The 55,652-nt window shown below is 64.6% G+C and carries 51 protein-coding genes and 4 tRNA genes; 18 read left to right on the top strand and 37 right to left on the bottom strand.

Features of this window, described 5'->3' with window-relative positions; all coding sequences use genetic code 11:
- Positions 1-123 precede the first annotated feature (123 nt).
- Positions 124-630, top strand: a complete 507-nt coding sequence (locus AC0V2Y_RS04040; protein WP_475414024.1) for a P-loop nucleotide/nucleoside kinase family protein — start codon at positions 124-126, stop codon at positions 628-630.
- Here AC0V2Y_RS04040 and AC0V2Y_RS04035 read toward each other — a convergent pair.
- Both AC0V2Y_RS04035 and AC0V2Y_RS04030 read right to left on the bottom strand, forming a co-directional pair.
- The gene (locus AC0V2Y_RS04035) at positions 627-1,772 is read right to left on the bottom strand and encodes an alpha-hydroxy acid oxidase (RefSeq protein WP_475414025.1); all 1,146 of its coding nucleotides are present in this window, start codon (positions 1,770-1,772) and stop codon (positions 627-629) included. The genes AC0V2Y_RS04040 and AC0V2Y_RS04035 overlap by 4 nt on opposite strands.
- Before the next feature lie 92 nt (positions 1,773-1,864).
- Complete coding sequence (locus tag AC0V2Y_RS04030) at positions 1,865-2,821, bottom strand: phytanoyl-CoA dioxygenase family protein (RefSeq protein WP_475414026.1); 957 nt, start codon at positions 2,819-2,821, stop codon at positions 1,865-1,867.
- 115 nt (positions 2,822-2,936) lie between these two features.
- Here AC0V2Y_RS04030 and AC0V2Y_RS04025 point away from each other — a divergent pair, with 115 nt between their 5' ends.
- Positions 2,937-3,809 (top strand): helix-turn-helix domain-containing protein, encoded by an 873-nt coding sequence (locus tag AC0V2Y_RS04025; RefSeq protein ID WP_475414027.1) that lies wholly within the window; start codon positions 2,937-2,939, stop codon positions 3,807-3,809.
- A 55-nt stretch (positions 3,810-3,864) separates the two neighbouring features.
- On the opposite strand, the gene AC0V2Y_RS04020 is transcribed toward AC0V2Y_RS04025, so the two are convergent.
- The 4 genes from AC0V2Y_RS04020 to AC0V2Y_RS04005 form a co-directional block, all read right to left on the bottom strand.
- Positions 3,865-3,941, bottom strand: a tRNA-Arg gene (locus AC0V2Y_RS04020).
- Positions 3,942-4,100: 159 nt separating this feature from the next.
- Positions 4,101-4,177: transfer RNA gene (locus AC0V2Y_RS04015), tRNA-Arg, on the bottom strand.
- Between the two features lie 78 nt (positions 4,178-4,255).
- A tRNA-Arg gene (locus tag AC0V2Y_RS04010) sits at positions 4,256-4,332 on the bottom strand.
- A gap of 82 nt (positions 4,333-4,414) precedes the next feature.
- Positions 4,415-4,491: transfer RNA gene (locus tag AC0V2Y_RS04005), tRNA-Arg, on the bottom strand.
- A gap of 428 nt (positions 4,492-4,919) precedes the next feature.
- Here AC0V2Y_RS04005 and AC0V2Y_RS04000 point away from each other — a divergent pair.
- Complete coding sequence (locus AC0V2Y_RS04000) at positions 4,920-7,427, top strand: hybrid sensor histidine kinase/response regulator (protein ID WP_475414028.1); 2,508 nt, start codon at positions 4,920-4,922, stop codon at positions 7,425-7,427.
- A gap of 306 nt (positions 7,428-7,733) precedes the next feature.
- Positions 7,734-8,717, top strand: a complete 984-nt coding sequence (locus AC0V2Y_RS03995; protein WP_077406388.1) for a GGDEF domain-containing response regulator — start codon at positions 7,734-7,736, stop codon at positions 8,715-8,717.
- A gap of 78 nt (positions 8,718-8,795) precedes the next feature.
- Here the strand turns inward: AC0V2Y_RS03995 and AC0V2Y_RS03990 are convergent, their stop codons facing one another.
- Positions 8,796-9,191, bottom strand: coding sequence for a hypothetical protein (locus AC0V2Y_RS03990; protein ID WP_230540731.1), 396 nt, complete (start codon positions 9,189-9,191; stop codon positions 8,796-8,798).
- A 310-nt stretch (positions 9,192-9,501) separates the two neighbouring features.
- Between AC0V2Y_RS03990 and AC0V2Y_RS03985 the strand changes: the two genes are divergently transcribed.
- Positions 9,502-10,215: a sensor histidine kinase gene (locus AC0V2Y_RS03985; protein ID WP_475414029.1), complete on the top strand. Its 714-nt coding sequence runs from the start codon at positions 9,502-9,504 to the stop codon at positions 10,213-10,215.
- Between the two features lie 76 nt (positions 10,216-10,291).
- Entirely contained in the window at positions 10,292-10,807 is a 516-nt protein-coding gene (locus AC0V2Y_RS03980) for a DUF6265 family protein (RefSeq protein ID WP_475414030.1), read from the top strand.
- Between the two features lie 42 nt (positions 10,808-10,849).
- Here the strand turns inward: AC0V2Y_RS03980 and AC0V2Y_RS03975 are convergent, their stop codons facing one another.
- From AC0V2Y_RS03975 to AC0V2Y_RS03960, 4 genes are all read right to left on the bottom strand, one after another.
- Positions 10,850-12,148, bottom strand: a complete 1,299-nt coding sequence (locus tag AC0V2Y_RS03975) for an NAD(P)/FAD-dependent oxidoreductase (protein ID WP_475414031.1) — start codon at positions 12,146-12,148, stop codon at positions 10,850-10,852.
- A 15-nt stretch (positions 12,149-12,163) separates the two neighbouring features.
- On the bottom strand, positions 12,164-12,655 hold the full coding sequence (locus AC0V2Y_RS03970; protein ID WP_475414032.1) for a hypothetical protein: 492 nt from the start codon (positions 12,653-12,655) through the stop codon (positions 12,164-12,166).
- 93 nt (positions 12,656-12,748) lie between these two features.
- Positions 12,749-13,495 carry a transporter gene (locus AC0V2Y_RS03965; RefSeq protein ID WP_475414033.1) on the bottom strand — a complete coding sequence of 249 codons (747 nt, stop codon included), beginning with the start codon at positions 13,493-13,495 and terminating at the stop codon, positions 12,749-12,751.
- A gap of 92 nt (positions 13,496-13,587) precedes the next feature.
- A complete protein-coding gene (locus tag AC0V2Y_RS03960) occupies positions 13,588-15,183 on the bottom strand; it encodes a methyl-accepting chemotaxis protein (RefSeq protein WP_475414034.1) in 1,596 nt (531 codons plus the stop codon).
- Here AC0V2Y_RS03960 and AC0V2Y_RS03955 point away from each other — a divergent pair.
- The gene (locus tag AC0V2Y_RS03955) at positions 15,161-15,391 is read left to right on the top strand and encodes a hypothetical protein (RefSeq protein WP_475414035.1); all 231 of its coding nucleotides are present in this window, start codon (positions 15,161-15,163) and stop codon (positions 15,389-15,391) included. The two genes, AC0V2Y_RS03960 and AC0V2Y_RS03955, sit on opposite strands and share 23 nt — an antisense overlap.
- A gap of 34 nt (positions 15,392-15,425) precedes the next feature.
- Here AC0V2Y_RS03955 and AC0V2Y_RS03950 read toward each other — a convergent pair whose 3' ends face one another.
- The 9 genes from AC0V2Y_RS03950 to AC0V2Y_RS03910 form a co-directional block, all read right to left on the bottom strand.
- On the bottom strand, positions 15,426-16,808 hold the full coding sequence (locus AC0V2Y_RS03950) for a multicopper oxidase family protein (protein ID WP_475414036.1): 1,383 nt from the start codon (positions 16,806-16,808) through the stop codon (positions 15,426-15,428).
- A 2-nt stretch (positions 16,809-16,810) separates the two neighbouring features.
- The gene (locus tag AC0V2Y_RS03945; protein WP_475414037.1) at positions 16,811-18,181 is read right to left on the bottom strand and encodes a TolC family protein; all 1,371 of its coding nucleotides are present in this window, start codon (positions 18,179-18,181) and stop codon (positions 16,811-16,813) included.
- A gap of 1 nt (position 18,182) precedes the next feature.
- Positions 18,183-18,548: a hypothetical protein gene (locus AC0V2Y_RS03940; RefSeq protein WP_475414038.1), complete on the bottom strand. Its 366-nt coding sequence runs from the start codon at positions 18,546-18,548 to the stop codon at positions 18,183-18,185.
- A gap of 113 nt (positions 18,549-18,661) precedes the next feature.
- The gene (locus tag AC0V2Y_RS03935) at positions 18,662-19,102 is read right to left on the bottom strand and encodes a hypothetical protein (RefSeq protein WP_475414039.1); all 441 of its coding nucleotides are present in this window, start codon (positions 19,100-19,102) and stop codon (positions 18,662-18,664) included.
- 33 nt (positions 19,103-19,135) lie between these two features.
- Complete coding sequence (locus AC0V2Y_RS03930) at positions 19,136-19,681, bottom strand: hypothetical protein (RefSeq protein ID WP_475414040.1); 546 nt, start codon at positions 19,679-19,681, stop codon at positions 19,136-19,138.
- Between the two features lie 135 nt (positions 19,682-19,816).
- On the bottom strand, positions 19,817-21,391 hold the full coding sequence (locus AC0V2Y_RS03925; RefSeq protein WP_475414041.1) for a diguanylate cyclase: 1,575 nt from the start codon (positions 21,389-21,391) through the stop codon (positions 19,817-19,819).
- 143 nt (positions 21,392-21,534) lie between these two features.
- The gene (locus tag AC0V2Y_RS03920) at positions 21,535-22,092 is read right to left on the bottom strand and encodes an NADPH-dependent FMN reductase (RefSeq protein ID WP_099411491.1); all 558 of its coding nucleotides are present in this window, start codon (positions 22,090-22,092) and stop codon (positions 21,535-21,537) included.
- An 86-nt stretch (positions 22,093-22,178) separates the two neighbouring features.
- Complete coding sequence (gene alr / locus AC0V2Y_RS03915; RefSeq protein WP_475414042.1) at positions 22,179-23,297, bottom strand: alanine racemase; 1,119 nt, start codon at positions 23,295-23,297, stop codon at positions 22,179-22,181.
- A gap of 13 nt (positions 23,298-23,310) precedes the next feature.
- The gene (locus tag AC0V2Y_RS03910) at positions 23,311-24,600 is read right to left on the bottom strand and encodes a D-amino acid dehydrogenase (protein WP_475414043.1); all 1,290 of its coding nucleotides are present in this window, start codon (positions 24,598-24,600) and stop codon (positions 23,311-23,313) included.
- 105 nt (positions 24,601-24,705) lie between these two features.
- Between AC0V2Y_RS03910 and AC0V2Y_RS03905 the strand changes: the two genes are divergently transcribed.
- The 4 genes from AC0V2Y_RS03905 to AC0V2Y_RS03890 all read left to right on the top strand — a co-directional run bounded on the left by AC0V2Y_RS03905 (position 24,706) and on the right by AC0V2Y_RS03890 (position 27,315).
- Positions 24,706-25,206, top strand: a complete 501-nt coding sequence (locus AC0V2Y_RS03905; protein ID WP_034754979.1) for an Lrp/AsnC ligand binding domain-containing protein — start codon at positions 24,706-24,708, stop codon at positions 25,204-25,206.
- A 148-nt stretch (positions 25,207-25,354) separates the two neighbouring features.
- On the top strand, positions 25,355-25,702 hold the full coding sequence (locus tag AC0V2Y_RS03900) for a hypothetical protein (protein WP_070222194.1): 348 nt from the start codon (positions 25,355-25,357) through the stop codon (positions 25,700-25,702).
- 95 nt (positions 25,703-25,797) lie between these two features.
- The gene (locus AC0V2Y_RS03895) at positions 25,798-26,364 is read left to right on the top strand and encodes a carboxymuconolactone decarboxylase family protein (RefSeq protein WP_475414044.1); all 567 of its coding nucleotides are present in this window, start codon (positions 25,798-25,800) and stop codon (positions 26,362-26,364) included.
- A 90-nt stretch (positions 26,365-26,454) separates the two neighbouring features.
- On the top strand, positions 26,455-27,315 hold the full coding sequence (locus AC0V2Y_RS03890; protein ID WP_475414045.1) for a tetratricopeptide repeat protein: 861 nt from the start codon (positions 26,455-26,457) through the stop codon (positions 27,313-27,315).
- Here the strand turns inward: AC0V2Y_RS03890 and AC0V2Y_RS03885 are convergent.
- Positions 27,292-28,260 (bottom strand): GlxA family transcriptional regulator, encoded by a 969-nt coding sequence (locus AC0V2Y_RS03885; protein WP_475414066.1) that lies wholly within the window; start codon positions 28,258-28,260, stop codon positions 27,292-27,294. The two genes, AC0V2Y_RS03890 and AC0V2Y_RS03885, sit on opposite strands and share 24 nt — an antisense overlap.
- Positions 28,261-28,399: 139 nt before the next feature.
- On the opposite strand from AC0V2Y_RS03885, the gene AC0V2Y_RS03880 reads away from it, so the two are divergent.
- Positions 28,400-29,041 carry a cysteine hydrolase family protein gene (locus AC0V2Y_RS03880; protein ID WP_475414046.1) on the top strand — a complete coding sequence of 214 codons (642 nt, stop codon included), beginning with the start codon at positions 28,400-28,402 and terminating at the stop codon, positions 29,039-29,041.
- Between the two features lie 9 nt (positions 29,042-29,050).
- On the opposite strand, the gene AC0V2Y_RS03875 is transcribed toward AC0V2Y_RS03880, so the two are convergent.
- Positions 29,051-29,542: a hypothetical protein gene (locus AC0V2Y_RS03875; RefSeq protein WP_475414047.1), complete on the bottom strand. Its 492-nt coding sequence runs from the start codon at positions 29,540-29,542 to the stop codon at positions 29,051-29,053.
- A 152-nt stretch (positions 29,543-29,694) separates the two neighbouring features.
- On the opposite strand from AC0V2Y_RS03875, the gene AC0V2Y_RS03870 reads away from it, so the two are divergent.
- Positions 29,695-30,255, top strand: coding sequence for a YdcF family protein (locus AC0V2Y_RS03870; protein ID WP_475414048.1), 561 nt, complete (start codon positions 29,695-29,697; stop codon positions 30,253-30,255).
- A 2-nt stretch (positions 30,256-30,257) separates the two neighbouring features.
- Positions 30,258-30,638, top strand: coding sequence for a hypothetical protein (locus tag AC0V2Y_RS03865; protein ID WP_475414049.1), 381 nt, complete (start codon positions 30,258-30,260; stop codon positions 30,636-30,638).
- 4 nt (positions 30,639-30,642) lie between these two features.
- On the opposite strand, the gene glpK is transcribed toward AC0V2Y_RS03865, so the two are convergent.
- From glpK to glpD, 8 genes are all read right to left on the bottom strand, one after another.
- Positions 30,643-32,136: a glycerol kinase GlpK gene (gene glpK, locus AC0V2Y_RS03860; protein ID WP_475414050.1), complete on the bottom strand. Its 1,494-nt coding sequence runs from the start codon at positions 32,134-32,136 to the stop codon at positions 30,643-30,645.
- 83 nt (positions 32,137-32,219) lie between these two features.
- Positions 32,220-33,947: an ABC transporter substrate-binding protein gene (locus AC0V2Y_RS03855; RefSeq protein ID WP_230540705.1), complete on the bottom strand. Its 1,728-nt coding sequence runs from the start codon at positions 33,945-33,947 to the stop codon at positions 32,220-32,222.
- Between the two features lie 71 nt (positions 33,948-34,018).
- On the bottom strand, positions 34,019-34,294 hold the full coding sequence (locus tag AC0V2Y_RS03850) for a DUF2160 domain-containing protein (protein WP_070222334.1): 276 nt from the start codon (positions 34,292-34,294) through the stop codon (positions 34,019-34,021).
- A 31-nt stretch (positions 34,295-34,325) separates the two neighbouring features.
- Entirely contained in the window at positions 34,326-35,132 is an 807-nt protein-coding gene (locus tag AC0V2Y_RS03845) for a carbohydrate ABC transporter permease (RefSeq protein WP_070222208.1), read from the bottom strand.
- Positions 35,129-36,013 (bottom strand): carbohydrate ABC transporter permease, encoded by an 885-nt coding sequence (locus AC0V2Y_RS03840; RefSeq protein WP_034754965.1) that lies wholly within the window; start codon positions 36,011-36,013, stop codon positions 35,129-35,131. Before AC0V2Y_RS03840 ends, AC0V2Y_RS03845 begins: the two co-directional genes overlap by 4 nt.
- Complete coding sequence (locus tag AC0V2Y_RS03835) at positions 36,013-37,113, bottom strand: ABC transporter ATP-binding protein (protein WP_475414051.1); 1,101 nt, start codon at positions 37,111-37,113, stop codon at positions 36,013-36,015. The genes AC0V2Y_RS03840 and AC0V2Y_RS03835 overlap by 1 nt, the downstream gene beginning before the upstream one ends.
- 1 nt (position 37,114) lies before the next feature.
- The gene (locus tag AC0V2Y_RS03830) at positions 37,115-38,209 is read right to left on the bottom strand and encodes an ABC transporter ATP-binding protein (protein WP_475414052.1); all 1,095 of its coding nucleotides are present in this window, start codon (positions 38,207-38,209) and stop codon (positions 37,115-37,117) included.
- Positions 38,210-38,283: 74 nt separating this feature from the next.
- Positions 38,284-39,822 carry a glycerol-3-phosphate dehydrogenase gene (gene glpD, locus AC0V2Y_RS03825; protein WP_475414053.1) on the bottom strand — a complete coding sequence of 513 codons (1,539 nt, stop codon included), beginning with the start codon at positions 39,820-39,822 and terminating at the stop codon, positions 38,284-38,286.
- A 226-nt stretch (positions 39,823-40,048) separates the two neighbouring features.
- Here glpD and AC0V2Y_RS03820 point away from each other — a divergent pair, with 226 nt between their 5' ends.
- From AC0V2Y_RS03820 to AC0V2Y_RS03810, 3 genes are all read left to right on the top strand, one after another.
- Complete coding sequence (locus tag AC0V2Y_RS03820) at positions 40,049-40,807, top strand: DeoR/GlpR family DNA-binding transcription regulator (protein WP_193316641.1); 759 nt, start codon at positions 40,049-40,051, stop codon at positions 40,805-40,807.
- 354 nt (positions 40,808-41,161) lie between these two features.
- Positions 41,162-41,665 (top strand): MarR family winged helix-turn-helix transcriptional regulator, encoded by a 504-nt coding sequence (locus AC0V2Y_RS03815; protein WP_475414054.1) that lies wholly within the window; start codon positions 41,162-41,164, stop codon positions 41,663-41,665.
- Positions 41,666-41,750: 85 nt separating this feature from the next.
- Entirely contained in the window at positions 41,751-42,668 is a 918-nt protein-coding gene (locus tag AC0V2Y_RS03810) for a pyridoxal-phosphate dependent enzyme (RefSeq protein ID WP_475414055.1), read from the top strand.
- 3 nt (positions 42,669-42,671) lie between these two features.
- On the opposite strand, the gene AC0V2Y_RS03805 is transcribed toward AC0V2Y_RS03810, so the two are convergent.
- The 7 genes from AC0V2Y_RS03805 to AC0V2Y_RS03775 all read right to left on the bottom strand — a co-directional run bounded on the left by AC0V2Y_RS03805 (position 42,672) and on the right by AC0V2Y_RS03775 (position 53,417).
- Positions 42,672-44,672 (bottom strand): diguanylate cyclase domain-containing protein, encoded by a 2,001-nt coding sequence (locus AC0V2Y_RS03805; protein WP_475414056.1) that lies wholly within the window; start codon positions 44,670-44,672, stop codon positions 42,672-42,674.
- Positions 44,672-45,202, bottom strand: coding sequence for an adenylyl-sulfate kinase (gene cysC / locus AC0V2Y_RS03800; RefSeq protein WP_475414057.1), 531 nt, complete (start codon positions 45,200-45,202; stop codon positions 44,672-44,674). Before cysC ends, AC0V2Y_RS03805 begins: the two co-directional genes overlap by 1 nt.
- Before the next feature lie 63 nt (positions 45,203-45,265).
- Positions 45,266-47,935 (bottom strand): molybdopterin-dependent oxidoreductase, encoded by a 2,670-nt coding sequence (locus tag AC0V2Y_RS03795; protein WP_475414058.1) that lies wholly within the window; start codon positions 47,933-47,935, stop codon positions 45,266-45,268.
- Between the two features lie 22 nt (positions 47,936-47,957).
- Complete coding sequence (locus tag AC0V2Y_RS03790) at positions 47,958-49,184, bottom strand: NAD(P)/FAD-dependent oxidoreductase (protein ID WP_475414059.1); 1,227 nt, start codon at positions 49,182-49,184, stop codon at positions 47,958-47,960.
- A complete protein-coding gene (gene nirD / locus AC0V2Y_RS03785) occupies positions 49,181-49,543 on the bottom strand; it encodes a nitrite reductase small subunit NirD (protein ID WP_475414060.1) in 363 nt (120 codons plus the stop codon). Before nirD ends, AC0V2Y_RS03790 begins: the two co-directional genes overlap by 4 nt.
- A gap of 3 nt (positions 49,544-49,546) precedes the next feature.
- Positions 49,547-52,099, bottom strand: coding sequence for a nitrite reductase large subunit NirB (gene nirB, locus AC0V2Y_RS03780; RefSeq protein ID WP_475414061.1), 2,553 nt, complete (start codon positions 52,097-52,099; stop codon positions 49,547-49,549).
- 10 nt (positions 52,100-52,109) lie between these two features.
- The gene (locus AC0V2Y_RS03775) at positions 52,110-53,417 is read right to left on the bottom strand and encodes an MFS transporter (protein WP_475414062.1); all 1,308 of its coding nucleotides are present in this window, start codon (positions 53,415-53,417) and stop codon (positions 52,110-52,112) included.
- A 336-nt stretch (positions 53,418-53,753) separates the two neighbouring features.
- On the opposite strand from AC0V2Y_RS03775, the gene AC0V2Y_RS03770 reads away from it, so the two are divergent.
- Complete coding sequence (locus tag AC0V2Y_RS03770) at positions 53,754-55,484, top strand: CehA/McbA family metallohydrolase (RefSeq protein WP_475414063.1); 1,731 nt, start codon at positions 53,754-53,756, stop codon at positions 55,482-55,484.
- Positions 55,485-55,652: the final 168 nt, after the last annotated feature.

Raw genomic sequence — 55,652 nt, 5'->3', positions numbered from 1 at the left:
GCCATTCCAACGAGGGTGGCTGGGCAGGAATGAGATTGCCAAAGCCGCCTGCAAGGCGGCTTTGATCTGCAACAAACAATCAAGACGTCTCGCAGGTTTTATTTTTCACTTTAGCGAGCGACCATGCACACCACTTCCAGCACCCCGGCTACCCCCACCTTGCACCTCGTGTGCGGCAAGATTGCCTCGGGCAAATCCACCCTGACCAGCCAGCTTGCGCAAGCGCCACATACCGTGCGCATCAGCGAAGACAGCTTGCTGGCGCAGCTGTATCCGGGCCAGATCGCCAGCCTGGCCGACTACGCGGCGTGCGCGGCGCGGCTGCGCGCGGCCATCGCGCCTCTGGCCCTGCAGATGCTGCGGGCGGGCGTGTCCGTCGTGCTCGATTTCCCCGCAAATACGCCCGCCAGCCGGGCCTGGATGCGCGCACTGTTCCAGCAGGCGGGCGTGCCGCACGTGCTGCACTACCTCGACGTGACGGATGAGGAATGCAAGGCGCGCTTGCGCCAGCGCAATGACAGCGGGCTGCACCCGTTCTCCACCAGCGACGCGCAATTTGATGAAATCACGCGCCACTTCGTGCCGCCGCAGGCGTCGGAAGGCTTTGATATCGTGCGGATTGCCGCCTAAAACGTCCCCGGCAGCAGGATTTTTTTATCTACCTGCTGCAAATCGCGCAAGCCGCAAAAGGCCATCGTCAGATCGAGTTCGTTGCGGATGATGTCCAGGCATTTGGTGACGCCCGGGCCGCCCATGGCGCCCAGGCCATACAAGAATGGGCGGCCGATGTAGACGCCCTTGGCGCCCAGCGCCACGGCCTTGATCACGTCCTGGCCCGAGCGGATGCCGCCGTCCATATGCACTTCGATCTGGCTGCCGACGGCGTCGACGATGGCGGGCAAGGCTTCGATCGACGATTGCGCGCCGTCCAGCTGGCGCCCGCCGTGGTTCGAGACGATCAGCGCGTCGGCGCCGCTTTCCACTGCCAGGCGCGCGTCTTCCGGGTCCATGATGCCCTTGATGATGAGTTTGCCGCCCCAGCGCTGCTTGATCCATTCCACGTCCGCCCACGACAGGCTCAGGTCGAACTGCTGCTGCGTCCAGGCCGACAACGACGACATGTCCGACACGGACGTGGCGTGGCCGACGATGTTGCCGAAACCGCGGCGTTTCGTGCCCAGCATGCCCGCCACCCAGCGCGGCTTGGTGGCCATGTTGAGGATGTTCGGAATGGTGAGCTTGGGCGGCGCCGACAGGCCGTTGCGCAAGTCCTTGTGGCGCTGGCCCAGCACCTGCAAATCCAGCGTCAGCACGAGCGCGCCGCATTTCGCCGCCTTGGCGCGGTCGATCAGGCGGTTGATGAATTCGCGGTCTTTCATCACGTACAGCTGAAACCAGAACGGTTTGCTCGTGTTCGCCGCCACGTCCTCGATCGAGCAGATGCTCATGGTCGACAGGGTGAACGGCACGCCGAAGCACTCGGCTGCCTGCGCCGCGAGGATTTCGCCATCCGCATGCTGCATGCCCGTCAAGCCCGTGGGCGACAGGGCCACCGGCATCGACACGGCCTGCCCCACCATGGTCGAGGCCAGGCTGCGGTTTTCCAGGTTGACGGCCACGCGCTGGCGGAACTTGATCTTGGCGAAATCGCTGTTGTTGGCGCGGTACGTCGATTCCGTCCAGGAGCCGGAATCGGCGTAGTCGTAAAACATGCGCGGCACCCGTTTCTGGGCCAGCACGCGCAAGTCTTCGATGCAGGTGATGATACTCATGCGTTTCCTCGGTCGATGGCTAGTCAAGCCATGATCGTGCATTTGCCGGCAATTGTCTATCCGGCAGGCAAGCCTGGCGGACAGGGCGTGGCTTACCAGTCGCGCGCGCCGAGGATCTGCTCGCCCAGCGCGGTCAGGCGCGCCTGCGGGTAGCGCAGCTTTTCCTTTTCCTCGGGGTCGCCGGGAAACGCGTAGCCCTGCGGCGCGCTGCGCTCGCGCCAGCTTTGCACGCGCCAGTCGCGCAGACTTTGATTGTCTTCCTGGGCGGGCGTAAAGGAAATGTATTGCGCCAGGCGCACCTGGTCCGTCGACGTGTTCGGGCGGATGCCGTGCGCCAGCAGGCTGTTGAAGATCAGCAATTCCCCCTTCTTCATGGCGATAAATTCCATCGGGTACGGCACCGTCGCCAGGTCCGGCTGCCATGGATTGCGGTCTTGCGGCACCGTCTTGCGCCAGCTCAATAAGTTATTGAACAATTCCGGATAGCACTGGAAACCGCCGCTCTCGGGCGAGGTGTCGGACAGGGCCAGCACGCCCTGCACGTTGACGGGCAGCGGGTCGAGCGTGGTGTCCGCATCCCAGTGGATGAAGCCGCCAAACTTGCGCTTGCCATGGTTCGGCGTGTTCAGGTTGGCGCGGTCGATGGTCACCCACAAATCCTGGCGGTCCCAGATATCGACGAAGGCGTCGTAGACGCGCTGGGTCTGGCGGTTATCCCACAGGGTCTGGTTGTGATAGGCCTCGACCATGCCGGAACCGTTGAGTTCCTTCATCGCGTGGTCGCGCAGCTGGTCCCGGTTCCAAGTGGCGGGATCGTGCTGGTCGAGTCCTTGGAATTCCCACAGGAAATCTGTCGTGCGCCGTACCTGCTCGGGCGACACGGCATCCTTGACGATGACATAACCATAGGTTTGCCAGTGCAGGAAATCGCTGTCGGACAGCACGCGCAAGGGCAGCTGTTTGCGGATATCGCGCAACTGGGTCTGTTCCGTGTAGGCCACGGACGGGTTGCCGGGACGGTCTTCGCCGTATTGGTATGGGTTCTGCATCGCTGTCTCCTGTGTGGGTGTGAGACAGATTGTGCGATGGCATGGCCGGCTGAAATGCGCGCCAAGCGGCCAATACTGATACTATCCTGACCACTCACAACCTCAAAACGTCATAATGACGCCTTTATTCGAACAAGTCACGATTCCGGCGGGCCATTCCTGGGGCTTGCTGTGGCGCGAACTCGATGCCATTCCCTTCATCTGGCACTACCACCCGCAGTTCGAGCTGACCCTGACGGTGAATGCGCGGGGGCAACGCTACATCGGCGACCACCTGGGCGATTTCGAACCGGGCGACCTGGTGCTGCTGGGACCGAATTTGCCGCACACGTGGTCGGCCAGCGAGCGCATCGACAGCAGCCAGCCGATGCTGGCCGTCGTCGTGTGGTTTTCATTGGAGTGGCTGGAACGGCTGGCGGCCTGCTTTCCGGAGTTGCACAGCTTGCGGCAGCTGGCGGCCCGCGCCGGGCCTGCCCTGCATTTTTCGCCGCGGACGAGCGCGCGCTGCGCCGGTCAGCTGCTGCGGCTGAACGCCCTGCCCGTGCCGCAGCGCTTGCCGCTGCTGCTCGACGTGCTGCTGGAACTGGCGGGCGATACGGGCGCGCGGCCGCTGGCCTCGACGGCGCAGGCGCCGCTGCCCGATGGCCAGCACAAGCGCATGGCCGGCGTGTTCGATTTCATGCACGCGCATTTCCGGGAAGAAATCGCGCTGGAAACCCTGGCGCAGCGGGCGGCCCTGTCGCTGGGCGCGTTTCACCGCTGTTTCAGGCGCCACGCGCATTGCACGCCGGGCGAATACCTGGCGCGGCTGCGCATCGGCCGCGCCTGCCAACAGCTGATCGAGAGCAATCTCGCCATCGCCGTCATCGCGCAAGAGGCGGGCTACCGCAACCTCGCGCATTTCAACCGCCAGTTCCGCGCCACCAAGCACGTCACGCCGCGCGCGTTTCGCCTGCAGTACCGTCGCGGCGCCAAAGGCCTATCGTAAATCCGTTCGAAAACGAAAAAGGGGATCAGATTTTACAATCTGACCCCCGATATTCTGGTGCGGCTGGCAGGAATTGAACCCACGACCCCTTGGTTCGTAGCCAAGTACTCTATCCAGCTGAGCTACAGCCGCCTAAGACAAGATTATAGCAGGGCTTTGCAGAATGGCAAAGGGCGCAGTGCGGATATTTCACAATTGCCCAGGCCGCCAGCATGCACGCTGTCCGCGCGCCGCCATGACGAAAAAAAGCCCGGAGAGCGGACTCTCCGGGCTTTTCTCTACTGCTGATACTGGTGCGGCTGGCAGGAATTGAACCCACGACCCCTTGGTTCGTAGCCAAGTACTCTATCCAGCTGAGCTACAGCCGCAAACTCTGACACACTTCGCCGAACGGCGCGAAGCTTGAAACTTTCATCAAAACGAAGCGAACTCCATTTTGGCAATACTGGTGCGGCTGGCAGGAATTGAACCCACGACCCCTTGGTTCGTAGCCAAGTACTCTATCCAGCTGAGCTACAGCCGCAAAACTTCTACAACATTCCACTAACAACATGGAGGTGAAACTTGTTACAACAAAACCAGGCAAAGTCTGATTTTCAGTATTCTGGTGCGGCTGGCAGGAATTGAACCCACGACCCCTTGGTTCGTAGCCAAGTACTCTATCCAGCTGAGCTACAGCCGCGCAGGCAAACATTATAGCGTATTCATTTCGCTTTGAAAAGTTCGATTTTTCAATCGCTTAGCTGATTTTGCAGAATACCGCCCCGCATGACCGACTACCTTTTCACTGCCAAAAAGCTCACGCCTTTTTATCGGTGGACACTTCTGCTTTCGCAGCGGCGCCCAGCGAATCGAGAAGTTGCTGTCTCGAAAGAAGCGGGATTATAGGGACTGCTTTCCAGCCTGTCCAGTGCTATCTGCAGGCGGCGCGCAAGCGTGCGGTGGCGCCGCGCCGCTTGGGGCTACAATACCAGCCAGACAGGGGCGCTTGTGCCTCCCCTAATTCATGACCGCGGGCATTTACCATCATGACCCAATTAACTGAGCTTAGCGGCGGCGGCCCGGCGGGGCAAGAGCCCGTGCGGCAGACTCACTGTTGCAGGATTTCCGATGGCCAAGCATGACCGCGAGCAAGATCTGCTTCCCCCATCAGCGCCGCTGAGCCTCTCCGACGAGCGCCTGGCCAACTTGCTGGAAGGCATTACCGACGGCTTCTGCCTGCTCGACCGCGACTGGACCATCCGCTACCTCAATACGCGCGGCGCCGACATGCTGGCGCCGCAGCACGCGCCTGGCGCCAGCCTGGCGGGCAAGAACCTGTGGCAAGCCTGCCCCGACCTGCCGGGCACGGAACTGGAAACGCAGTACCGGCGCGCCATGGCGCAGCAGCACAGCTGCAGTTTCGAACTGCTGTATCCGCCGCTGGGGCGCTGGCTGGAAGTGCGCATCTTCCCGTCCAGCGACGGCTTGACCACGTATATCCAGGACATCAGCCAGCGCAAGGCGGCCGAGGACAGCCTGCGCCAGAGCGAGGAAGACTTGCGCGCGCTGGCCAATTCCATCCCGCAACTGGCCTGGATCGCCAGCTTCGACGGCACCATTGCGTGGTACAACCAGCGCTGGCACGACTACACGGGCACCAGCGCCGAGCAGATGGCGGGCGACGGCTGGAGCATCGCCTATGACGCGCAGCATTTGCCTTCCATGCTGCAAGCCTGGAAGGCCGCCTTGCGCGATGGCAGGCCCTTCGAAATGGAGTTTCCCATCCGTGGCGCCGACGGCCAGTACCGCTGGTTCCTGACGCGCGCCAATCCCGTGCGCGACCGGGGCGGCCAGCTGCTGCGCTGGTTTGGCACGAGCACCGATGTCGACCAGGTCAAACGGGCGCAGGAAGCCTTGCGCGACGAGACGCGCGTGCTCGAGTTGCTCAACAATACGGGCGCGGCCCTGGCCGGCACCCTCGACTTGCCGGCCCTGCTGCAGGAAACCGTCGACGCGGCCACGCGCATCAGCGGCGCGCGCTTCGGCGCCTTGTATTACGACGATGCGGGCGATATCCACGACGATCCCGACGCCCTGCCCGCGGCGCGCGCCGTCAACAACGTCAGCCTGCGCCAGGCCGACGCCATTGCCACGGAACTGCGCCAGGGAGCGGCCATGCGCCAGAACGACTTGCTGGCCGCACCCGACGCCAGCGACGGCGGCGCGCCGCCCCTGCGCAGCTGCCTGAGCCTGCCCGTCAGTTCGCGCTCGGGCCTGCTGCTGGGGCGCTTGCTGCTGGGCCATCCGCAGGCGGGCATGTTCAGCGCGCGCAGCGAACGCATCGTCTCGGCCATCGCGGCCCAGGCCGCCGTCGCGCTCGACAATACGCGCCTGTACGCGGCCGCCACGCGCGCCGCCGAAGAGCGCAAGGTGCTGCTCGACAGCGAACGCGAGGCGCGCGCCGAGGCCGAGCGCACGAACCAGCTGAAAGACGATTTTCTCGCCACCCTGTCGCACGAACTGCGCACGCCGCTGTCGGCCATCCTCGGCTGGGCCCAGGTGCTGCGGCGCGGCACGCGCGACCAGGCCGACCTGCACCGCGGCCTGCAAAGCATCGAACGCAATGCGCGCGCACAGGCGCAACTGATCGAAGACTTGCTCGACATGAGCCGCATCACCTCCGGCAAGGTGCTGCTGGACCTGCAAACCATCGTGCCCGCCAGCATCATCGCCTCGGCCATCGAAACCCTGCGCCCGGCAGCCGACGCCAAGCACATCGCCATCCACAGCAGCATCGCCAGCGATGCGGGCAGGATCACGGGCGACCCCAGCCGTATCCAGCAAGTGATCTGGAACCTGCTGTCGAATGCCTTGAAATTCACGCCGCAAGGGGGACGGGTCGAGATCGGCGTGCGCCGCGAAGCTACCCGCCTGGCCATCACGGTGAGCGACAACGGCGTCGGCATCAAGAAGGATTTCCTGCCGCACGTATTCGACCGCTTCCGCCAGGCCGACGCCTCCACCACGCGCCGGCATGGCGGCCTGGGCCTGGGGCTGGCCATCGTCAAGCACCTGGTGGAGCAGCATGGCGGCACGGTCGCGGTCAGCAGCGCCGGCGACATGCAGGGCGCCAGCTTTACCGTGCGCCTGCCCCTGGGGACGCGGGCCGCGCCGGCGCGCCTGGAGGCCGGCGCCCCGTCCGCCAGCCATGACTTGCGCGGCGTCACGGTGCTGCTGGTCGATGACGAAGCCGATGCGCGCGAACTGACGGCGCGCATCCTGCGCGACAGCCACGCCGAAGTGCATGACGCCGGCAGCGTGGCGCAAGCGCTGCAACTGCTGGACCAGGTGCGCCCGCACGTGCTGGTCAGCGACATCGGCATGCCCGACGCCGACGGTTTCGACTTGCTGGCGCACATCCGCGCGCACGCTTCCCCCGACGCGGCCCGCCTGCCGGCGCTGGCCCTGACGGCGTTCGCGCAACCGCAGGACCGCCAGCGGGCGCTGGCCAGCGGCTTCCAGGCCTGGGTCTCGAAACCGCTCGACCCGGCCGAACTGCTGGCGGCCGTGGCGCAACTGGCCGCGCCGCGCGCGAGCGCCCTGCCCCCTGAACAGGACGACACAACACCGCCCTAAAAAGATGATGCAAAGAAATACATAGTGCAATACAAAATGACTATTTTCATGGGTTAGCCTTCCTACTTTCAGACGCGGCACTGTCCTACAAGCAACTAAGCCGAAGTTTGCTACACTGAAATGCAGAAGCACACCTGCACGGCAGGCTGGAGACGGCGGCCCTGGCCGGCGAGAACGTGAAAAGCGAGCTCAAGCGCTGTTGTGCGCCCTATCTTGTTGCAAGGCGCTACTATCTTTCCCACCGCCGTCAGCCCAGCATCTGCGGTGGAAGCCAGCGTTGCATAGACCGTATAACCGAGACCTTACATGCCCAGCCAAGATGAGATTTTGAAAGCCAAAATTTTGGTCGTCGACGATTCACCCGACAATGTTGACCTGATGCTGGAAATCCTGCGCGATGCCGGCTACACCAATGTCACGGCCACCATGCGTCCGGCCCAGGTCTGCCCCCTGCACCGGGAGCATTGCTACGACCTGATCTTGCTGGATCTGCAGATGCCGGAACTGAATGGTTTCCAGGTCATGAAAGGCTTGAAGGAAATCGAGCATGGCGGCTACCTGCCCGTGCTGGCCCTGACGGCACAGCCCAGTTTCAAGATCGCCGCCCTGGAAGCCGGGGCGCGCGACTTCATCAGCAAACCCTTCGACCTGATGGAAGTGCACAAGCGCATCCACAACATGCTGGAAGTGCGCCTGCTGTACAAGGAACTGGCGCAATACAGCAAGCAGCAGCAGGAACTGGCGCTGCACGATCCGCTGACGGGCTTGCCGAACCGGCGCCTGCTGGAAGACCGCATCGAGCATACCCTGCAGCAATCGGCCCGCAGCCGCGGCAAGTCCGCCATCCTGTACCTGGACCTGGATGGCTTCAAGGCCATCAACGACAGTTACGGCCACGGCTATGGCGATGAAATCCTGAAAATGGTGGCGGCCCGCCTGGTGGGCGCCTCGCGCAAGGAAGACACGGTGGCGCGCATCGGCGGCGACGAATTCGTCATCGTGCTGGGCAACCTGGCCGGCAAGGGCGATGCGCGCGAACCGGCCGCCAAGCTGATCGAAGTCATTTCCGAGCCGTATTTCATCAACGACCTGACCCTGCGCCTGTCGACCAGCATCGGCATCGCCATCTATCCGGACGACGCCAGCACCGTCGAATCGCTGCTGGGCGCGGCCGACACGGCCCTGTACGAAGCCAAGCGCGCCGGCAAGAACCGCTTTTGCTGCACGCCCCACGAGGTGATCGCCGCGCAGGTGAACATGCAGAAAAGCAGCATCCCGTCGATCGCCTGAGCCTACTTTCCGCGCGGCACGTAAAAAAACCGGCAAGCCACGTTGATGGCTTGCCGGTTTTTTCATGGCCAGGATGCTTTATTTCTTGCCAGCCGTCACTTCATGCTGGCCCGCGTGCTGGTGGTCCGTTTGCGCATCGACAGTTTCCGGCGACACTTCGATGCGCGTGATGCCGGCATCGACGGAGATCGGGTCGCTGGCGGGGAAGGTCATTTCCACGGCGTCGTCCAGCAACTCTTCCTTGGCCCGCTCTTCGCCGCTCATGCCCTCTTCATCGGCCAGGATGGCCAGCGCGCTGGCCCACTTGACGAAATTGAGGTTGGACAATTCGCGTACGGTGGTCACGCCAAACGCTTGCTGCAAGGCCTTGGCATCCTTCGCGCTGACGCCGCGCAAGGCGCTGATGGGGGCGTTGACGATGTCGCGGAAGCTTTTGTCGAGGTATTCCTTGTCGACGATGGTTTCGATATTCATGGCATGTCCTTTCGTTTCGGTAAACGGGCCTGTGCTGCGCCCTGCGCCGCGGGGCGGCTATGCTGCATGGAGAAAATGCACAGCCCCACTATGGCAGCGCGCGGCGCCCCGGTATGTGCGCAGCCGTACGTAACGGCGGGAACGATGCCCCTTGGCACCAAGAATAATATTGCCTATGATATAAAAGTGATGGGAGGAGATTAAAATTGCCGAAAAGACAGAAATTTTCCATCCATGCGCCCCGCGATGAAATCCTCATGTATGATCCACAACTTGAATTTGGTCCACCTTTCACCATTCACGGGGCGCTATGTCCGCACAAACAGATCCGAACAAGGAAGCGGCCCAGGCCGATGCGGAACGCGCCGCCGATCTCAGCGAGTTGCTGGGTCACGTCAACACCAGCTGGGACAATGAACGGCGCGCCCTGTCGCGCCAGCTGCACGACAGCCTCGGCTCGTCGCTGACGGCGCTGACCATGCACCTGTCGCTGCTGACGCAAAAAATGCCGCAGGAAGCCGCCTTGCTCGACCGCGCCGCGACCATGAAGCAATTGCTGCTGAACGTGATCGAGACCAACCGGCAAATGCAGATGAAGCTGTGGAACGACAAGCTGGAGTTTCTCGGTGTCAATGTGGCGCTGGGCGAGCTGGCCGCGCAATTTGCGGAACAGCACAAGATCACCGTGCGCTGCAGCCTGCCCGAAGATGAGTTGATTTGCCCGCGCAACGTGGGCGTGGCCCTGCTGCGCACCCTGGAAGAGGCGCTCGGCAACATCGCCGCGCACGCCCATGCCACGCAAGTGGACATCATCATCGACGACAATGACGAGGCGCTGATGATGACCGTCAAGGATAACGGCAGCGGCTTGCCGGCCAGCGGCACCGTCGAAATGAGCAAGCACGGCCTGCGCTCCGTACGCGAGCGCGTGCATTACCTCGGTGGCAGCCTGAGCCTGGCGAGCAATCCCCAGGGCGGCACGGCCCTGACCGCCGTCTTGCCGCGCATTAGCCCGAAAGAATAATCCTTGCCAGGCCGCATCGGGCCGGAACACCGCCGGGCGCCCTGATCCGCTGAACGACACAACGACAGGAGACCGCATGCAACGACTGATCCCCACCGTGCTGGCAGCGCTGCTGGCCATGGGCGCCGCCCAGGCCGCCGACAAGACCGTGCCGCCGCCGGAAACCGTGGACAAGCTGGCATGGCTGGCCGGCTGCTGGAACGTCGACGGCGCCGAGCCCGGTTCCGGAGAACAATGGAGCACGGCCGCCGGCGGCACCATCCTCGGCACCAGCCGCACCGTCAAGGGCGGCAAGACGACGGCCTTTGAATTCGTGCAGATCCGCCTCACCGACCCGGGCCAGCTGGCCTACATCGTGCAGCCGTCGGGCCAGCCGCCCGTGATCTTCAACCTGCTGCGCCAGGACAAGCCGAATGAATTCATCTTCGCCAACCTCGACAATGACTTCCCAAGCCGCATCGTCTACCGCCAGGACAGCGAGCGCATCTTGCACGCCAGCATCACCGGCACCTTGAAGGGCAAGCTCACCACGATAGACTTCCCCATGACACGGGGCCGCTGCGAAGCGGCGCCCGTCGCGCGCGGCAAATAAAAAGGGGCCTCGCGGCCCCTTTTTGCTCTGACATCAGCCAAGTTAATGCAACTTGACCTGCGGCGTGCTGCGCTTGATCAGGAAACGGCCCATGGCCATGACGGCCGTGCGCACGCTGCCCAGTACGGCGTTGTGGTGCATCAGGTGCAGGCTGACATACATCATGCGCGCGATAAAGCCTTCCACGAACCAGCTCAGGCCCTTCAGGGAACCCATCAGGGTGCCCACCGAGGTGGTGCGGCCAAACGAGACGAGCGAACCGTAATCGAGGTATTCGTACGGCTTGGTTTGCGGCGGCTTGCCCTTCGCCTGCAGCAGGAACGTTTTCAGCAGGTAATCGGCTTGCTGGTGGGCCGCCTGGGCGCGCGGCGGCACCAGCTTGCCGTCGGGCCCCATGCAGGCGGCGCAGTCGCCCAGCGCGAAGATATTCGCATGGCCCTGCACGTTGAGCATGCCCGTCACTTCCAGCTGGCCGGCGCGGTTGGTCGGCAAGCCCAGGGTAGCCAGGAATTCCGGCGCGCGGATGCCGGCGGCCCACACGCAGATGTCGGCCGCATAGCTGGTGCCGCTGGCCACCGTCACCTTGTCGGGGTCGATGGACGTCACGCGCGTATCGGTCACCACGGTGATGCCGTGCTGGTGCAGCAGTTTCGAGGCGGCGATGGAGACGCGCTCGGGCAGCGGCGCCAGGATGCGCGGCGCCCCTTCCAGCAGGGTGATGCGCACATCCTTGATGGCGTTGAGATTCTGAAAGCCATAGGCGGCATACACGCCGCTCGCTTCGCGCAATTCGGCCGCCAGTTCCACGCCCGTGGCGCCGCCGCCGATGATGACGATGTCGACGCCGGGATGGCCCGCGTCGCCCTGGCGCTGCTCGGCCATGGCCAGCAGCTTCAACAGGGTCAGACGGAAACGTTCCGCGTCTTCCGTGGCGTTCAGGGAAATCGTGTTTTCCTTGGCGCCGGGCACGCCGAAGTAATTCGAGGTGCTGCCCACGGCCAGCACCAGCTGGTCGTAGCTGACCTGGCGCTGCGGCAAGAGCTGTTCATCCTTGTCGGTGGCGATGGCGCCCACCGTCAGGCTGTTCGAAGCGGCATCGAGCGCGGTCAGGGGGCCATAGACATAGGTAAAACCATTGTCATGCGCCAGCATCTGGTACGACAGGCCCTCCTGGTGAATATCCAGGGTGCCGGCCGCCACTTCATGCAGCGACGGCTTCCAGATATGGTACAGGCGGCTATCGACCAGGGTTACCTGGCCGGGGCCGAGCTTGCGGCTGAGTTTGCAGGCCAGCTCCAGGCCGCCTGCACCTCCTCCTACGATTACGATTTTACTGTGCAAAAATCCTCCTGCGTGTTAATCCCTGTGCCCGTTACCGTTACCACGGCCGTTGCCGTTGCCGTTGCCATGGCCTTTGCCCGGCTTGTTGTCATGCTTGTCATAGTGCTTGTCATGCTTGTCATGCTTGTCATCATGACGGCTGCGGTCGCCGTAATCGGGACGGCCATGATCGCCATGTTGCTGGCGGTAACGGGGCACATACTGGTTGTTATACCAACTATCTTGAACGAAATATACCTCTTGGTTACAGGCATTATACTTGCGGCAGTGCTTGGACCAGTTTTTCGCATGGCCGGGCGGCACGCGCAAATAGATGGGCCGGGCCGAATAGTATTGCGGGCGCTGCACGATGACGGGCTGGGCATAGATCAATTGCGGCGCGGGATAGTCGCCTATGTCGAGGCGTCCGTAAAAGCCCGGCTGGCCGACGGTGACGGAGACGCCGACCTGGGCGACGGCGGCGGTAGCTGCCGACAGCAGGACGGCGGCGAGAATGAGGGTTTTCATGAGGACACTCCTTTTATCAGTTATGTCCCAATTGTAGACCTTGTGCGACCAACTGTTTGTTCGCAAGGACACATAAGGTACGCCGTGGCAAACTCACCACAGCTTGCCCAAAGGCACGACCAAGCCGCTGAACAGCGACCAGTCCGGCGACGCCGCCGTCAAGCCGCGCGCCATGCCGATATCGATGGCCAGCCGTGGCGTGGGACTGTAGGTGGCGGCCAGCAACAATTGTGCCGTGGCCGGTGCTCCGCGCAGGCGCGTGCCCGACACTTCCGCCGTGCCGCCCCAGCGCTCGCTGACGGGCGTGGAAAAAGAGGCCGCCCAGCCCGTTTGCACCCTGCCCGTGCCAGGGCCGGATGCCCCCAGGCGCGTGGCGTTCAGATTGGCGTCCACGTGCACGGCGCCCAGGTCGCGGCTGAGAATGCCGTTCAGCGAGAGATCGCTCTTGCCGCTGCCGATGCTGTCCTTGGCCGTGGGCAACTTCCAGCCCAGTTCCAGGCCCAGCGCCGTGGCGCCGTCGAGCAAAAAGGCGCGCTTGAGCACCACCGTCGTGTCGCCCACGCCCGTTTCGCGCCGGCCCGTACCGTCGCGCGCGCGCACGAAGCCCTCGCCTTCGAGCAACACACCCCATGCGGGCGTGAACGCCAGCTTGAAGGTGTACGGCAGGCTGGCGCGGCGCGTGTCGTCCGTTTTCGACAGCAGGCCGCCCGCCTCGAATTCCAGCTGGCCCGGCACGGGCAGCTGGGCGGGACTGGCGACGGAAGGCCGGTAAGGCAGGACGGGATCGCCCTGCTGCGCCTGCGCCACAGGCGCCAGGGACAGCAGAAATAAGCAAAGCAAGCGGGGAGACGGCATGAAAGACCCGGAAGTGGCAAACGCGCAATAGCGACAGCCTACCACCGCCGCGCCGATTGCGCCCGAGCCAGCCGCTGTCAGGCCAGGCGCCGCACGTCCTGCCGGGCGGGCGGCACTGGCCGGCGCAGCGGCGTGACGTTGCTCGATGTCGGCACGGCGATGCGTTCGGCCTGGGCATGCAGGCGGAATACGCCCACGAGTTCCGTCAGGGTCTGCGCCTGGTCTTGCAGCGATTCGGCGGCCGCCGCCGCCTCTTCCACCAGGGCCGCATTCTGCTGCGTCACCTGGTCCATTTGCAGCACGGCCTGGTTGACTTGCTCGATGCCGGCGCTTTGTTCCGCGCTGGCGGCCGTGATTTCCTGCATGATGTCGGCCACCTGGCGCACGCTGGCGACCACTTCATCCATCGTCCTGCCCGCGTCATGCACGAGTTTGGAGCCGATTTCGACCTGTTCGACGGAGTCGCCGATCAGGGTCTTGATTTCCTTGGCGGCACTGGCCGAACGCTGGGCCAGGCTGCGTACTTCGGATGCCACGACGGCAAATCCCCGCCCTTCCTCGCCCGCCCGGGCCGCTTCCACGGCCGCGTTCAAGGCCAGGATATTCGTCTGGAAGGCGATGCCGTCGATGACGCTGATGATATCGACGATCTTGCGCGACGACGCGTTGATCGATTCCATGGTCTGCACCACCTGCCCCACCACGGCGCCGCCCTTGCCGGCCACGTCGGACGCGGCGCCGGCCAGCGCATTGGCCTGGCGCGCGTTATCCGCGTTCTGCCGCACGGCCGACGTCAGCTGTTCCATCGAGGACGCCGTTTCTTCCAGCGAACTGGCCTGCTCTTCCGTGCGCGACGACAGGTCGAGGTTGCCCTGGGCGATTTCGCTGGAGGCCGTATTGATGGTGTCCGTGCCCGAGCGCACCTGACTGACGATGCCCACCAGCTTGTCGCGCATGGCTTTCATGGCGAACAGCAGGCTGGTGCTGTCATGGCTGGCCGTGCGGATATCGATGGTGAGGTCGCCCTCGGCGATGGCGCCGGCGATCCTGACGGCGTACGCCGGCTCGCCGCCGAGCTGCCGCGTCAGTCCGCGCGTGATCAGCGCCCCCAGCGCCAGGCCGGCCGCCATGCTGCCCAACACCAGCGCGATCATGAAGCTGCGGCTGGCCTGGTACACGCCCGATGCCTGCTCGGAAGCCGCCTTGGCGCGCTCTTCCTTCTGCAGCGAAAGTTTATCCAGCATACCGTCGAGTTCATCGGCATGCTGGCGCGTCTTGTTGAGCAGTTCGACCAGTTGCGCGCTGCGCTGGGCCAGCGGCTCGGCCGCCGCCAGGGCCAGCGCCTGCTGCATGGTGGCAATGTACTCGGCTTCGACAGCGGTGAAGCGGGCAAACAGTTCCTTGGCGGCCGGCGTGACGAACAGCGGCTGGGCCTTGGCCAGGTAGCTTTTATTCAACTCGAGGAATTTGGCGATGTCGGCCTGGCGCGTGGCGCGCTCTTCGGCAGTGGTGGCCAGCAAGAAATTACTGCGCGCACGGCCCACCTTGATCAGGGCGATGTTGGCTTCCTTGATGTACGACAGCCCCAGCAGTTCATGGTTGTACATCTGCCCCGCCATGGTATCGATCTTGCCCATGTTGAAGATGCCGATGCCGGCCACGATGGCCCCCATCAGCGCAACGCAAAAAAAAGCCGCCAGCAAGCGCGTTCCCACCCTCATCCGGTTCAACATGATTTCCCCCATAGACTGGCCGACACTCGATGCAACTGGAGCGTACCGACTTGAATATAAAGAAAAATCGCTGAAAAAAATCCTCGGATTGTCACTAAACAACAATTCCTTGATTTATAGCAACATGCAAGACGGCTTGCCATGCTAGGCAAGCCGTCGGGTCTATCCGCGCCTGCCGGGCATCAATGCCCGCCGTGCGCCGCTGGCTTGCGCACCGTCATCTCCACGCCGCCCTTGGCCGGCGGCTTGCCCGCGCCCTGGCCGCGCACGGGTTCCGGCAAGGCGCCCGCCCACTCGTACGCCACGCTGCCTGCCGGGTGCTTGTACCAGCCCGGGTCGCGGTAATCGCCGGGTTTCTGGTCCTTGCGCACCTTCACCGTGGTAAACATGCCGCCCATGCCGATGGCGCCGAAGGGGCCGTCGCCGGCCATCATGGGCAAGGTATTGTCGGGAATCGGCATCTGCATCTCGCCCATGTCGGCCATGCCACGCTCGCCCATCACCATGTAGCCGGGCACGAGCTGGTTGACCTTCGCCGCCACGCCCTGGTGGTCGACGCCGATCATGGTGGGCACGTCATGCCCCATGGCATTCATCGTGTGGTGCGACTTGTGGCAGTGGAAAGCCCAGTCGCCCAGGTCCGTGGCCGTGAATTCCACGGCACGCATCTGGCCCACGGCGATATCGGTCGTCACTTCGGGCCAGCGCGATTCGGGGCGTGTCCAGCCGCCATCCGTGCCCGTCACCTCGAATTCATGGCCATGCATGTGGATCGGGTGGTTGGTCATGGTCAGATTGCCCACGCGCACGCGCACCTTGTCGCCCTGACGCACGACCATGGGGTCGATGCCGGGGAAGACGCGGCTGTTGAAGGTGAACAAATTAAAATCCGTCATGGTCATGATCTTCGGCGTGTAGCTGCCGGGATCGATGTCGTAGTTGCTGAGCAAGAAGACGAAATCGCGGTCCACCTTCATGACATTCGGGTCTTTCGGGTGCGTGACCCAGAAACCCATCATGCCCATGGCCATCTGCGTCATTTCGTCCGCATGCGGGTGGTACATAAAGGTGCCGGGCCGCTTGGCGACGAATTCATAGACGAAAGTCTTGCCGGGAGGAATGCCCGGCTGGGTCAGGCCCGTGACGCCATCCATGCCGTTCGGCAAGCGTTGGCCATGCCAGTGCACGCTCGTGTGTTCCGGCAACTTGTTGGTGACAAAGATGCGCACCCGGTCGCCCTCCACCACTTCGATGGTGGGACCGGGCGACTGGCCGTTGTAGCCCCACAGGTTCGCTTGCATGCCGGGCGCCAGTTCGCGCACGACGGGTTCGGCCACCAGATGGAATTCCTTGACGTTGTTGTTCATGCGCCAGGGCAAGGACCAGCCATTCAGGGTGACGACGGGGTTGTACGGGCGCCCGTTCGGCGGCGGTGGCGGCGCTTTCGTGTCCGCGCCGGCCATGCTGACGGCTTCCGGCAGGGACGCCGCCCCCACGCGGCTGACCGCTGCCGCACTCAGGGCGACGGCGCCCGCATTCATGAAAAAGTTTCTACGTGTAATCATCATTATTCCTTTGCCGCAGTTGCCACACCTGGGCCGCTGCCATTGATGGCCGATTGCAATTCAGTTTGGGCGATCCAGAAATCGCGCTGGGTCTCGATCGCGCTGTTCACGCTGGCAACCTGCTCGCGCGCGTCGGCCAGCAGTTCGAAGACGCTGGCCAGCATGCCGTTGTAACGCAGCAATACTTCATGCGAGATCGTCTTGCGCAGCGGCACAACCTCATCGCGGTAGTGGCGCGCCAGATCGTAGGCCGTGCGGTAGCTCGAATACGCCTCGCGCACCTCCGAGCGGGCCCGCACCGCCGTGCCCGCCGTGCGCTGCAGCGACTGCTCGTACAAGGCTTGCGCCTTGGCGTTGCGCGCCGAACCCCAGTCGAACAGGGGCAGTTCCAGCGATACTTCATAGCCGTTTTCGCGCGGCGCCTCGCTCGTGCTCTTGTTGCTGTAGCCCACGTCGAGCACATTGACGAAACCCGTCACCTTGGACAGGCCCAGCGCGTCGGCCGTCGCATGGGCGTCGAGTTTCGCTCTTTGCACGTCGAGCCGCTGCTCCATCGCCTGCGCCTCGATATTGCCGGCCTCCGCCGCCCGGGCCGGCAAGTCTGGCAGGCGCGACGGCAAAGTAAAGCTGGTCTGCTTGCCCCACAAACCCAGCAAGCGCGTCAGGTGCTCGCGCGTGGCGCTGGCCTGGTGGCGCGCGCGGGCCAGGTCGCTGACGGCGTCCGCATAAAACACTTGCTGGCGCGCCTGGTCGAGGCGGCTCCAGTTGCCCGCCTGCCGCAGGCGCGTGGCCAGTTCGGCGCCCGCCTCGGCCGACAGCAGCGCGCGCTGCATGAATGCTTCCGTCTGCACGGCGGCCACGGCATTGAAGTAGGCGCGGCGCGTCTCAAGCGCCAGCTGCACGGCGCTGCCGGCGGCCTGCAGCTTGGCTTGCTCGAAACGGCCCCGCTCGATATTCACGCGCATCGGCATGGTCAGCAGTCCCGCCAGGTCGAAGCTGACACCCCGGTCGATTTCATTGCCGTGGCTGCCGTGCGAGCGGCCGAACGACAGGCCGGGATTGCGCAAGCGCCCCGCCTGCACCAGGTCCGCCTCGGACGCGCCCAGTTCGGCCAGCGCCACCTTCATGCCGCGGTTGTTCATCAGGGCGATGCGCACGGCGCTGTCGGCGTCCAGCGGCTGAGCCAGCAGGGAGGCCAGTTTTTCTTCGCCGCCCTTGTCCGTCAATGCCGCCGGGGCGCCCGTGCGGGCGTCGGCTAGCGCGGACACCGCCTGCATGCCGCCATCGGGGCTGAAGCTGGCGCAGCCGCTGAGCAGCAAGGCGGCCGCCAGGGCCAGCGGCGTCAGGCAAGTTGATTTTGTGAAACGTGCCATCTCAGTGTCCTTCATGCTGGTGTTGCGGGGCGGGCTGGGCGGCCGGCTTGGCATCGGGCTTCTCCATCGGCATCTTGTGCCCTTCCATCTTGTGCCCTTCCATCTTGTGGCCGTCCATCTTCATCATGCCCATGTGGCCGCCGGCCTTGCCGACCTTCTCGTTGACGGCGCGCCAGGTCTGGTCGGGCGTGGCGTCCTCCTCGGCGGCGGGACGGTAGCCGGCGAAGGCGGAGCGATAGGTGGGGGCCGGCACGGGCGCTTGCGCGTCTTGCGGGGCGGATGGGGGCCGCGATTGCGCGGCGGCGGCCAGCGGCAGCGAGGCAAGCGCAACGCCGGCGGCCAGCGCGAGGCTGAATAATTGCTTCATGGTATTCCTTGAATGACAGGGTATGGCGCGGCGGGCGCGCGACTGGAACGCTGGCGCGGCCAAAGCAACGTGCAGGGACGTGCGACGACGGCACCGCCAGGTTCAACGGGCGGTCAGGCGGAGCGCGTGCTTCTCGGGGGACGTTCAGGGCCGGAGGGGATGTGCCCGGCGAACAGGGAATCGGGCGCCAGCGCCGGGGGCGGCGCGCGCAGGGTCAAGGCGTGCAAGGCAGGCATGCCCGGCGGCGCCGTGGCGCCCACCGTGCAGGCGCCATGGTTGCTGCAATCGTGGCCAGGGTGGCCGGCGCCGGCGCCGGCGCCGCCATCGTCCATGGCCATGTGCAGCGGCTGGTCCTGCATGTGGGACATGCCGGCCATGTCGCCCATGTCGTGGCACTGGGGCGCCTGCATGGCCTCGGCGGCGACCGTGACCGCTGCCGCCCGCTCATCCACGCAGCAGCTGCGCATGGCCGACGCAAAGCCCTGCAAGGGCAGCGTGACGGCAAGCAGCCAGAGCAGCGAGCGGGCGAGAAAGCGGAAAAAGGCACGGTTCATGGCAGGACTATAAACCTTCCCACATGAGGAAGGTCAAGTGCCTATTTGATCTCGCCGGCCCTGCGTCAGCCAGATAATGTAGGTGCCGTAGTAGCCCTGCCCTTCCAGGATGACCTGGCCATCGGCAAAATAGATTTTCTCCACTTTATTGACGGTAAAATACGCGCGGCCATCGGCCGCCTCCACGTCGCCCAAGCAACGGGCGCGGGGCCGGCAGTAGCCGCTGGCGCGCCCGATGGCCCACATCAGGTCGCCGATCATGAAGTCGTCAATCATGTCGGCCAGCAGCGGCCGGTGGCCCGCCAGCATGGCCGTGATGTCGGGATAGCCGGCCTGCATGAGCTCGGGCAAGTCGCTTTCCTCGTGCTGCAGGTCGTCTTCGCGGCAATCCTGCACGAAACTGTTGAACGGTTCGTCGAGCAGTCCCGCGAGCGCCGCTTCCGGCACGCTCAGGCGGAACGGGTGCAGCGGCAGCACGCTGTGCTGGCCGTAATTGAGTTCGCGGCAGTCGAGCAAGGCCAGCGGGTGGGGCTGATCACGGACCTCGCAGCGGATGCCAAGTTCTTGCTCAAACGTCATCAATATTCACCGTCGCCATGCACTTTGTCCCCGTTGTACACCATCAGGGCCATATGGTAAGCGCTGGCGGGAAAACGGGACAGGCTCAGATGCAACAGAAAACAACGGATCAGTTCATCCCGCGCGGCACGCCCGTCAGGCGGGTTCCGTGATGCCCACGCAATTGCGGCCGTTTTCCTTGGCCACGTACAGGGCCGCGTCGGCGGCCAGCAGCACCGCGTCCGTGCTGCGCTCGCCGTGCGACGACGAGACCACGCCCAGCGAGACCGTGATGGCGCCCGCGCCGGGAATCACGGCGGCGGCCACCTTGGCGCGCAGGCGCTCGGCCACCTGCATGGCCACGTCCAGGTCCGCATCGGGCAGCAGCATGATGAATTCGTCGCCGCCATTGCGGCACAGTACGTCGGCATCGCGCGAACAGGCGCGCATCAGCTGCGCCAGGCGCAGGATGACGTCATCGCCCACGGCATGGCCCCAGCGGTCGTTGACTTGCTTGAAATGGTCGATATCGATGGCGATGACGGAAAACGGCCGCGCCTGCGCCTGCCAGGCGTCCAGCGCCGCCGCCATGCCGCGCCGGTTCGACAGGCCCGTCAGCGGGTCCGTCTCCACGTCCGTCTTCAGCTTGCCGATCTTGTTCTGCAACAACGCCAGCCCCTTCAACAGGGCTTTCTTGATCTGCGCCGCTTCCACATACCACGAGCGGATGGCGGCGATGTGTTCGGCCGTGCCGGGCGCGTCCATGCGCCGCGCCCCTTCGGCCAGCTGCACCAGGGGCCGCGAAATCAGGCTGGCCAGCCACCAGATGAATGGCAGGCTCAGCAAGGCGATCGGCAGGGAATGCCATACCGTGTCGGCCATCAGCTGGTTCAGCGGGGCCAGGGTCATGGCCGTGGGCCGCTGCGCCACGATGCCCCAGCCCGTCGACGGCATGACGGCGTAGCCGGCCAGCATGTCCACGCCCAGGCTGTTGTCCATGCGCCGGTTGCCGCCGCCCCGCTGCGCGATGATGGCGTCGATCACTTCATTGCGGCCGGCCACGTCGCCCAGGCGCTCGGGGTCCGGGTGGTACAGCAGGCGCCGGTTCTGGTCGACCACGTACAGATACGAACCGTCGCGGTAATAATGCTGGCCCAGCATGGTGTACAGGATGTTTTTCTGTTTCAGGTAGATGCTGCCGCCCACATAACCGAGGTAGCGGCCATCCTTGCCAAGGATGGGATGCGAGACGAAGACCACCAGGTTGCCCGCCGAGGAGACGTACGGCTGCGTGACCAGCGGGCGCCGTTCGCGCAGCGCCTGCGCGGCGCCGGCCGAATCGAGCGTGCGGTTTTTCAGTGCCAGGGTTTCCGGCGAGACGCCCAGCACCTTGCCCTGGGCATCGACGATGAGCACGGAATTGAAGCTGTTCGTCTGCAGGCGCAGGCGCTGCGCTTCTTCCGTCAGCCATTGCTCGTCGCCCATGCGCGAGGGCAGGCTGCCGGCGCTGTAGGCCAGCTGCTGGCGCGCCGACTGCAGGAAGTCCTCGGCCGTGCTGGCCAGCTTGCTCGCGTAGGCGTGGTTCGCTTCCAGGGTGGTATCGATCAGCAGCTGGCGCTGCACGCTGTAGCTGGCATAGAAGGTGTTGGCCAGCGACACCAGGGCGCTGGCGAAGGCCACGAGCACGATCAAACGGCGCAAGTTCATGCGCGGAACAGGTTTAGTCCACATGGAGTCGGCAGGAAATTGGAAAGTATTGCGCTAAAGAAAGAGCGCATTATACCGAGACAGCCGTGGCAATATTGAAATCCTGGCATCGTTGGTCAAAGAATCTGAACAAGCGGCAACGCTGAGCGCTGCCGCCTTGACATGCATCAAGCGTGGATCGCGTGCTTGCGGACCCAGTCCACGTAGCGCTGCATCCACCCCTGGAAGAAGCCGAGGCTGGCCGGGCCGATGCCGCCGTGCTCGTCGAACAGGCCGTCCTTGGCCTGGATAAACATTTCAGGCTGCCCCAGCAGCGGCACGTCCAGGTAGGCGAGCACATTGCGCAAATGCTGCTGCGCCAGGGCCGTGCCCGTGGCACCGACGGAGACGCCCAGCACGGCACCGGGCTTGCCGCCCCACACGCTCTGGCCATACGGACGCGAGCCGTGGTCGAGGGCGTTTTTCAGCACGCCGGGGATCGAGCGGTTGTATTCGGGGGTGAGGAAGAGCAAGGCTTGCGATGCAGAAATATCGGATTTCAGGCGCAGCACCTGCTCGGCCTGCGCGCCATCGTCGTCCTGGTTGTACAGCGGCAAGTCGCCGATCTCGATATGTTTAAAGGAAAACTCGGGCGGCGCCAGCTTGATGATGGCGTCGGCCAGCTTGCGGTTGAAGGAATCCTTGCGCAGGCTGCCGACGATGATTGCGACTTGATATTGGCTCATGAAAGTCCCCGAAAACGGTTAAAGAAAAGCCCTGGAGTGAAGCTCACACCAGGGCTATCTTGCCACACAATCATCGGGTTCGCGCGCTAGCGTGCGGACTGCGCCAGGCCTCGGTACTCGCGGTAATAACGCCCACCAAGATTGGTCAGCACCTCGTAGCCGATGGTCTTGGCCATGGCCGCCACGGCATCGACCGGGTGCTCGGCACAGATCAGGTCGACCAGGCTGCCCGGCGCGACGCGCTCCTGCGCGATGGCGCTCACGTCCAGGGTGATGGAATCCATCGAGATGGCGCCGATCTGCGGCACTTTCACGCCATCGACGATGGCCAGGCCCTGGTTGCTCATGCTGCGCAGCCAGCCATCGGCATAGCCGACGGAAACCGTGGCCACCTGGCGCGGTTCGCTGGCCGTGTAGCGGCGGCTGTAGCCCACGTGGTCGCCGGCGGCAATCGTGCGCGTCTGCATGACCTTGCCCTGCAGCCGCACCACGGAGCGCAGCGGATTCGGCTCACCGCCCTGCGGCCCGATGCCGTACAGGGCCGCGCCGGGGCGCACCAGGTCGAAGTGATAATCGGGCGACAAGAAGATGCCCGAGGAATTGGCCAGGCTGGCGCGGTATTGCGGCAAACGGGCGCGGATGGCGGTGAAACGGGCCAGCTGCTCGCCATTCATCGGGTTGGCGCGCTCGTCGGCGCAAGCCAGGTGGCTCATGACATAGCGCACCTTGATGCCATCGAGAAAGTGCGGGTCCAGCAGCCAGGCGTCGATTTCCCGCGGCGACAGGCCCATGCGCGACATGCCCGTGTCCACCTGCACGATGGCGTCCAGCGCGGTGCCCAGCGCTTGCGCATGCGCGCGCCAGCCCGCCACCTGCGGCTCGCTGTTGAGCACGGGGATCAGGCCATGGGCCGTGAATTCGCCTTCCGTGCCGACGGGCGGGCCGTGCAGCACGAAGATGGCCGCGTCCGGCGCCACGTGCGGGCGCAGGCTGATGCCCTCTTCCAGGTGGGCCACGAAGAAATGGCGGCAACCCTCTTCATACAGGGCCGCGCCCACTTGCGCGGCGCCCAGGCCATACGCGTCGGATTTCACGACGGCCGAGCAGGCGGCCGGGTGCGCCTTGTCGCGCAGCAAGCGGTAGTTGGCGCGCACGGCATCGAGGTCCACCGTCAGGATGGCGCCGCTACGTTCCTTTGGAGGCATGCTTCCCGCCATCTCAGGCTCCCGCGTATTGCAGCTTGCCGCCGCGCTGCGCGCCGCTGTAGCGGCTGACGGACAGGTCGTCGGCCAGGATGGCCGGCTTTTTCGACGACATCAGGTCGGCCAGCAATTGCGCCGAACCGCAGGACATGGTCCAGCCCAGGGTGCCGTGGCCCGTGTTGAGGAACAGGTTGCGCAGCGGCGTGCGGCCGACGATCGGCGTGCCGTCCGGCGTCATCGGGCGCAAGCCCGTCCAGAACGTGGCATCCATCGTGTTGCCGCCGCCGGGGAACAGGTCGTTGACGACCATTTCCAAGGTTTCGCGGCGGCGCGGGTTCAGGTTCAGGTTGTAGCCGGCGATTTCCGCCATGCCGCCCACGCGGATGCGGTCGTCGAAACGCGTCACGGCGATTTTATAGGTTTCATCGAGGATGGTCGACACGGGCGCCTTGGCCGCGTTGACAATGGGCACGGTGATCGAATAGCCTTTCAGCGGATACACGGGGATGTCGAGCAGCGGCTTCATGAAGCCCGTCGAGTAGGAACCGAGCGCCACCACATAGGAATCGGCCTTGACGATTTCCGCGCCGCATTGCACGCCGGCGATTTCGTCGCCCTGCGTCAGCAATGCATCGATCGAGACGCCATAGCGGAACTTCACGCCCAGCGCCTCGGCCATCTCGGACAGACGCGTGGTAAACAGCTGGCAATCGCCCGTTTCATCGTTGGGCAGGCGCAAGCCGCCGAACAGCTTATCCTTGACGGCTTCGAGGGCCGGCTCGGCACGTGACAGCTCATTGCGCTGCAGCACTTCATACGGCACGCCCGCGTCTTTCAACACTTCGATATCCTTGGCGGCGTCGTTGTATTGCTTTTCGGTGCGGAACAATTGCATCGTGCCTTGCTGGCGGCCTTCATACGTGATGCCGGCCTCGGCGCGCAGCACCTTGAAGCAGTCGCGGCTGTATTCGGCCAGGCGCACCATGCGTTCCTTGTTCACGGCGTACGCTTCCGGTGTGCAATTACGCAACATCTGCCACATCCATTTCAGCTGGGCGGCGCTGCCGTCGAGCGAGATGGCCAGCGGTGCGTGGCGCTGCATCATCCACTTCACGGCTTTCAGGGGAATGCCGGGTGCAGCCCATGGCGAAGCGTAGCCAGGCGAGATTTGCCCCGCATTCGCGAAGCTGGTTTCCAGTGCCGGGCCCGGCTGGCGGTCGATGACGGTCACCTCATGTCCTGCCTTGGCCAGATAGTAAGCACTGGTGACGCCGATGACGCCGCTACCCAGAATCACGATACGCATAGTTTCCTCATTATATTTTTTAGGCTGACGCCAGATTAACCGCTATCATATTGGGAAAGAGCCAGTATTTGTTCACGTATAAATCGAGATATTCAGCAATAAATCATGAGAATCCTTAAAGAATCGGCACGTGGCCTCGACAAGCTGGACCGCCACATCCTGCGCATCCTGCAACAGGATGGCCGCATCTCGATGAAAGACCTCGGTGAACAGGTAGGGCTGTCCATCACGCCCTGCATCGAGCGGGTCAAGCGCATGGAGCGCGACGGCGTCATCACGGGCTATCACGCCAAGGTGAACCCGGCCGCGCTGGGCGCCAAGCTGCTCGTCTTTGTAGAGATTACTCTCAATCAAAAGTCGGCGTCCGCCTTCGAGCAATTCCGCCGCGAAGTGCTGCAGATTCCCGAAGTGCAGGAATGCCACCTGGTGTCGGGCGACTTCGATTACCTGATCAAGGCGCGCATCCATGAAATGGCCGAATACCGCAAGCTGCTGGGCGACATGCTGCTGCAGCTGCCGGGCGCCGCGCAATCGAAAAGCTATGTGGTGATGGAAGAAATCAAGGAAACCCTGGCGCTGTCGACCGACGTGCTGCAGAGCCGGTAAAAGTACCGCCAGCCGGCACCACCGGCATCATTTTTTGCGCCTTTGTATAATCTTGTAGCACATTCGTGGCGACGCAAGCACACTCCCGGCATGACATCACGCCCGTCCCCTCTGAGATTGGAAGCAGTGATGCACACCGGGAGTCCCTATGAACACATTGATCAAACTGGCAGCTTCCTGCCTCGCGGGCCTGGCCGTGGCCATGTGCACCGCCAGTGAATACAAGGTCAACCGCGCGCCCGACAACGGCGCCATCTATCAGAACATCAAGGTGGGCAAGACCACCCGCCTCGACCTCGACGCGGCCCTGGGCAACGCCACCGTCGTCAGCTTCGATCCCGGCTATGAAGTCTGGGTCTACAAGAACCAGCTGCAAGCGCCCAAAGTGACGCGGCTGATCCCCCTGCTGGGAGAAAAAGGCACGCGCGAAGTGGCCGTCATGTTCGACCAGGCGGGTGTCGTGAAGAAATTCCGCATACACGAGCCGCGCAAGTAGGCGCACAGCGAACGGGCGCCGCCTGCCACGCTGGCTGGCTATACTGGCTGCTGGTTTCCGCCGTCCACCGCCCACCTACCCAGCAAGGAGTTCCCATGCGCCTGCCCTTGATCGCTCCGCAAGACCTGACGCCCGAACAGCAGCCGCTGTATGACGATATGCGCAAAGGCATCACCAGCAATTTCAACGATTTCATCGCCGTGCGCGAAGACGGCGCCCTGATGGGGCCATGGAATCCATGGCTGCACGAACCTGCCATCGGCAAGGCCATCTGGGACCTGACCCTGGCCATGACGGCCAACGCCACCTTGCCCGACAAGGTGCGCCAGATTGCCATCCTGGTAGTCGGCGCGCGCTACAACGCCGCCTATGAAATCTATGCCCACATCGCCGTCGCGGAGCGCGAAGGCATGTCGGCCGAGCGCCTGGCCACGCTGGTGGCCGACGTCAAGCCCGTCGACCTGGACCAGCATGAGAGCATCGCCTACGATCTGGCCTACGCGCTCAGCGGCGGCGGCACGCTGCCGGAGCCGCTGTACCGCCTGGCACTGGCCACCTTTGGCCAGCACGGCACCAACGAGCTGATCTACCTGGTGGGCCTGTACGCGCTGGTCTCGACCACCTTGAACGGCTTCAACGTGCCGGTGCCGGAACGCGACTGAAGGGCCTGGCCCCTCACTTGTCCCGTGCGATGGGGAACGCCAGCGGACGCGCACTTGCTCTACACTGGCGTTTTATCCTCTGCAACCTCCATGCAATTACCTGCAAACCTCGCCCCCATCTCGGTCGAACAAGACTGGCAACACACGACAGCATATCCACCGCTCGGCTTCACCCCGTTCGCCGAGGGCGCGCTGGGCAATGGCGACACGTTCGGCCTGTACTGGCCCATCGGCCGCGAAGCGGCGGAACCGATCGTCGTCGAAACGTGGCACGACGAATGGCGCTTGCAGCCGCACTTTTCCAGCCTGGCGGCGTTTCTGTCAGCCTACGCAAGAGCGGAAGACGAGTACGTCGCCACGCCGTCGCTGGCCGAGGACCCCGCCTCGCCCCGCGCAGCCTATCTGGAGGCCAAGGAACTGATTGCCCAGCGCAAGCCGGACGCGGCTATCGCGCTGCTGGAAGCGGCGCTGGCCATCGTGCCCGAATACACGGACGCTCTGACCTTGCTGCATGGCCAGTACGTGCGCGCGGGCAGAATCGATGACGCCGTCAAGGTGGCCATCCAGGCCATCATCTCTCCACCGTCGTTTGGCGGCCCGCCATTCAAGGCCTTGCAATGGCTGCGCACGCAGCCGGTGCCGGACGGGGAACTTGACCCCATCTGGCGCGCCTGCGGGCAATTGTCGTTCAACTTCGGCGGCAGCAAGGAAAATGCCGATTACCCCGTGCTGCTGGCCGCCATCGACACCTATGTGGAACAAGGCAAGCATGTTTCCGCCTCGACCCTGATGCAGACGTATGCCGAACTGATGAGCGCGGAAACCGTCTCGTTCCAGGAACGCTACGCCTTCGAACCGGCCGCCTTCATCGCGCGGCAAATCGCCGTCAGCGCGCAGCTGCCCAGCGGCAGCCGGGACATGGCGACGCTATGGCTGCCCGACCTGGCCTGATTGCTGCCGGAACAGCTTGCGATACGCCGACGGCGACGTCTGCAAGCTGGACCGGAAATGCTGGCGCAGCGACAGGGCCGTGCCGAAGCCGGCTTCTTGCGCCACGACATCGATCGAGGCCGCGCTTTTTTCCAGCAGGCTTTGCGCATGCGCCAGACGCTGGTTCAGCAGCCATTGCTTGAACGACGTACCCGTCGCCTGGCGGAAGTGGCGCGTAAAATTGCGCCGGCTCATGGCGGCCCGCTCGGCTAGCGCATCGATGCTGTGCGCCATGCCGAGGTTGGCCGTCACGCAGGCGAGCACGTCGGCAAAACGCCCTTCGCTGCCGGACACGGGCAGCGGGCGTTCGATGAATTGCGCCTGCCCGCCCTGGCGGTGCGGCGCCACCAGCAGCCGGCGCGCCACGCGGTTGGCCACCTCGGCGCCCGCCAGTTGGCGCAGCAGATACAGGCAGCAATCGAGGCCGGCCGCCACGCCCGCCGACGTCAGCACGGCCCCATCGTCCACGTACAGCACTTCCCGGTCTACCCTGACCCTGGGATAGCGGGTCGCCAGCCGGTCCGCCATGCCCCAGTGCGTGGCCGCGCTCTTGCCATCCAACAAGCCCGCCTGCGCCAGCGGAAACGCGCCCAGGCACAGGCCCACCATGCGCGCGCCGCGCCCGCTGGCCGCCTGCAACGCCGCGACCAGTGACGCCGGCGCGTCGCGGCAATCGTCGTGCCAGGCCGGCATGATGACGATGTCGGCGCCGTCCAGTCCTTCCAGGCCGAACTCGGGCGTAATGCCGAAGCCGGCCGCCGTGCGCAAGGGCGCGGGGTCGGCGGCACAGACGCGCACGTGGAAAGGCGGCAGATCGGCCTCGTCCGTCTGGGCGCCAAACACGAGACAAGGCACGGACAAGTGGAAAGGCGTCATGCCGTCGAAGGCGATCACGGCCACGCTCAAAGGCGAAGAAGAAGAAATGGTAGGCATGGCCCAATTTTATCGCAGATAGGCCTTCGGGCCACTTTTTGTTTGTGCCGTGCGGCTTGAAAATGGCTGTATCGGGGAAGTCCTTCCTCTTTCAACCATTCAGGAGTCAAGTATGTCCACCACTACCGCACCGCGCCGCGCCCTGCTCGTCATCGACGTGCAAAACGAATACTTCACGGGCGACATGCCCATCGAATATCCGTCCGTCGACATCTCGCTGCCCAACATCGTCCAGGCCATGGCCGCCGCCCGCGCCGCCGGCGTGCCCGTCATCGTCGTCCAGCACGATGCGCCGGAAGCTTCTCCCATCTTTGCAAAAGGCAGCGACGGCTGGCAGCTGCACCCGCAAGTGGCCGCCTTTGCCGCCGACCACCGCATCAACAAGAGCATGGGCAGCGCGTTTGCGGGCACGGACCTGCGCGCCTGGTTGGAGAGCCACGGCATCGACACCCTGACGGTGATCGGCTACATGACGCACAACTGCGACGCGGCCACCATCTACCAGGCCGCGCACGACGGCTTGCAAGTCGAGTTCCTGCAGGACGCCACCGGCACGCTGCCCTACGCCAATGCGGGCGGCACGGCCAGCGCCGAGGAAATCCACCGCGTCTTCAGCAGCGTATTCCACTCGAATTTCGCCGCCGTCGTCAGCACGCAGGACTGGCTCGATGCCGTGCGCGCAGGCAAGCCGCTGGACAAGGACAATATCTACCTGTCGAACCAGCGCGCGCGCAAGGCGGCTGTCGCCGCCTGAGTTGGCTTCTTAAAAGCGCCGGTGCCCGTCATCGGCGTCGCAGCGGCCGCTGAACTTGATCATGCCGTCGACCGTGATCACGCCGCTGCGCCGGTTGATCACCACGGTGGGGCGGTTCAGCGCGTTCAGACGGAAACGGCCGCGGATTTCATCGTGGCCCACGACCAGGTCCATCAGATCCCACCAGCCGTCGTTGCTGTCGCCATGAATCGGTGGAATCAGCTGCTTCGGCAAACGGATCTGCGCCGCGCTGCCCTGGATGCTGACGTTGACGGCCGTATCGAAACGGCTCTTGCCCGTCTCCACAGTGGATTTCTGCACATATTGATGCTTGTCATTGTCCCATTCCATGCCGGAACGATTTTCCATGACGGTTTTTTCTGCCTCGCCATAGCAGACGAGCTGGATGTCATCGCCGCGCCCGGCACGTTCGGCATGCTCATACTGGTCCGCCTGGGCGGCGAAAGCCATGGCAATCAGGATGCTGGATACGGCTGTCATGCTGGTTCTCCAATGCAAGGTAAGGGGGATCAGGTTGCCAGATCACCAAGCTTAGCATAGGCGAAAATCCACCTGCGCCGGCTTGCGAATGGTCAATTCGCGGCGCGATCTGCTACAGTCGCGCTCACGAAAAACCTGCCGGATGCCTGACGATGCGAAGATTGACACCGACCGCCCTGCTGGCGCTGACAACGTTCCTGCTGGCCACGGCCGCCCTGGTACTGGCGGGCCTGAACGACAAACTGGCCCCGGCCGACGTAATCGTCGTGCCTGGCAACACGATCCTGCCCGACGGCACGCCCAGCCCCCGCCTGCAGGCGCGGCTCGACGCGGCGCTGACGCAATTCCAGGCACACCGGGCGCCGCACATCCTCGTCAGCGGGGCCACGGGCAAGGAAGGGTTCGACGAGGCCGCATCGATGGCCCGCTATCTGCAATCGCGCGGCGTGCCGGCCGGCGCCATCCTTGAGGATAATCAAGGCTGGACCACGGATGCCACGGCCCGCAACGCGGCGGCATTGATGCGCGCACGCGGCTGGAAGACAGCCATGGTCGCCACGCAATACTTTCACGTGCCCCGCTTCCGGCTGGCTTTGGAACGGGCCGGCATCGCCGTCAGCGGCAACGTGCACGCGCCCTATTTCGAGTTGCGCGACCTGTATTCCGTGCCTAGGGAAACCGTGGGCTACCTTGTGTATTACGTGAAATCCTGAACATGAAGATACTTGCCTTTACCGCCAGTTTTGGCCTGGTGGCCGCATGCGCCGTGCCGTCGATGGCCGCTGCCGATGCGGAGCCGATCGGTGCCGCTGCAAGCCTGTACCTGTTTGGCGCGCTGATGCTGGGGGTGTGCATCGCCGCCTTTGGCGCGCTGGCGCGGCGTGTGGACGTGGCGCATGGCCACTGGCTGTCGACCTGCGTCGGCGCACTGTGCGGCGCGGTGCTGTATGGCAGTTTCGCGCTGGCATTTGCAACGCAATCGATCACGGCGAGCTTTGCCTATGCCGCCAGCGCCCTGTGCACCGCAAGCGCGGCCCTGTTGCTGCCGGGCCTGCTAAAGCGTGTGGCAAGGCTTATGGCAAGGCCAGGCCAGTGAGCAGTCACTCGCTCCAGTCGCGTGAGCGTTCCACCGCGCGCTGCCATTTATGCAAGCGCGTCAGCCGCTCGTCGGCCGCCATGGCCGGCTCGAATCGGCGCCCCACCTGCCACTGGGCGGCGATCTCGTCCTGCGAGGCCCAGAAGCCCACGGCCAGGCCCGCCAGGTAGGCGGCGCCCAGGGCCGTCGTTTCCGTCACCACGGGGCGCACCACGGGCACGTTCAAGATGTCGGCCTGGAACTGCATCAGCATGTCGTTGCGTGCCGCGCCGCCATCCACGCGCAATTCCGATAGCGCAATGCCCGCGTCGTCCTGCATGGCGGACAACACATCGACGTTCTGGTAGGCCACGCCCTCCAATGCCGCGCGCGCGATGTGCGCCTTGCCCGTGCCACGCGTGATGCCGATCAGGGTGCCCCGTGCGTACGGGTCCCAGTACGGCGCGCCGAGCCCGGCGAACGCGGGCACGAAGACCAGGCCGCCCGAATCGGGCACGCTGGTGGCCAGCGCTTCCACCTCGGACGAGTCGCGGATGATACCGATGCCGTCACGCATCCATTGCACGGCCGCGCCCGCGATGAAGGCGCTGCCTTCCAGCAGATAATCGGTTTGATCGCCGCCTTGGCCCAGGCTCCAGCCCACTGTCGTCAGCAGCCGGTTTTTCGATGGCAGCGGGCGCTTGCCCACGTTCATCAGCATGAAGCAACCCGTGCCGTAGGTATTTTTCGCCATGCCCGGCTTCAAACATGCCTGGCCGAACGTGGCCGCCTGCTGGTCGCCCGCGATGCCGGCGATCGGCACGGAGACGCCCAACAATGCCGCGTGCGTGTGCGCGGCCACGCCGCTCGAGGGCACGACGTCGGGCAGCAGCGAGGCGGGAATGTCCAGCAGCGCCAGCAGGTCCGTGTCCCATTGCAAGGTATGAATGTTGAACAGCATGGTGCGCGCCGCGTTGCTCGTGTCCGTCAAGTGGGCGCCGCTCATCTTGTAGATCAACCAGCTGTCGACCGTGCCGAAGGCCAGCTCTCCCCGCTCGGCGCGCGCGCGGGCGCCGGGCACGTTGTCGAGCAGCCATTTCAATTTAGTTGCGGAAAAATACGCATCCAGCACAAGACCCGTCTTGCGCTGGATCACATCCGCCTTGCCCTGTTCGACCAGCTGCTCGCAGTAAGCGGCGTTTCTCCGGTCTTGCCAGACGATGGCGTTGGCGACGGGTTCGCCCGTGGCGCGGTCCCACAGCACCGTCGTCTCGCGCTGGTTGGTCACGCCGATGGCGGCCACGTCGGATGCCGCCACGCCGCTGTCGCGCAGCACCTGCTGCAGCACGCCCTCTTGCGAGGCCCAGATTTCGCCCGCGTCATGCTCGACCCAGCCGGGCTGGGGGAAAATCTGGCGGAATTCGCGCTGCGCGCTGGCGTGCGGCCGGCCCGCATGGTCGAACAGGATGGCGCGCGAACTGGTGGTGCCCTGGTCTAAAGCAAGTATGTATTTGGTCATGGTCGCTACTACGGCTATACAGTGAAAAAAGGGCACGGACAAGCGCCCGTGCCCCGGGAAAGCGGCGGCAGGAGTCTACACGACTACTTTACCTTGCCCTCTTTCCAGGCCTGCAATAATTTATCGTAGGCAATCGTTTCTCCCTTCGGCTTTTCATTCGCCAGCTTTTTCCATGGGGCGTGCTGGTCCGACAGATACTGGTTCGGATCGACCTTGGGATTGAGCTTGGGCGCGCACGCCTTCATGCCGGCCCGCTGCAGGCGCGCCATGACCTGGTCCATTTCCTCGGCCAGGTTATCCATGGCGGCTTGCGGCGTTTTTTCCGCCGTGATGGCCGTGGCCACGTTCTTCCACCACAGCTGGGCCAGCTTCGGATAGTCGGGCACGTTGTTGCCCGTCGGCGTCCACGCCACGCGGGCGGGGCTGCGGTAGAACTCGATCAAGCCGCCGTATTCATTCGCGTGCTTGGTGAAATAATCGTGGCGGATGTCGGAATCGCGGATGAACGTCAGGCCGACGATGGATTTCTTCAGCGACACGGTTTTCGACGTGACGAATTGCGCGTACAGCCAGGCGGCAGCCTTGCGGTCATCCGGCGTGGACTTGAACAGGAACCAGGAACCGACGTCCTGGTAGCCGTTCTGCATGCCCTCTTTCCAGTACGGACCGTGCGGCGACGGCGCCATGCGCCATTTCGGCGTGCCATCCTTGTTGACCACCGGTAAGCCCGGTTTCGTCATGCCGGCCGTAAATGCCGTGTACCAGAAGATTTGCTGGGCGATTTCGCCCTGCGCCGGCACGGGGCCCGATTCCGAGAAATTCATGCCGTTCGCCTGCGGCGGCGCGTATTTCTTCATCCAGTCGATATATTTCGTCAGCGCAAAGACGGCCGCCGGCGAATTGGTGGCGCCGCCGCGCGACATCGAGGCCCCTACGGGCGTGCACTTGTCGGCCGCCACCTTGATGCCCCACTCGTCGACCGGCATGCCGTTCGGAATGCCCTTGTCGGCCGCGCCAGCCATCGACAGCCAGGCATCGGTAAAGCGCCAGCCCAGGGACGGATCTTTCTTGCCGTAATCCATGTGGCCGTAGACTTTCTTGCCGTCCAGTTCCTTCACGTCATTGGTAAAAAAATCGGCGATGTCTTCATACGCGGACCAGTTTTGCGGCACGCCCAGTTCGTAGCCATACTTGGCCTTGAACTTGGCTTGCAAATCCTTGCGCGCGAACCAGTCGGCGCGGAACCAGTACAGATTGGCGAATTGCTGGTCGGGCAACTGGTACACCTTGCCATCGGGCGCCGTCGTGAAGCTGATGCCGATGAAATCTTTCAAGTCCAGGCCCGGATTCGTGAATTCCTTGCCCTTGGCGGCCATGTAGTCGGACAGCGGTTCCACGGCGCCATAGCGGTAATGCGTGCCGATCAGGTCGGAATCGGAAATCCAGCCGTCATAGATGCTCTTGCCCGACTGCATGGAGGTTTGCAGCTTTTCCACCACGTCGCCTTCCTGGATGATGTCGTGGCGCACCTTGATGCCCGTGATTTCCTCGAAGGCCTTGGCCAGGGTCTTCGATTCGTAGACGTGGGTGTCGATGGTTTCCGAGACCACGGAAATTTCCTTGATGCCCTTGGCTTTCAGCTTGGCCGCCGCATCGATGAACCATTTCATTTCAGCAAGCTGTTGCTGCTTGCTCAGGCTGGATGGCTGGAATTCCTTGTCGATCCAGGTTTGCGCCTGCTTGGCGTCGGCCAGGGCCGCGTTCGACACGAGCATGGCCGCGGCCGCGAAGACCGTGAACTTCAATTTCATCGTGAATCTCCTTTTATTTTATTGCCGGCCGCCTGCTGACGGTCCGGCCTCCATCAACACCGGCAAGCCGGTCATCCCCAACGCATTACCACTAATAAAATTACAAAACTGATGGCGGCGCCTATCGCCTGCTGCATTTCCGTGAACCCCGCCCAAGCCAGATTCACGTAGGCCGCCGTGAGCAAGCCGATGAACAGGCGGTCGCCGCGCGTCGTCGGCATGGGCAAAAAGCCCTTGCGTTCGATGCTGGGCGAGCGGATTTGCCACACCGTCATGCCAGCCAGCATCAAGCCGATGCAGATGAAGAAGATGGCCACTTCCGGCGTCCACGCCATCCAGCCGAACAGGCTGGCTGTGCTATCGCTTGTATTTTCCATGTCACACCCTCCCCATCGCGAAACCCTTGGCAATGTAATGCCGCACGAACCAGATCACCAGCGCGCCGGGCACGATGGTCAGCACGCCCGCTGCCGCCAGCACGCCCCAGTCCATGCCGGCCGCCGAGACGGTGCGCGTCATGGTGGCGGCAATGGGCTTGGCATTGACGGAGGTCAGGGTGCGCGCCAGCAGCAATTCCACCCAGCTGAACATGAAGCAGAAGAACGCCGTCACGCCCACGCCAGACTTGATCATCGGCAAGAAGATGCGGATGAAGAAGCGGGGAAAGCTGTAGCCGTCGATATACGCCGTCTCGTCGATCTCCTTCGGCACGCCGGACATGAAGCCCTCCAAAATCCACACGGCCAGCGGCACGTTGAAGACCATGTGCGCCAGCGCCACGGCCAGATGCGTATCCATCAGGCCCACCGTCGAATACAGCTGGAAGAACGGCACGAGGAAGACGGCGGGCGGCGTCATGCGGTTGGTCAGCAGCCAGAAGAACAGATGTTTATCGCCGACAAAGTTATAGCGGGAAAAAGCGTAGGCTGCCGGCAAGGCGACCGTGACCGACATGACCATGTTCAAGGCCACGTAGATCATGGAATTGATATAGCCGCTGTACCAGGAACGGTCAGTAAAAATCGTGTGGTAGTTGGCGAACGTCCATTGCTGGGGCCACAGGCTCAAGACCCCCACGATTTCCTCGTTGGTCTTGAGCGACATGTTGAGCATCCAGTAGATGGGCAACAGCGAGCCCAGCAAAAAGACGATCAGGATGGTGCTGCTCATTTTCTTGTGCATCATTTCTGGTCTCCCGTACCGACGCGCTGCATCCACGTGTACAGCACAAAGCAGAACAGCAGGATGATGAGGAAATAGATCAGGGAAAAGGCCGAGGCCGGCCCCAGGTCGAACTGGCCCACAGCCTTTTGCGTCAGGTATTGCGACAAAAAGGTGGTGGCATTGCCCGGTCCGCCGCCCGTCAGCACGAACGGCTCCGTGTAGATCATGAAACTGTCCATGAAGCGCAGCAAGACGGCGATCATCAGCACATTGCGCAGTTTCGGCAGCTGGATGTAGCGGAACACGGCCAGGCGCGAGGCGCCGTCGATGCGCGCCGCCTGGTAATACGCGTCGGGAATGGCGCGCAAACCCGCATAGCACAGCAGCACGACCAGCGGCGTCCAGTGCCAGATATCCATCACCATCACCGTCAGCCAGGCGTCGAGCGAATTGCCGTTGTAGTTGTAGTCGAATCCCAGCTGATTCAGGGTGTAGCCCATCAGGCCGATGTCGCCGCGGCCAAAGATTTGCCAGATGGTGCCCACCACGTTCCAGGGGATCAGGAGTGGCAACGCGATCAGCACCAGCGCCAGCGACGCCTTCCAGCCATCGGCCGGCATGCACAGGGCGATCAGGATACCGAGCGGAATCTGGATGGCCAGCACGGAGCCGGAAAACAGCAGCTGGCGCAGCAAGGCGCTGTGCAGGTCGCCGTCCAGCATGACCATGCGGAACCATTCGGTGCCCACGAATACCTTTTGCGTGGGACTCAGAATATCCTGCACGGAATAATTGACCACCGTCATCAGGGGCAGGATGGCGGAAAAGGCCACGCACAGCAGCACGGGCAGGATCAGTAGCCAGGCGCGGCGGTTATTATCGGTTTTACCGTTATGTATCATCAGGCCACCCGCTTATCGTTGACATAGAAAAGGGTGCGTTGCGGCGGAAAATGCAGCCGCACAGCATCACCGGCGACGGCATCGATGGCGCGCAGCTTGGCCGCCACCGTCGCGCCGCCCAGCTGGAATTCCGCCAGGTAATGCGTACCCATGTTGCGCACGGCCGTCACCGTGGCGTCCAGGCAATGATCGCTCCCCGCGCCGCCCTCGCCCGCCCGCAGGCATGCGACGAATTCCGGCCGCACGCCCAGCGTGATTTTCCCTTGCGCGCCAGCCAGGGCCGCGCGGGCGGCGGCGGACACGGCCAATGCCTGTCCCGCCACGCGCACGCCGCCATCGTCCAGGCTGCAATCGAGCAAATTCATGCCCGGATTGCCGATGAAATAGCCGACGAAGGTGTGCTCGGGTTCCTCGAACAGCGCCTGCGCGCTGCCCGTCTGCACCACTTCGCCCTGCGTCATGACGACCACCTGGTCGGCAAAGGTCAGCGCTTCCACCTGGTCGTGCGTGACGTAGATCAGGGACAATTTCAGCTCGTGGTGGATTTCCTTCAACTTTCTGCGCAGCAGCCATTTCAAATGCGGGTCGATCACCGTCAGCGGTTCGTCGAACAGCACGGCCGCCACGTCGGGGCGCACGAGGCCCCGTCCCAGCGAAATCTTTTGCTTGGCGTCCACGGACAAGCCGCTGGCGCGCAGTTTCAGGTCGCCCGTCAATTCCAGCATCTGCGCCACCTGCTGCACGCGCTTTTTCACCTCGCTCTCTTTCCAGCCGCGATTACGCAGCGGAAACGCCAGATTGTCGTGCACGGTCATGGTGTCGTAGATGACGGGAAACTGGAACACTTGCGCGATATTCCTCGCCTCGGTCGGCAGCTGCGTGACGTCCTTGCCGTCGAACAGCACCTTGCCATGCGACGGTTTCACGAGGCCGGAGATAATATTGAGCAAGGTCGTCTTGCCGCAGCCGGACGGCCCCAGCAAGGCGTAGGCGCCGCCGTCATGCCACTCCATGCTCATGGGCCGCAGCGCATAGTCGGCGGGGGCCGCCGGGTTCGGTTTGTAGGCGTGGGCCAGGTCCACCAGTTCGATGCGCGCCATGTCACACCCCTCCTTGCACAGGAGCGAACAGCAGCCCGCCATCGTCGGCGAAGATCAGCAAGGCATGCGGCTGGCAATACACGGTACAGGCGCTGCCGATCTCCAGATTGTGCACGCCGCCCAGCTGGGCCACGAGGGCCAAGTCGCCGCGGCGCGCATGCACATAGGTTTCCGAGCCGCTGATTTCGGCCAGGTCCACCTGCGCCGCGATGGCCACGTCGCCCTCGGATTGGGGTGATAAATGCAGACTGTGCGCGCGCACGCCGAGGATCACGTCGCGCCGCTCGCCGAGGCGGGCGCGCTGCGCACCGCTCAGGTGTATCGACAGGCCGTCGGCCGCCTGCGCCACGCCGTGACCATCCACGCGGGCGGGAATCAGGTTGATCGGCGGGTCGCTGAAGGTGCGCGCCACGTCGATGGAATTGGGGGCGTTGAAGACGTCCAGGGTCGGCCCCTGCTGCAGCAGCCGTCCCTCATGCAGCACGGCCACGTGGCCGCCCAGCTGCAGCGCTTCCAGCGGTTCCGTGGTCGCGTACACGACCGTCGTGCTGCCGCTGGAAAACAGTTCCGTCAATTCGCGGCGCAATTCCTCGCGCAGTTTGTAGTCGAGGTTGACCAGGGGCTCGTCCAGCAGCAGCAAGGACGCATCCTTGATCAGCGCGCGCCCCAGCGCCGTGCGCTGCTGCTGCCCGCCCGACAATTCTCCCGGCGTGCGCTGCAGGTAGGGCGTGATGTGCAGGCGCTCGGCCAGCGCCAGCACTTTCGCGCGGATCTGCTCTTCGGGCACCTTGCGCAAGCGCAAGGGCGAGGCGATATTGTCGTAGACGGTGAAGGCCGGATAATTGATGAATTGCTGGTACACCATGGCCAGGTTACGTTTGCTGACGGGCACGCCCGTCACGTCGACGCCATCGGCCGTGACGGTGCCCCCGCTGGGCTTGTCCAGGCCCGCCATCACGCGCATCAGGGTCGTCTTGCCGGCACGCGTGGTGCCCAGCAAGACGTTGATGGCGCCCGGCACCAATGCCAGCGACATCGGATATAAAAAGTCGTCAGCCCCCTGCTTCCTGCTGATCTTGTCCAGTACCAGTTGCACGCGCTTCTCCTCCAGTGATGTGTTCTTATTCTTCGCCGCGCCCTCTGCGGGGTGCGGTCGCCAACGTGTGCTGCCTACGACGACAACGGATGCTGCAACAGCCAGGCGTCGAGCGTGCCCGCCGTCTCGCGCGGCAGGTGCAGGCCCAGCTTGGAGCGCCGCCACAGGATGTCGGCCGCGCTGACGGCCCATTCGTGGCGCCGCAGATAATCGACTTCCGCCGCGTACAGGCCGGCGGCGATTTCCGCGCCCATGGCCGCCACGTCCGCCCGTCCATCGAGCAGCACGTGGATGCGCGTGCCGTAGGCGCGTGCATAGCGCGCCACCAGCGCCGCCGGCAGCCACGCATAGTCGCGCTGCAAGCCTTGCACGAACTGGCCGAACTCGCGCACGGACCGGTTCTGCGGCGTGCTGCCGAAGACGTCGCCGCCGGGCAGGCAGGCGTTGGCCGTCCAGGCAGGCCGCGCATTGCCTGGCTCCGGCGCCAGCAACGGTGCGAGCACATCCAGCGCTTCCTCCGCCAGCTTGCGGAACGTGGTGATCTTGCCGCCGAAAATACTCAGCAGCGGCGCCCCTTCCCGGTCCAGCTCGAAGCGGTAATCGCGCGTGACGGCCTTGGCGTCGGCCGCCGCGTCCTCCACCAGCGGCCGCACGCCCGCATACGTCCAGACCACGTCGGCCGGCAGAATGGGCTTGCTGAAATAGTAACTGGAAAGCTCGCACAAGTAACGAATTTCCTCGTCATCGATTTCCACCTTGCCAGTGTCACCGTGATAGTCGAGATCGGTGGTGCCGATCAGGGTGAAATCGTGCTCATACGGAATGGCAAACACGATGCGCCCGTCCGGATGCTGGAAGATGTAGGCATGATCATGCTCGAACAATCGCCTGACGACGATATGGCTGCCCTTGATCAGGCGCAAATGCCGGCCCTGTCCGCCCGGCGCCGCCTGCTGCAGGAACTCGGCCGTCCACGGTCCGGCCGCATTGACGACGCTGCGCGCCCGCACGGCCAGTGTGCGTCCATCGTCCTGCCGCAAGGTGGCCAGCCAGGAAGCGTCCGCCCCCGCGCCGTCGCGCCGCAGCGCCGTGCAGCGCGTCTGCGTCAGGATGGTCGCGCCCTTGTCCGCCGCGTCGATGGCATTGAGCACCACCAGGCGCGCATCATCGACCCAGCCGTCCGAATACACGAAGCCACGCTTGAACTGGGCTTGCAACGGTTTGCCGGCCGCATGGCGCGTCAGGTCGATGCCCTGCGAGCCAGGCAGGATTTCCCGCTTCGCCAGCATGTCGTAAAGGAAGAGGCCGGCGCGTATCAGCCAGGCGGGGCGCTGGCCCTGGGCGTGCGGCATGACGAAGCGCAAGGGCCACATGATGTGCGGCGCCGAGCGCAGCAGCACCTCGCGCTCGATCAGCGCCTTGCGCACGAGGCCGAATTCATAGTATTCGAGGTAGCGCAGGCCGCCGTGTATCAGCTTGGTGGAAGCCGACGAGGTGTGGGAAGCGAGGTCGTCCTTTTCGCACAGCACCACGGACAAGCCCCGTCCGGCCGCGTCGCGCGCGATGCCGGCGCCATTGATGCCGCCGCCGACCACCAGCACGTCGCATGTCATCGTTGTCTCCACACCTTGCTGTGCTGCGGCCATCGGGACTCCGTGTCTGTCAGGGAAAGGCCGGCGAGGAAAGACTAGGCATCGCCGGCGACTGTCGTTAAGATCAATACAGCTGTAATTCGAATGCAATATGGATAAGATACGCCAGATTGCGAATCGATAGCAACATATTTTTATCACTATTTGTTCGTTTTTGTTCGTTTGTGTTTTTTAAAGAGACAAGCCCATGATTTTGAATCCCCGCCAGCGCCGCCTGCTCGAAGTGGTGCGCCAGAAGGTCACCATGTCCGTCGAGGAGCTGGCGCAGCAGCTGGACGTGACGCCGCAGACCGTGCGCCGCGACGTCAAACAGATGGAAGAAGCGCGCCTGCTGGCCCGCTACCACGGCGGAGTCGGCTTGCCCTCGTCCGTGGAAAACATCGATTACAGCCAGCGGCAAGTGTTCAACAGCGACGCCAAGCGGCGCATCGCCGCCGCCGTCGCCGCGCAGGTGCCGCACGGCTGTTCGCTCTTGATCAATATCGGCACGACGACCGAGGAAGTGGCGCGCGCGCTGGGCCGGCACACGGGCTTGCACGTGGTGACGAACAACCTGAACGTGGCCGCCATCCTGGCCGACAACGCCGCCTGCGAAGTCATCGTGGCCGGCGGCGTGGTGCGCGGGCGCGACCGCGGCATCGTCGGCGAAGCCACCATCGATTTCATCCGCCAGTTCAAGGTCGACATCGGCATCATCGGCATTTCCAGCATCGACGAGGACGGCAGCCTGCGCGACTTCGACGCGCGCGAGGTCAAAGTGGCGCAAGCGATCATCGAACAGTCGCGCGAAGTGTGGCTGGTGGCCGACCAGCATAAATTCGGCCGCAAGGCCCTGGTGCGTCTGGCCGACCTGGCGCAAGTCGACATCCTGTTTACGGATGCGCCGCCGCCGCCCCGCTTTGCCGAAGTACTGCGCGAAGCGGGCGTGAAGGTGGTGCTGGCCTGAAGGGACCGCATTTCTGCAGGAAAACCTCGCGCTGTCGCGTGGGTAATACGCCGTGTGTTGGCCAGCATACAGAATGATATGAAATATTTATCAATTCTCCAAAATGCTGTTACCATTGATGCAACATGAGTTATTTTTTTAATCTTCCTCGCTAGCAATACGATTATTTGCTTGATATTGCTTTTTATCCATACAGAGCAAGAAAAAAGGAAAAACTTTTTGCCGGTAAGTGATTTCCTGTGAAAACAGTGTTAGAAATACCTCAAGCACGACGATTGTTCCCAAACAAACCACTCGACAGCAAGCGTGAAGGCCTTAACCATGCCGGCAACGCCGCCCAGTGAAGGAAGAGAAATGAGCCATAATTTTGAAACGGCCGCCATGCCGCAAGCCGCCCATCCCAACAGCGTCCCCGTCAGCGAGCTGGAAGCCCATCTCGGTTACTGGCTGCGTTTCGTTTCCAACCACGTTTCCCACAGCTTCCAGAAAAAAGCCGAGGCCAATGGCGTGACGGTATCCGAATGGGTGGTGCTGCGCGAAATGTTCCGCCTGGGTTGCACCTCGCCCACGGTGCTGGCGCAAGTGTCCGGCATGAGCAAGGGCGCCGTGTCGAAACTGATCGACCGCCTGGAAAGCAAGGGCATGGTCAGCAAATCCATCCTGCTGGCCGACCGCCGCCAGCACTCGATCGAACTGACCACGGAAGGCGAGGCGCTGGTGCCCGTGCTGGCAGAGATGGCCGACCAGAACGACGAGGAATTCTTCGGCAAGCTGCCGCGCCAGCTGCGCGACGACCTGCTCGAGGCGATGAAGGAAGTGGCGCGCACGCATCAGCTCAAGAGCGCGCCGCTGAACTAGCTGCCGCCATATTCCGGGCAAGGGTGAGGCGGTGGCACGGGCGCTTCGGCTATGATGCTGACCTGACTGTTTACCAGGAACACGCATGGCCCTGCACATCGAAACTCCCTTGCTCAACTCGCGCGCCCTGAGCCTGCACAGCGAACGCGCCATCTGGCTCAAGCTCGAAGCCTTGCAGCCGCCCGGCTCCTTCAAGATCCGCGGCATCGGCCTCGCCTGCGAAGAATACGCGCGGCGCGGCGCCAGCCGCTTCGTTTCCTCTTCCGGCGGCAATGCCGGCATCGCCGTCGCCTATGCGGGACGCCAGCTGGGCATTCCCGTCATCGTCGTCGTGCCGGAAACGACGAGCGAACGGGCCAAGGCCCTGATCGCCCAGGAAGGCGCCGAAGTCATCGTGCACGGCGCCGCCTGGCAGGAAGCCAACGCGCTGGCGCAATCGATGCTCACGCCGCAAGACGCCTTTCTGCACCCGTTCGACGACCCGCTGCTGTGGCAGGGCCATGCCGGCATGATCGATGAAGTGGCCCGCGCGGGCCTGAAACCGGACGCCGTCGTGCTGTCGGTGGGCGGAGGCGGCCTGCTGGCCGGCGTGGCCGAGGGCTTGCAGCGCAACGGCTGGGATGACGTGGCCATCGTGGCCGTGGAAACGCAAGGCGCCGCCTCGCTGGCGGCGGCCGTGGCCGCGCGCGAGCACGTGGCCCTGCCGGCCGTGAGCAGCATCGCCACCTCGCTGGCCGCGCGCCAGGTCTGCGCGCAGGCATACGCCATCAGCCAGTCCCGCCTGCTGCACAGCGTGGTGGTGTCGGACCGTGCCGCCGTCGACGCCTGCCAGCGCTTCATCACCGACCAGCGCCTGGTGGTGGAGCCGGCCTGCGGCGCGGCGCTGGCGGCCGTCTACGGCAAGGCGCCGGAACTGGCCCCCTACCGCAATGTGCTCGTCATCGTCTGCGGCGGCGTGACGGCCACCACGCAGCAGCTCGACCACTGGAGCGCTACCCTGTAGTCGCTACGGCGCCGCCTCGCGCAGGGCCACGCCGTCGCGGCCCTGCCCCTTGGCGGCGTACAGGGCCTGGTCGGCCAGGTCCAGCAACTGCGCCGGCGTCAGCGCGCCTTCGCGGAAGATGGCCATGCCGACGCTGGTCGTCACCGGCAGCGGGCCGCCGGCCAGCGCGAACGGCTGGCGGATGGCCTCGACGATCTTGGCGCCGACCTGGCGCACTTCGGCCGCGCCGTTCACGCCTTCGAGAATGATCACGAACTCATCGCCGGCCAGGCGCGCCACCAGGTCGCTGGCGCGCACGCTGCGCACCAGCCGCGCGGCGAACTCCTTGAGCACCTCGTCGCCCGCCTTGTGCCCCAGGCTGTCGTTGATGGCCTTGAAACGGTCGATATCGAGATACGCCAGCGCCATCGGCGCGCGCGCTGCCCGCGTGCGCTGCATGCTCAATTCCAGCTGCTCGTCAAAACGGCGCCGGTTGGCGATGCCCGTCAGGATATCCGTGGCGGCGGCGAACTGCAGCGCCGTGTGCACGGCCCTGGTCTTGGTGATTTCGTGGATCAGGCCATACACGCCTTCCACCGCGCCGCTCTCGCCCACATCGGGCACGTAACTGGTCTGGAAGGCGCGCTGGCCGGCGTCTCCGTCGCCGCCGATGGTAAATTCATAGTCCACCTCCTCGCCCGCGAAGGCGCGCCGCAGGTATTGCTCGCGCAGCTGGTAGGCTTCCTCGCCCAGCACCTCGCGGATCGACTGCATCATGCTTTCCCGCCGCGATCTGCCGAACCATTTTTCAAACGTCGCGTTGATGAACTGGTAGCGGTGCTCGCGGTCGATGTAGACGATCACCACGGGCACGTGGTCCGTCAGCAGCTTCAGGCGCCGCTCGCTGTCGCGCGTCTGCGCCTCGGCGATTTCGCGCTCGGCCACCAGCGAGTAAAAATCGCGGCTCAAGTCGCCGATCTCGTCGCGCCGCCCGATCTGCAGCGCCTCGATGCCCAGGCGCTGGCGGCGGATTTCATGCACATGGCGGCGCAGCCGCTCCAGAGGCTGCAACAGGCGCAGCACCACGCGCCAGCCGGCCAGGCCCGCCAGCGCCGCCAGCAGCACGGCGGCCAGCAGGATCTTGCTGCGGATGGCGTGCAGCGGCGCGAACGCGTCGCGCATGGGATACACGGACGCCAGTATCCAGCCCGTCGAGGCGATGCGGTGGTAGGCAAACAGCGCATCGACGCCTTGCGTGGTGGTGCCCGTCAGCCAGCCCTCGAAACCCTGCAAGGCGCGCCGCGTGGGCACGCTGATGGGACCATGCGCCTCGATATGCTGCATGATGCGCGACTTGTCGGGATGCTCGACGATGATGCCTTCGCCGGTCATGATGTACAGGTAGCCGCCCGTGCCCGGCTTGAGGGCGCCGAGGCGGCCCAGGAAATCGGGCTGGCGCAGGTTGACGCTGGCGGCCAGCACATAGCGCATGGCGCCGTGCGCGTCGAACACGGGCTGCGTCACCACCACCAGGGGCATGCCGGAAATGCTGCCGTTGAGCGGCGCCGAGATCACCGAGCGCCGGGTCGCCAGCGTCTGTTCAAAGTAAGAGCGGCCCTTCACGTTCAGCCCCGCCTGCGGCTTGAAGGGACTCACGCTGGCCAGCACGGCCCCGTCGATGCCGACCACGCCGGCCGTATAGAATTCCTTGCCCAGCACCGTTTGCGCGGCCAGGAAACGCTGCAGGCTGGCGCCGTCGTGCGCGCCGCCGGCCGCCAGGCTGTCGGCGATGGCGCGCAGCACGTTGCGCTTCGCGCCGAGTTCCTCGTCGATGAAGACGGCGGCGCTGGCCAGCGACACGTACTGCTGGCGCCCCGTCACGTCGCGCATGCCCCGTTCGGCCACGGACAGGGTGGCCAGCGCCAGCGACGCCACGGCAGCGAGCACGAGCAGGAAGACGACCACGCTCATGCGCGCCTTCAGGCTGGCTGGCAGGCGCCGGCGCAGCCGTTTTCGCCAGCTCATCACTGGCGCTGCTGCAAAAGCCGGCAAATGCGCGCGACCGACTCGTCCAGCGCCAGGGTGCCCGTGTCCAGGGTCAGCGCGGCCGCCAGCGGCGCTTCATAGGGCGCGGAAATGCCCGTGAATTGCGCCAGCTGCCCCGCGCGTGCCTTTTCATACAGGCCCTTGGGATCGCGCGCCTCGCACACGGTCAGCGGCGTACTGACGTGGACTTCGATGAAATGCGCTGCGCCGATGATGGCGGCGGCCATGGCCCGGTCGGCGCGGTAGGGCGAAATGAAGGCGGCGATGACGGTCAATCCCGCCCCGTTCATCAGGCGCGCCACTTCGGCCGTGCGGCGGATGTTTTCATGCCGGTCTGCCGGCGTAAAACCCAGGTCGCGGTTCAAGCCATGGCGCAGCTGGTCGCCGTCGAGCACCGCCACGGCGCGCCCCTGCGCCTTGAGCTGGCGCGCCAGCGCATCGGCGATGCTGGACTTGCCGGCCCCGCTCAAGCCCGTCAGCCACACCGTGTCATATTGTCCTTTTGTCATCGCGTCGCCTCTCCCCTTGTAGAGCTGGCAATATAACAAAGCCGCGCGGGAAAGGACAGATGATCAGGCCGCGCTGCGGGCCTCAAGCAGCAACTGTCGTATCTCCGGCACGCAGGAACCGCAATTGCCGCCCGCCTTGACGCAGGCCGTCACCTGGGCCGTCGTGGTCAGCTTCTGTTCCACGATGGCCGCGCAAATGGTGTTGCGCCCCACGCCAAAGCACGAGCACACGGTGGGCCCGGCATCCATGCCCTTGCCGATGGGCTGGCCCAGCAGCACGCCGGCGCGATCAAGCGCATCCATCTGCGCATGCGCAAACAGGCCCGCCAGCCAGCTGCGCGACGGCAGGTCGGGACGGGGCGAGACATACACGCATTGCGCGATGCGCCCCTCCTCCAGGTGCACGGCGCGGTACACGCCGGCGCTGGCATCCGCGTAATCGAGCCAGTCGGCGTTGTCGTCCGTGACGCCCAGCAAGGCGCGCGCCCAGGCGCCCAGATCATCGATGCGCTGGCGGCCCGCCAGTTCGTAGCGCAGGAATTGCTCGCCCTGGATGCGCGTCCAGTGCGCCACGCCGTCGAGAATCAAAGGCGTGCGGCTCAGGACAAACGCATGCCAGTGCACGCGGAACTGCTCGATGCGCACGGGCGTGTGCTTGAATTCCGGTTCGCCCGAGACGGGATCGACGACCGGATTGACGACGGCGCCCACGCGCGCATCGGACGCGTTGGCGTCGCTCCAGTGGATCGGCACGAAGACCTGGCCGCGCGCGATGCCGCCGCCATGCACGACGCGCGCCACCATCGCGCCCCAGGCGCTGGAAATGCGCGCCAGTTCGCCCTCGCGCACGCTGTACAGCAGCGCATCCTGCGGATGGATGTCGATGAACGCTTCGGCGACGTGGCCCGACAGTTTCGCCGCCTTGCCCGTGCGCGTCATCGTATGCCACTGGTCGCGCACCCGGCCCGTGTTCAGGATCAGCGGATAGTCTTCGTCGGGCACGTTGCGCGGCGCGTGCGGCGCCGTCGGCACGAAGCGCGCGCGCCCGTCCGCATGGGCGAAGCGGCCGTCGCCGAACAGCCGCGCCCGGCCCTGCGGCCACTGCTGCGGCGCCAGCGCGTCGTACTGCGCGGCGTTCAGCGCCACCAGGTGCGACAGATTGAACAGCCGCGCCGTTTCTGCCGCGTTGCGGAACGCGGACAGGCGCGCGTGTTCGTCGAAGATGGCCTGCGGCGCCGTGAAATCGAAGCCGGCAAAACCCATGCGCCGCGCCACGTCGCACAGCACGTCCCAATCGGCGCGCGCCTCGCCAGGCGCCGGCAAGAAGGCGCGCTGGCGCGAGATGCGGCGCTCCGAGTTCGTCACCGTGCCGTCCTTCTCGCCCCAGCCCAGGGCCGGCAGCAGCACGTCGGCATGGGCGTTCGTGTCCGACCCGGCGCTGATGTCCGACACCACCACCAGCGCGCATTTGGCCAGCGCGCGGCGCACCTGGTCGGCGTCCGGCATGCTGACCAGCGGATTGGTGGCGATGACCCACACGGCTTTGACTTTACCCGCCTCGATCGCGTGGAACAGGTCCACCGCCTTCAAGCCAGGCTTGTTCGCCATGCGCGGCGAGTCCCAGAAGGTTTGCACGGTCTCGCGGTGCAGCGGATTATCCAGTTCCAGATGCGCCGCCAGCATGTTGGCCAGGCCGCCCACTTCGCGCCCGCCCATGGCGTTCGGCTGGCCCGTGAGCGAGAACGGCCCCATGCCGGGCTGGCCGATGCGCCCCGTCGCCAGGTGGCAGTTGATGATGCTGTTGACCTTGTCCGTGCCGGAGGACGACTGGTTCACGCCCTGCGAAAAGGCCGTGACGACCTTGCGCGTGGCGGCAAACGCCTGGTAAAACGCCAGCAAGGCTTGCGGGTCGACCTTGCAGATGCGCGCCACCTGCAAGGGGTCGCCGCAGTCCGCATGGGCGGTCGCCAGCGCTTCGTCGAGTCCCGCGCTATGCCGCGTGACGAAAGCGTCATTGACCACGCCTTGCTGCGCCAGGTAGCACAGCAAGCCGTTGAACAGCCACACGTCCGTGCCCGGTTTCACGGGCAGGTGCAAATCGGCCAGCTCGCAGGTGGCCGTGCGGCGCGGGTCGATCACCACCAGCTTCATCTCCGGCCGGCTTTCGCGGATGCGGGCGATGCGTTGGAACAGGATCGGGTGGCACCAGGCCGTGTTCGAGCCCACCAGCACGACCATGTCCGCCAGTTCCAGGTCTTCATAGCAGCCGGGCACGATGTCCTCGCCGAACGCGCGCTTGTGGCCGGCCACGGCCGACGACATGCACAGGCGTGAATTGGTGTCGATGTTCGCGCTGCCCACGTAGCCCTTCATGAATTTGTTGGCCACGTAATAATCTTCCGTCAGCAGCTGGCCCGAGACGTACAGGGCGACGGCGTCGGGGCCGTGCTCGTCGATGATGGCGCGCAGGCCGCCGGCCACCTGATCCAGCGCGGCATCCCAGGAAGCGCGCCGCAGCACGCCGTCGACGCGCACCTGCGGGTAGAGCAGGCGCTGTTCGAGGTCCAGCGTGTCGCCCAGGGCCGAACCTTTCACGCACAGCTTGCCCAGGTTGGCCGGATGGCTGGCGTCGCCGGCGATGCGGATGGCGCCGTCGGGCAGGCGTGTCGCTTCCACGCCGCAGCCGACGCCGCAATACGGGCAAGTGGTTTTCACGGGCGTGCAAGTGGTCATGGGGGTATCCTGTTGGTCGCTGTCAGGCGGCCTGGGCGCACAGCGCCTGGCCAAACAATAGATGGGCGCGCAGCTTGCTGATGTCGCGGCGCTGCTGGATCAGGTCGAAATACCAGGGACCGTCCTGCACGTCGCCATACAGCACGGCGCCGGCCAGGCGGCTGCCCTGCACCACCAGGCGCTTGTAGACGCCACGCCTCGGATCGCGCAGCACCAGGTCTTCGCTGCCCTCGCCGCCGATGATGTCGCCGGCCGAATACAGGTCGATGCCCGTCACTTTCAATTTGGTGGCGCTGGCTTGCTGCACGTAGCGGCGGTGTCCCGCGCCTGCCAGGTGCGCGCCGCACACGCGCGCCTGTTCCCAGATGGGCGCGACCAGGCCGAAGGTGGCGCGCCGGTGCTGCACGCATTCGCCCACGGCGTACACGCGCGGATCGTAGCTTTGCAGGCAGTCATCGACGACGATGGCCCGCTCGCAGTGCAGGCCGGCCGCCTGCGCCAGCGCGATGTTGGGGCGCACGCCGGCCGTCATCACCACCAGGTCGGCGGGAATGCTGCTGCCGTCCGCAAACTGCACGCCTTCCACGCGGGCGCTGCCCAGGATGGCGGAGGTTTGCGCCTGCATCAGGAAGCGCAGGCCGCGCGCTTCCAGCGCCGATTTCAGCAACATCGATGCGGGCGCGTCGAGCTGCTGGTTCATCAGGGCGCCGCTCATGTGCACCACCGTCACGTCCATGCCCTGCCGCTGCAGGCCGTTGGCCGCTTCCAGCCCCAGCAAGCCGCCGCCGATGACGACCGCGTGGCGGTGCTGGCGCGCCGCCCGCAGCATGGTGTCGACGTCGTCGATGTCGCGAAAACCGATCACGCCGGGCAGCTCGTGGCCCGGCACGGGCACGATGAAGGGCGTGGAACCGGTGGCCAGCAGCAGGCGGTCATAGCGCACCTCGATGCCGGACAGCGCCTGCACCGTGCGCGCCTGGCGGTCGATGTGTACCACGGGGTCGCCCGCGTGCAGGGTGATGCCGTTGTGCGCATACCAGTCGCGCGTGTGCAGCATGATGTCGTCCACCGTCTTTTCGCCGGCCAGCACGGGAGACAGCAGGATGCGGTTGTAATTGCCGTGCGGTTCGGCACCGAACACGGTGATGTCGTACAGGTCCGGCGCGAGTTTCAAGAGTTCCTCGACCGTGCGCATGCCGGCCATGCCGTTGCCGACCACGACTAAAGACGGCCGTGCGGCGGTGTTCATATGGCCACCCACACCATGCCGCCGAACACGCGCGCCGGCCAGGCGGCGACCGAGTGTTCAGACGCTTCGATGCACTCGCCGCTGGCCAGGTCGAAGTGCTGCTTGTAGATCGGCGACGCCACCACGACGCGCTCGCCGATGCTGCCCACCAGGCCGCGCGAGAGCACGGAAGCGCCCGCGTTCGGGTCGACATTGTCGATGGCGTACACGCGCGGCGCGGCATCGCCGACGCGGAACACGGCCACGTGGCGGCCGCCCAGCAGCGCGCACACGCCCGTGTCGGGCACGATGTCCGTCAGGGGGCAGATGGCCACCCAGTTGTCGGCGCTGGCGCTGTTCAATTCATTCATTGCATTCATGGCTCACGCCTCCACGGCAAGGATGGGGATCACGGTGCTGCGGCGTTCAAGGGGCGTGGCGGGCCGGATCTGGCCCCGCTCTGCCACGAACACGACGTTCTCATCGTTCTTCCCGCTGTTGATGAAGTGGCGGAAGCGCTGGCGCACGGCGGGGTCGGTGACGGCCGCTTTCCATTCGCAGGCGTAGGTGTCGACCACGTGCTGCATGTCCGCCTCCAGCTCGGCGCCCAGGCCCAGGCTGTCGTCGATGATGACGCGCTTGAGGTAATCGAGGCCCCCTTCCAGGTTGTCGCGCCACACGCTGGTGCGCTGCAGGCGGTCGGCCGTGCGCACGTAAAACATCAAAAAGCGGTCGACATAGCGCACCAGGGTCGCTTCATCGAGATCGGATGCCAGCAATTCCGCGTGGCGCGGCTTCATGCCGCCATTGCCGCACACGTACAAATTCCAGCCTTTTTCCGTGGCGATCAGGCCGATGTCCTTGCCCTGCGCCTCGGCGCATTCGCGCGTGCAGCCGGAGACGCCGAACTTGATCTTGTGCGGCGTGCGCAAGCCCTTGTAGCGGTTTTCCAGTTGAATCGCGAAGCCCACGCTGTCGGCCACGCCGTAGCGGCACCAGGTGGAACCGACGCAGGATTTCACCGTGCGCAAGGATTTGCCGTAGGCGTGGCCCGATTCGAAGCCGGCCGCGATCAGCTCTTCCCAGATGGCCGGCAACTGGTCCACGCGCGCGCCGAACAGGTCGACCCGCTGGCCGCCCGTGATCTTCGTATAGAGACCGTATTTTTTCGCCACCATGCCCACGGCGATCAAGCCATCGGCCGTCACTTCGCCGCCCGGCATGCGGGGCACGACGGAATACGTGCCATCCTTCTGGATATTGCCGAGGAAATAGTCGTTACTGTCCTGCAGGCTGGCGTGCACGGGCGACAGCACGAAATCGTTCCAGCAAGACGCCAGGATATTCGCCGCCACGGGCTTGCACACGTCGCAGCCCAGGCCCTGTCCATGCGCGGCCAGCAGTTCGCCGAAGCTGCGGATCTTGCCCACGCGGACCAGGTGATGCAGTTCCTGGCGCGAGTAGGCAAAGTGTTCGCACACGTGGTTGTTGACGGCCAGACCCTGCTTCTGCATTTCCGCCTTCATGATCTGCGTCACCAGCGGCACGCAGCCGCCGCAGGCCGTGCCGGCCTTTGTGCAGTTCTTGAGGGCACCGATGGTGGTGGCGCCCCCGGCGACGGCCGCGCACAGCGCGCCTTTCGACACGTCGTTGCACGAGCAGATTTGCGCCGCCTCGGGCAAGGCGTCGACGCCCAGTCCCGCCTTTTGCTGACCGTCCGCCTGCGGCAGGATGAGGAATTCAGGGAACTCGGGCAGCTCGATTTTATTGAGCATCATCTGCAGCAAGGTGCCGTATTCGCTGGCGTCGCCCACCATCACGCCGCCCAGCAGGTATTTGCCGCAGTCGGAAACGACGATCTTCTTGTAGATCTGCTTGCGCTCGTCCATGAACTGATAGGAGCGGCTGCCCGGCGCATTGCCGTGCGGGTCGCCCAGGCTGGCCACGTCCACTCCCATCAGTTTGAGCTTGGTGCTCATGTCGGCGCCCTTGAACGACGCTTCGCCCTCCTCCTGCAACAGGTGGCGGGCAGCGATGCGCGCCATCTCGTAGCCGGGCGCCACCAGGCCGAACACCAGGCCGCCCCACAGCGCGCATTCGCCGATCGCATAGATGTCCGGGTCGGACGTGACGCAGCTGTCGTCGATGGCGATGCCGCCGCGCGGTCCCACCTCCAGGCCGCAGGCGCGCGCCAGTTCGTCGCGCGGGCGGATGCCGGCCGAGAAGACGATCATGTCCGCTTCCAGGTGGCTGCCGTCGGCGAACTGCATGCGGTGCGTGGCCGCCTCGCCATCGACGATGGCCAGCGTATTCTTTTGCGTGTGCACGGTCACGCCCAGTTCCTCGATCTTGCGGCGCAGGACGCGCGCGCCGCCCTCGTCCACCTGCACGGCCATCAGGCGCGGCGCGAATTCCACCACGTGGGTGTCGAGTTTCAGGTCGCGCAAGGCTTTCGCGCATTCGAGGCCCAGCAGCCCGCCGCCGATCACCACGCCCGTGCGGGACTTGGCGCCCCAGGCCAGCATGGCTTCCAGGTCTTCGATGGTGCGGTAGACGAAGCAGCCATCGCGCTCCTTGCCCGGCAGCGGCGGCACGAACGGCGTGGAGCCGGTGGCGAACACCAGCTTGTCGTAGCCCAGCACTTCACCCGTGCTGGCCGTGACGGTTTTCGCCGCGCGGTCGATGGACACGGCCCGCGCATTGAGCTTCAGGACGACGTTGCCCTTGTCGAAGAAGCCGGGCGCCACCAGCGACAGGTCCTCAGCCGACTTTCCGCTGAAAAATTCGGACAGGTGCACCCGGTCGTAGGCGGGGCGCGGCTCTTCGCACAAGACCGTCACGGACAGGTGCGGCGCGTTGTCCAGGGCCAGGCGTTCGAGGAATTTGTGGCCGACCATGCCATGGCCGAGGACGACGATGTTCAAGGGGTGGTTCATTGTTCTCTCCTCAGGCTGCGGCCATGTTTGGTTCAGCCGCTTCGCGGGTAAAGCGCACGGCGATGGCGCACAGGGCCGAGATCACCACCAGCGCGCTGAGGATGATCAGCGTCTGGCGGATGTCGCCCGTGCCCTTCATCAGGAAGCCGGCCGCCACGGCGCCCACGTTGCCGCCGGCGCCGATGATGCCGGCCACGCCGCCGAGAGCCTTGCTGTCGATGAAGGGCACCAGGGCGTAGGTGGCGCCGCACGCCATGTGGGTGAACAGACCGAAGACCAGCATGGCGATGACGGCCCAGGTGACGCTGTCGACCTTGGCAAACCACAGCAGGCCCACGCCTTCGCCTATCATCAGCATGAACAGCAGGGTCACGCGGCTGTTCAGGTTGCCGCGCAGGGCCAGTTTGTCGGACATCCAGCCGCCCAAAGCGCGGGCAAACAGGGCCAGCAAGCCGAAGCTGCCGGCGGCCAGACCGGCCGATTTCAACGACAGGCCGAAATGGTCGACGTAGTACACGGCGGCGATGTTGTGGATGAAGATTTCAATGCCGAAGCAGGCGCCGTAGGTGACGAACAGCAGCCACACGCGATAATTGCCGCTGGCGGCCTTGAAGCTGTCCCAGCCACCGCTTTTGCCACCACCTTTTCCCCCGTCGATGGCCACGCCGGCGGCGCGCAAGTCCGAGTAATTACCTTCCGGGCAATCCTGCGTATAGCGCCAGTACAGCACGGCCATCACCAGCATCAGCACGCCCGGCACCAGCAGGGCCACGCGCCAGCCCACCGATTCGGACACGCCCAGCATCAGCACGGCGCCGAGCAGCAGCGGCATCAGCGCCTGCGCCGCGCCGCCGCCCGCATTGCCCCAGCCGGCGGCGGCCGCATTCGCCGTGCCGACGACGCGGGGGGCGAACATGACGGACGTGTGATATTGCGTGATGACAAAGCTGGCGCCGACGGCGCCGATGCCCAGGCGGAAGAACAGAAAGCTTTCATAGCTTTGCGATGCGGCCACGCCCAGCACGGGAATGGCGCCCAGCAGCAGCAAGCCCGTGTAGGTCTTGCGTGGGCCGTAGCGGTCGCACAAGGGGCCCACGATCAGGCGCACGAGGATGGTGATGGCGACGGCCGCGATATTGATGTTCGCCACTTGCGCCAGGGACAGGCCGAACTCGCCCTTGATGACCGGCATCAGCGGTGCGCAGGCGAACCAGGCGAAGAAACACACGAAAAATGCCATCCACGTCAGGTGGAATGCCCGCATGGGCGGCGTGGCGAGGGAGAAGAGCGCGATGCTTGTTGCTTTTTGGCTAGCCATGATGGTTTCCCGAAGTATCCCGAAAATAACAAAGATGCAAACAAAACGGCGCCCGCCCCCGCCGATGAAAAAATCAGCCAGAGCGGACGCCGTTGTCCAGGTGGTCCGTCGTTGGACCGTTGTCAAGTTTATTCAAGGGATCGCCGTTGATCCGTATCTCCTGTTTAGCAAGCGCCGTGCCAGGCCTGCTTCAGGGGCCGGCCTGCCTATTTGTACGGACTTTGCGCCAGATCATGGCACCTGGCGGTGCAGGCACGCCTCTTCTTGGTGCGCCAAGGAACTCGAAAGTGGCAATGATTATCTAATTACTATTGAGTTCATGAAGCGGAGGCCGGCATGGTCGGGCAACTGCGGCAATGGCAGCCACGGCGCGGCATGGCGCGTGCGCTGACGTGCGTCTGCGTGGGTGCGCTCTTGATCACCTGGAGTAACACTGCCGCGGCACAAGATGGCGCTGCCGAACCCAGGGAACACAGTGAACTGGACGCGACCGTGTTCGCGCCGTTCCACGCCGCGCGCGGCGGGCGGGTCACGCAGGCGCGCAGCGCGCAGTCACGTACATTTATTGTGCGCCTCACTTATCCGGACGCAGGCCGCTCCCATGCTGTGCGCTGGGCCTTGACCTTGTCCGGCCCCGGCCCGCAAGGGGCCGTGCTGCGGCGCTGGTCGGGCACGGAACAGGTGGGCGCCGGCGGCCGGAGCATCACCCTGCCCTGGGATGGCCGCGCCGATGCCGATGCCCGCGAACGGCGCATGCTGGCGCCGGACGGCTTGTACCAACTGCGCCTGCTGGCCGTGGCCGATGCCGGCACGCCGCACGAGGCGCAGGTGGAACAGCAATGGCAAATCCAGGTGCAGCGGGGCGCCAGCACGGCGCCCAGGGTGCCCGCCTTCCACGCCGGCCTGCAGCAGCTGCCCAGCCTGGAAGGCCAGCCCGGCTACCGCATCGTCTACGCCAACCTGCACAGCCAGACGCGCCACAGCGACGGCGGCGCGGCACTGAACGACTGCCATGGCGCGCAGGAACCGCAGACGGCGCCGTTCGGCCCCATCGATGCCTATAAATATGCGCAGGATCACGGCCTGGACGCCCTGCTGACGTCCGAGCACAACCATATGTACGACGGCTCGGACGGCACCAACAGCGCGGCCGAGCCAGCCGAAGCGAAGGCCCTGTACCAGACGGGTCTGGCCGAAGCGGCCGCCTACACTGCGGCGCACCCCGGCTTCCTGGCCCTGTACGGCATGGAATGGGGCGTCATCAACAAGGGCGGCCATCTGAACATTTTGAATAGCGACCAGTTGCTGGGCTGGGAAAGGAATGCCCAGGGCGAACTGCTGGCCGACGTGGCAACGCCGAAAAGCGACTACGCCGCCCTGTATGCGCTGATGCGCGAACGGGGCTGGATAGGCCAGTTCAACCACCCTGCCTATGCGGGCCAGTTTCTCGTCAACGGCCAGCCGCTCGGCTACACGCCGGACGGCGACGCGGCGATGGTGCTGTGCGAAGTGATGAACACGTCGGCCTTTTCCACCAACGACGAGGAAACGGAAACGCGGCGCAGCAACTACGAGACGGCCTGCAACCGGGCCCTGGCGGCCGGCTATCACGTGGCCTTCAGCAGCAACCAGGACAACCACTGCGCCAACTGGGGCGCGTCATACGGCAACCGCACGGCCGTGCTGGTGGCCAGCCCGGCCGCCGGCATGCCCGTTTCACGCGACAGCTTCCTCGATGCGCTGCGCGCGCGCCGCGTCTACGCCACCATGGACAAGCACGCGCAACTGCTGTTCACGGCGAATGGCAAGCTGATGGGCGAGCGTTTCGACAATCGCGGGCCGCTGCACCTGGCGACCAGTTTCAGCAACAGCACGGGACGGCAAGCGGCGGCCGTCGCCATCTTCCACGGCGTGCCGGGCGGCAATGGCTCCGTCACGGCCATATCGGACCAGGCCGAGGTCACCGTCACGCCCGCGCCCGGCCCCCATTTCTATTACGCGCGCCTGACGCAGGATGACGGCAACATCGTCTGGTCAGCGCCCGTGTGGGTGATGCAGCTGCAATGAATTTGTCTGCATCGATGCCTGGCAGGCAGGTCACCGCCGATGCTCTGGCTCTGCCTTGATCACAATCGTGCCAGCGAGCATGTCCCCCAGGCGCATTTTATGGGAGGACAAGATAAGCAAGGCATCTACCCAGAAAAACAGATGCATGACGTTACGCCATATTGAACG

Source organism: Janthinobacterium sp. BHSEK (genome assembly GCF_056174685.1).
This window is presented reverse-complemented; position numbering and strand designations above follow the sequence as displayed.

What these genes read in the sequence shown, in the direction of transcription:
- AC0V2Y_RS04040 (WP_475414024.1), top strand. Translation starts at nt 124, where the DNA reads ATGCACACCACTTCCAGCACCCCGGCTACCCCCACCTTGCACCTCGTG.
- AC0V2Y_RS04035 (WP_475414025.1), bottom strand. Translation starts at nt 1,772, where the DNA reads ATGAGTATCATCACCTGCATCGAAGACTTGCGCGTGCTGGCCCAGAAA.
- AC0V2Y_RS04030 (WP_475414026.1), bottom strand. Translation starts at nt 2,821, where the DNA reads ATGCAGAACCCATACCAATACGGCGAAGACCGTCCCGGCAACCCGTCC.
- AC0V2Y_RS04025 (WP_475414027.1), top strand. Translation starts at nt 2,937, where the DNA reads ATGACGCCTTTATTCGAACAAGTCACGATTCCGGCGGGCCATTCCTGG.
- AC0V2Y_RS04000 (WP_475414028.1), top strand. Translation starts at nt 4,920, where the DNA reads ATGGCCAAGCATGACCGCGAGCAAGATCTGCTTCCCCCATCAGCGCCG.
- AC0V2Y_RS03995 (WP_077406388.1), top strand. Translation starts at nt 7,734, where the DNA reads ATGCCCAGCCAAGATGAGATTTTGAAAGCCAAAATTTTGGTCGTCGAC.
- AC0V2Y_RS03990 (WP_230540731.1), bottom strand. Translation starts at nt 9,191, where the DNA reads ATGAATATCGAAACCATCGTCGACAAGGAATACCTCGACAAAAGCTTC.
- AC0V2Y_RS03985 (WP_475414029.1), top strand. Translation starts at nt 9,502, where the DNA reads ATGTCCGCACAAACAGATCCGAACAAGGAAGCGGCCCAGGCCGATGCG.
- AC0V2Y_RS03980 (WP_475414030.1), top strand. Translation starts at nt 10,292, where the DNA reads ATGCAACGACTGATCCCCACCGTGCTGGCAGCGCTGCTGGCCATGGGC.
- AC0V2Y_RS03970 (WP_475414032.1), bottom strand. Translation starts at nt 12,655, where the DNA reads ATGAAAACCCTCATTCTCGCCGCCGTCCTGCTGTCGGCAGCTACCGCC.
- AC0V2Y_RS03955 (WP_475414035.1), top strand. Translation starts at nt 15,161, where the DNA reads ATGCCGGCCACGATGGCCCCCATCAGCGCAACGCAAAAAAAAGCCGCC.
- AC0V2Y_RS03960 (WP_475414034.1), bottom strand. Translation starts at nt 15,183, where the DNA reads ATGGGGGCCATCGTGGCCGGCATCGGCATCTTCAACATGGGCAAGATC.
- AC0V2Y_RS03950 (WP_475414036.1), bottom strand. Translation starts at nt 16,808, where the DNA reads ATGATTACACGTAGAAACTTTTTCATGAATGCGGGCGCCGTCGCCCTG.
- AC0V2Y_RS03945 (WP_475414037.1), bottom strand. Translation starts at nt 18,181, where the DNA reads ATGGCACGTTTCACAAAATCAACTTGCCTGACGCCGCTGGCCCTGGCG.
- AC0V2Y_RS03940 (WP_475414038.1), bottom strand. Translation starts at nt 18,548, where the DNA reads ATGAAGCAATTATTCAGCCTCGCGCTGGCCGCCGGCGTTGCGCTTGCC.
- AC0V2Y_RS03935 (WP_475414039.1), bottom strand. Translation starts at nt 19,102, where the DNA reads ATGAACCGTGCCTTTTTCCGCTTTCTCGCCCGCTCGCTGCTCTGGCTG.
- AC0V2Y_RS03930 (WP_475414040.1), bottom strand. Translation starts at nt 19,681, where the DNA reads ATGACGTTTGAGCAAGAACTTGGCATCCGCTGCGAGGTCCGTGATCAG.
- AC0V2Y_RS03925 (WP_475414041.1), bottom strand. Translation starts at nt 21,391, where the DNA reads ATGTGGACTAAACCTGTTCCGCGCATGAACTTGCGCCGTTTGATCGTG.
- AC0V2Y_RS03920 (WP_099411491.1), bottom strand. Translation starts at nt 22,092, where the DNA reads ATGAGCCAATATCAAGTCGCAATCATCGTCGGCAGCCTGCGCAAGGAT.
- alr (WP_475414042.1), bottom strand. Translation starts at nt 23,297, where the DNA reads ATGCCTCCAAAGGAACGTAGCGGCGCCATCCTGACGGTGGACCTCGAT.
- AC0V2Y_RS03910 (WP_475414043.1), bottom strand. Translation starts at nt 24,600, where the DNA reads ATGCGTATCGTGATTCTGGGTAGCGGCGTCATCGGCGTCACCAGTGCT.
- AC0V2Y_RS03905 (WP_034754979.1), top strand. Translation starts at nt 24,706, where the DNA reads ATGAGAATCCTTAAAGAATCGGCACGTGGCCTCGACAAGCTGGACCGC.
- AC0V2Y_RS03900 (WP_070222194.1), top strand. Translation starts at nt 25,355, where the DNA reads ATGAACACATTGATCAAACTGGCAGCTTCCTGCCTCGCGGGCCTGGCC.
- AC0V2Y_RS03895 (WP_475414044.1), top strand. Translation starts at nt 25,798, where the DNA reads ATGCGCCTGCCCTTGATCGCTCCGCAAGACCTGACGCCCGAACAGCAG.
- AC0V2Y_RS03890 (WP_475414045.1), top strand. Translation starts at nt 26,455, where the DNA reads ATGCAATTACCTGCAAACCTCGCCCCCATCTCGGTCGAACAAGACTGG.
- AC0V2Y_RS03880 (WP_475414046.1), top strand. Translation starts at nt 28,400, where the DNA reads ATGTCCACCACTACCGCACCGCGCCGCGCCCTGCTCGTCATCGACGTG.
- AC0V2Y_RS03875 (WP_475414047.1), bottom strand. Translation starts at nt 29,542, where the DNA reads ATGACAGCCGTATCCAGCATCCTGATTGCCATGGCTTTCGCCGCCCAG.
- AC0V2Y_RS03870 (WP_475414048.1), top strand. Translation starts at nt 29,695, where the DNA reads ATGCGAAGATTGACACCGACCGCCCTGCTGGCGCTGACAACGTTCCTG.
- AC0V2Y_RS03865 (WP_475414049.1), top strand. Translation starts at nt 30,258, where the DNA reads ATGAAGATACTTGCCTTTACCGCCAGTTTTGGCCTGGTGGCCGCATGC.
- glpK (WP_475414050.1), bottom strand. Translation starts at nt 32,136, where the DNA reads ATGACCAAATACATACTTGCTTTAGACCAGGGCACCACCAGTTCGCGC.
- AC0V2Y_RS03855 (WP_230540705.1), bottom strand. Translation starts at nt 33,947, where the DNA reads ATGAAATTGAAGTTCACGGTCTTCGCGGCCGCGGCCATGCTCGTGTCG.
- AC0V2Y_RS03845 (WP_070222208.1), bottom strand. Translation starts at nt 35,132, where the DNA reads ATGATGCACAAGAAAATGAGCAGCACCATCCTGATCGTCTTTTTGCTG.
- AC0V2Y_RS03840 (WP_034754965.1), bottom strand. Translation starts at nt 36,013, where the DNA reads ATGATACATAACGGTAAAACCGATAATAACCGCCGCGCCTGGCTACTG.
- AC0V2Y_RS03835 (WP_475414051.1), bottom strand. Translation starts at nt 37,113, where the DNA reads ATGGCGCGCATCGAACTGGTGGACCTGGCCCACGCCTACAAACCGAAC.
- glpD (WP_475414053.1), bottom strand. Translation starts at nt 39,822, where the DNA reads ATGACATGCGACGTGCTGGTGGTCGGCGGCGGCATCAATGGCGCCGGC.
- AC0V2Y_RS03820 (WP_193316641.1), top strand. Translation starts at nt 40,049, where the DNA reads ATGATTTTGAATCCCCGCCAGCGCCGCCTGCTCGAAGTGGTGCGCCAG.
- AC0V2Y_RS03815 (WP_475414054.1), top strand. Translation starts at nt 41,162, where the DNA reads ATGAGCCATAATTTTGAAACGGCCGCCATGCCGCAAGCCGCCCATCCC.
- AC0V2Y_RS03810 (WP_475414055.1), top strand. Translation starts at nt 41,751, where the DNA reads ATGGCCCTGCACATCGAAACTCCCTTGCTCAACTCGCGCGCCCTGAGC.
- AC0V2Y_RS03805 (WP_475414056.1), bottom strand. Translation starts at nt 44,672, where the DNA reads ATGAGCTGGCGAAAACGGCTGCGCCGGCGCCTGCCAGCCAGCCTGAAG.
- cysC (WP_475414057.1), bottom strand. Translation starts at nt 45,202, where the DNA reads ATGACAAAAGGACAATATGACACGGTGTGGCTGACGGGCTTGAGCGGG.
- AC0V2Y_RS03795 (WP_475414058.1), bottom strand. Translation starts at nt 47,935, where the DNA reads ATGACCACTTGCACGCCCGTGAAAACCACTTGCCCGTATTGCGGCGTC.
- AC0V2Y_RS03790 (WP_475414059.1), bottom strand. Translation starts at nt 49,184, where the DNA reads ATGAACACCGCCGCACGGCCGTCTTTAGTCGTGGTCGGCAACGGCATG.
- nirD (WP_475414060.1), bottom strand. Translation starts at nt 49,543, where the DNA reads ATGAATGCAATGAATGAATTGAACAGCGCCAGCGCCGACAACTGGGTG.
- nirB (WP_475414061.1), bottom strand. Translation starts at nt 52,099, where the DNA reads ATGAACCACCCCTTGAACATCGTCGTCCTCGGCCATGGCATGGTCGGC.
- AC0V2Y_RS03775 (WP_475414062.1), bottom strand. Translation starts at nt 53,417, where the DNA reads ATGGCTAGCCAAAAAGCAACAAGCATCGCGCTCTTCTCCCTCGCCACG.
- AC0V2Y_RS03770 (WP_475414063.1), top strand. Translation starts at nt 53,754, where the DNA reads ATGGTCGGGCAACTGCGGCAATGGCAGCCACGGCGCGGCATGGCGCGT.